This is a genomic window from Gordonia sp. DT219 (assembly GCF_049847065.1).
Classification (GTDB): Bacteria; Actinomycetota; Actinomycetes; order Mycobacteriales; family Mycobacteriaceae; genus Gordonia.
On record NZ_JBNCNR010000009.1, the window covers coordinates 1 to 56066 of the forward strand.

59 protein-coding genes and 1 pseudogene (1 of these 60 running past the window's edge) are annotated in these 56066 nt (G+C 66.3%); 28 read left to right on the forward strand and 32 right to left on the reverse strand.

The genetic code is table 11. The annotated features are described in order from the left end of the window. The first annotated feature begins 158 nt into the window (after positions 1-158). Positions 159-860, forward strand: a complete 702-nt coding sequence (locus tag ACPXB3_RS12505) for a GntR family transcriptional regulator (protein ID WP_425727774.1) — start codon at positions 159-161, stop codon at positions 858-860. 20 nt (positions 861-880) lie between these two features. Here the strand turns inward: ACPXB3_RS12505 and ACPXB3_RS12510 are convergent, their stop codons facing one another. After that, on the reverse strand, positions 881-1552 hold the full coding sequence (locus ACPXB3_RS12510) for a YoaK family protein (RefSeq protein ID WP_425727775.1): 672 nt from the start codon (positions 1550-1552) through the stop codon (positions 881-883). A gap of 78 nt (positions 1553-1630) precedes the next feature. Between ACPXB3_RS12510 and ACPXB3_RS12515 the strand changes: the two genes are divergently transcribed. Genes ACPXB3_RS12515 through ACPXB3_RS12525 form a run of 3 tightly spaced genes read left to right on the forward strand, consistent with a single transcriptional unit; the run spans position 1631 to position 4877 of the window. After that, entirely contained in the window at positions 1631-2317 is a 687-nt protein-coding gene (locus tag ACPXB3_RS12515) for a FadR/GntR family transcriptional regulator (RefSeq protein ID WP_425727776.1), read from the forward strand. A gap of 5 nt (positions 2318-2322) precedes the next feature. After that, the gene (locus ACPXB3_RS12520; protein WP_425727777.1) at positions 2323-3408 is read left to right on the forward strand and encodes an acetamidase/formamidase family protein; all 1086 of its coding nucleotides are present in this window, start codon (positions 2323-2325) and stop codon (positions 3406-3408) included. After that, positions 3405-4877 carry an AtzH-like domain-containing protein gene (locus tag ACPXB3_RS12525; RefSeq protein ID WP_425727778.1) on the forward strand — a complete coding sequence of 491 codons (1473 nt, stop codon included), beginning with the start codon at positions 3405-3407 and terminating at the stop codon, positions 4875-4877. The genes ACPXB3_RS12520 and ACPXB3_RS12525 overlap by 4 nt, the downstream gene beginning before the upstream one ends. Before the next feature lie 543 nt (positions 4878-5420). On the opposite strand, the gene ACPXB3_RS12530 is transcribed toward ACPXB3_RS12525, so the two are convergent. From ACPXB3_RS12530 to ACPXB3_RS12540, 3 genes are all read right to left on the reverse strand, one after another. Continuing rightward, entirely contained in the window at positions 5421-6143 is a 723-nt protein-coding gene (locus ACPXB3_RS12530; RefSeq protein ID WP_425727779.1) for an amino acid ABC transporter ATP-binding protein, read from the reverse strand. Continuing rightward, positions 6140-6796, reverse strand: a complete 657-nt coding sequence (locus tag ACPXB3_RS12535) for an amino acid ABC transporter permease (RefSeq protein ID WP_425727780.1) — start codon at positions 6794-6796, stop codon at positions 6140-6142. The genes ACPXB3_RS12530 and ACPXB3_RS12535 overlap by 4 nt, the downstream gene beginning before the upstream one ends. A gap of 75 nt (positions 6797-6871) precedes the next feature. After that, positions 6872-7630: a transporter substrate-binding domain-containing protein gene (locus tag ACPXB3_RS12540; RefSeq protein ID WP_425727781.1), complete on the reverse strand. Its 759-nt coding sequence runs from the start codon at positions 7628-7630 to the stop codon at positions 6872-6874. Positions 7631-7811: 181 nt separating this feature from the next. Between ACPXB3_RS12540 and ACPXB3_RS12545 the strand changes: the two genes are divergently transcribed. After that, positions 7812-8516, forward strand: a complete 705-nt coding sequence (locus ACPXB3_RS12545) for a helix-turn-helix transcriptional regulator (RefSeq protein ID WP_425727782.1) — start codon at positions 7812-7814, stop codon at positions 8514-8516. An 11-nt stretch (positions 8517-8527) separates the two neighbouring features. Here ACPXB3_RS12545 and ACPXB3_RS12550 read toward each other — a convergent pair whose 3' ends face one another. Beyond that, positions 8528-9238 carry a GntR family transcriptional regulator gene (locus ACPXB3_RS12550; protein ID WP_425727783.1) on the reverse strand — a complete coding sequence of 237 codons (711 nt, stop codon included), beginning with the start codon at positions 9236-9238 and terminating at the stop codon, positions 8528-8530. Positions 9239-9549: 311 nt separating this feature from the next. Here ACPXB3_RS12550 and ACPXB3_RS12555 point away from each other — a divergent pair, with 311 nt between their 5' ends. The 8 genes from ACPXB3_RS12555 (at position 9550) to ACPXB3_RS12590 (ending at position 15017) form a co-directional block, all read left to right on the forward strand. Beyond that, positions 9550-9693, forward strand: a complete 144-nt coding sequence (locus tag ACPXB3_RS12555; protein ID WP_425727784.1) for a hypothetical protein — start codon at positions 9550-9552, stop codon at positions 9691-9693. Between the two features lie 33 nt (positions 9694-9726). Beyond that, a complete protein-coding gene (locus ACPXB3_RS12560) occupies positions 9727-10182 on the forward strand; it encodes a GlcG/HbpS family heme-binding protein (protein WP_425727785.1) in 456 nt (151 codons plus the stop codon). Continuing rightward, on the forward strand, positions 10182-11129 hold the full coding sequence (locus tag ACPXB3_RS12565) for a dihydrodipicolinate synthase family protein (RefSeq protein ID WP_425727786.1): 948 nt from the start codon (positions 10182-10184) through the stop codon (positions 11127-11129). The genes ACPXB3_RS12560 and ACPXB3_RS12565 overlap by 1 nt, the downstream gene beginning before the upstream one ends. Continuing rightward, the gene (locus ACPXB3_RS12570; protein WP_425727787.1) at positions 11126-12511 is read left to right on the forward strand and encodes an MFS transporter; all 1386 of its coding nucleotides are present in this window, start codon (positions 11126-11128) and stop codon (positions 12509-12511) included. Before ACPXB3_RS12565 ends, ACPXB3_RS12570 begins: the two co-directional genes overlap by 4 nt. Then, positions 12504-13694 (forward strand): LLM class flavin-dependent oxidoreductase, encoded by a 1191-nt coding sequence (locus ACPXB3_RS12575; protein ID WP_425704997.1) that lies wholly within the window; start codon positions 12504-12506, stop codon positions 13692-13694. The genes ACPXB3_RS12570 and ACPXB3_RS12575 overlap by 8 nt, the downstream gene beginning before the upstream one ends. Continuing rightward, positions 13691-14434: an enoyl-CoA hydratase/isomerase family protein gene (locus tag ACPXB3_RS12580; protein ID WP_425727788.1), complete on the forward strand. Its 744-nt coding sequence runs from the start codon at positions 13691-13693 to the stop codon at positions 14432-14434. Before ACPXB3_RS12575 ends, ACPXB3_RS12580 begins: the two co-directional genes overlap by 4 nt. 105 nt (positions 14435-14539) lie before the next feature. Then, on the forward strand, positions 14540-14806 hold the full coding sequence (locus ACPXB3_RS12585; protein WP_425727789.1) for a toxin HicA: 267 nt from the start codon (positions 14540-14542) through the stop codon (positions 14804-14806). Next, positions 14796-15017 carry a hypothetical protein gene (locus tag ACPXB3_RS12590; protein ID WP_425705298.1) on the forward strand — a complete coding sequence of 74 codons (222 nt, stop codon included), beginning with the start codon at positions 14796-14798 and terminating at the stop codon, positions 15015-15017. The genes ACPXB3_RS12585 and ACPXB3_RS12590 overlap by 11 nt, the downstream gene beginning before the upstream one ends. A gap of 249 nt (positions 15018-15266) precedes the next feature. Here ACPXB3_RS12590 and ACPXB3_RS12595 read toward each other — a convergent pair whose 3' ends face one another. Beyond that, positions 15267-15467: a hypothetical protein gene (locus ACPXB3_RS12595; RefSeq protein ID WP_425727790.1), complete on the reverse strand. Its 201-nt coding sequence runs from the start codon at positions 15465-15467 to the stop codon at positions 15267-15269. A 9-nt stretch (positions 15468-15476) separates the two neighbouring features. Here ACPXB3_RS12595 and ACPXB3_RS12600 point away from each other — a divergent pair, with 9 nt between their 5' ends. Further along, positions 15477-16940: an NAD-dependent succinate-semialdehyde dehydrogenase gene (locus ACPXB3_RS12600; RefSeq protein WP_425727791.1), complete on the forward strand. Its 1464-nt coding sequence runs from the start codon at positions 15477-15479 to the stop codon at positions 16938-16940. A 58-nt stretch (positions 16941-16998) separates the two neighbouring features. Then, complete coding sequence (locus tag ACPXB3_RS12605) at positions 16999-17571, forward strand: SRPBCC family protein (RefSeq protein ID WP_425705296.1); 573 nt, start codon at positions 16999-17001, stop codon at positions 17569-17571. Here ACPXB3_RS12605 and ACPXB3_RS12610 read toward each other — a convergent pair. Next, positions 17516-18232, reverse strand: coding sequence for a hypothetical protein (locus ACPXB3_RS12610; protein WP_425727792.1), 717 nt, complete (start codon positions 18230-18232; stop codon positions 17516-17518). The genes ACPXB3_RS12605 and ACPXB3_RS12610 overlap by 56 nt on opposite strands. Positions 18233-18790: 558 nt before the next feature. On the opposite strand from ACPXB3_RS12610, the gene ACPXB3_RS12615 reads away from it, so the two are divergent. Continuing rightward, entirely contained in the window at positions 18791-19183 is a 393-nt protein-coding gene (locus ACPXB3_RS12615) for a hypothetical protein (RefSeq protein ID WP_425705294.1), read from the forward strand. A gap of 278 nt (positions 19184-19461) precedes the next feature. Beyond that, complete coding sequence (locus tag ACPXB3_RS12620) at positions 19462-19932, forward strand: hypothetical protein (protein WP_425727793.1); 471 nt, start codon at positions 19462-19464, stop codon at positions 19930-19932. 71 nt (positions 19933-20003) lie between these two features. Here the strand turns inward: ACPXB3_RS12620 and ACPXB3_RS12625 are convergent, their stop codons facing one another. From ACPXB3_RS12625 to ACPXB3_RS12645, 5 genes and pseudogenes are all read right to left on the reverse strand, one after another. Then, a complete protein-coding gene (locus tag ACPXB3_RS12625; protein ID WP_425727794.1) occupies positions 20004-20696 on the reverse strand; it encodes a DUF4396 domain-containing protein in 693 nt (230 codons plus the stop codon). 55 nt (positions 20697-20751) lie between these two features. After that, entirely contained in the window at positions 20752-20922 is a 171-nt protein-coding gene (locus ACPXB3_RS12630; protein WP_425727795.1) for a hypothetical protein, read from the reverse strand. Between the two features lie 410 nt (positions 20923-21332). Next, positions 21333-21799, reverse strand: a pseudogene (locus ACPXB3_RS12635) (hypothetical protein). A gap of 185 nt (positions 21800-21984) precedes the next feature. Beyond that, the gene (locus tag ACPXB3_RS12640; RefSeq protein ID WP_425705289.1) at positions 21985-22767 is read right to left on the reverse strand and encodes a hypothetical protein; all 783 of its coding nucleotides are present in this window, start codon (positions 22765-22767) and stop codon (positions 21985-21987) included. Positions 22768-22894: 127 nt separating this feature from the next. Then, the gene (locus tag ACPXB3_RS12645) at positions 22895-23476 is read right to left on the reverse strand and encodes a hypothetical protein (protein ID WP_425727796.1); all 582 of its coding nucleotides are present in this window, start codon (positions 23474-23476) and stop codon (positions 22895-22897) included. Between the two features lie 135 nt (positions 23477-23611). Between ACPXB3_RS12645 and ACPXB3_RS12650 the strand changes: the two genes are divergently transcribed. The 3 genes from ACPXB3_RS12650 to ACPXB3_RS12660 all read left to right on the forward strand — a co-directional run bounded on the left by ACPXB3_RS12650 (position 23612) and on the right by ACPXB3_RS12660 (position 26377). Further along, entirely contained in the window at positions 23612-23896 is a 285-nt protein-coding gene (locus ACPXB3_RS12650; protein ID WP_425727797.1) for a hypothetical protein, read from the forward strand. A 47-nt stretch (positions 23897-23943) separates the two neighbouring features. Continuing rightward, the gene (locus ACPXB3_RS12655) at positions 23944-24966 is read left to right on the forward strand and encodes a glycoside hydrolase family 26 protein (RefSeq protein ID WP_425727798.1); all 1023 of its coding nucleotides are present in this window, start codon (positions 23944-23946) and stop codon (positions 24964-24966) included. 151 nt (positions 24967-25117) lie between these two features. Further along, complete coding sequence (locus tag ACPXB3_RS12660) at positions 25118-26377, forward strand: DUF222 domain-containing protein (protein WP_425705286.1); 1260 nt, start codon at positions 25118-25120, stop codon at positions 26375-26377. 96 nt (positions 26378-26473) lie between these two features. Here ACPXB3_RS12660 and ACPXB3_RS12665 read toward each other — a convergent pair whose 3' ends face one another. Together ACPXB3_RS12665 and ACPXB3_RS12670 are read right to left on the reverse strand one after the other, a co-directional pair. Then, complete coding sequence (locus ACPXB3_RS12665) at positions 26474-28546, reverse strand: acyltransferase family protein (protein ID WP_425727799.1); 2073 nt, start codon at positions 28544-28546, stop codon at positions 26474-26476. Next, on the reverse strand, positions 28543-30264 hold the full coding sequence (locus ACPXB3_RS12670; RefSeq protein ID WP_425727861.1) for a glycosyltransferase family 2 protein: 1722 nt from the start codon (positions 30262-30264) through the stop codon (positions 28543-28545). The genes ACPXB3_RS12665 and ACPXB3_RS12670 overlap by 4 nt, the downstream gene beginning before the upstream one ends. A 235-nt stretch (positions 30265-30499) precedes the next feature. On the opposite strand from ACPXB3_RS12670, the gene ACPXB3_RS12675 reads away from it, so the two are divergent. The 3 genes from ACPXB3_RS12675 to ACPXB3_RS12685 all read left to right on the forward strand — a co-directional run bounded on the left by ACPXB3_RS12675 (position 30500) and on the right by ACPXB3_RS12685 (position 33870). After that, the gene (locus tag ACPXB3_RS12675; protein ID WP_425727863.1) at positions 30500-31693 is read left to right on the forward strand and encodes a lipase family protein; all 1194 of its coding nucleotides are present in this window, start codon (positions 30500-30502) and stop codon (positions 31691-31693) included. A gap of 136 nt (positions 31694-31829) precedes the next feature. Beyond that, entirely contained in the window at positions 31830-32684 is an 855-nt protein-coding gene (locus ACPXB3_RS12680) for an SGNH/GDSL hydrolase family protein (RefSeq protein ID WP_425705284.1), read from the forward strand. 172 nt (positions 32685-32856) lie between these two features. Next, positions 32857-33870: a cellulase family glycosylhydrolase gene (locus ACPXB3_RS12685; RefSeq protein WP_425727800.1), complete on the forward strand. Its 1014-nt coding sequence runs from the start codon at positions 32857-32859 to the stop codon at positions 33868-33870. 35 nt (positions 33871-33905) lie between these two features. On the opposite strand, the gene ACPXB3_RS12690 is transcribed toward ACPXB3_RS12685, so the two are convergent. From ACPXB3_RS12690 to ACPXB3_RS12720, 7 genes are all read right to left on the reverse strand, one after another. Next, positions 33906-34775 carry a 1,4-dihydroxy-2-naphthoate polyprenyltransferase gene (locus ACPXB3_RS12690; RefSeq protein WP_425705282.1) on the reverse strand — a complete coding sequence of 290 codons (870 nt, stop codon included), beginning with the start codon at positions 34773-34775 and terminating at the stop codon, positions 33906-33908. Positions 34776-34896: 121 nt separating this feature from the next. After that, a complete protein-coding gene (locus tag ACPXB3_RS12695; RefSeq protein ID WP_425727801.1) occupies positions 34897-35799 on the reverse strand; it encodes a Clp protease N-terminal domain-containing protein in 903 nt (300 codons plus the stop codon). 31 nt (positions 35800-35830) lie between these two features. Further along, positions 35831-36073: a helix-turn-helix domain-containing protein gene (locus ACPXB3_RS12700; protein WP_425705280.1), complete on the reverse strand. Its 243-nt coding sequence runs from the start codon at positions 36071-36073 to the stop codon at positions 35831-35833. 93 nt (positions 36074-36166) lie between these two features. Beyond that, the gene (locus ACPXB3_RS12705; protein ID WP_425727802.1) at positions 36167-38731 is read right to left on the reverse strand and encodes an FtsX-like permease family protein; all 2565 of its coding nucleotides are present in this window, start codon (positions 38729-38731) and stop codon (positions 36167-36169) included. Then, entirely contained in the window at positions 38728-39432 is a 705-nt protein-coding gene (locus tag ACPXB3_RS12710) for an ABC transporter ATP-binding protein (protein WP_425727803.1), read from the reverse strand. The genes ACPXB3_RS12705 and ACPXB3_RS12710 overlap by 4 nt, the downstream gene beginning before the upstream one ends. Before the next feature lie 72 nt (positions 39433-39504). Then, positions 39505-40635, reverse strand: coding sequence for a PLP-dependent cysteine synthase family protein (locus ACPXB3_RS12715; RefSeq protein ID WP_425727804.1), 1131 nt, complete (start codon positions 40633-40635; stop codon positions 39505-39507). 13 nt (positions 40636-40648) lie between these two features. Then, positions 40649-40957, reverse strand: a complete 309-nt coding sequence (locus tag ACPXB3_RS12720; RefSeq protein ID WP_425705276.1) for a DUF4229 domain-containing protein — start codon at positions 40955-40957, stop codon at positions 40649-40651. A 360-nt stretch (positions 40958-41317) separates the two neighbouring features. Between ACPXB3_RS12720 and ACPXB3_RS12725 the strand changes: the two genes are divergently transcribed. Together ACPXB3_RS12725 and ACPXB3_RS12730 are read left to right on the forward strand one after the other, a co-directional pair. Next, on the forward strand, positions 41318-41539 hold the full coding sequence (locus ACPXB3_RS12725; protein WP_425705275.1) for a BldC family transcriptional regulator: 222 nt from the start codon (positions 41318-41320) through the stop codon (positions 41537-41539). An 89-nt stretch (positions 41540-41628) separates the two neighbouring features. Then, complete coding sequence (locus ACPXB3_RS12730) at positions 41629-41856, forward strand: hypothetical protein (protein WP_425705274.1); 228 nt, start codon at positions 41629-41631, stop codon at positions 41854-41856. Between the two features lie 69 nt (positions 41857-41925). Here the strand turns inward: ACPXB3_RS12730 and ccsB are convergent, their stop codons facing one another. The 8 genes from ccsB to ACPXB3_RS12770 all read right to left on the reverse strand — a co-directional run bounded on the left by ccsB (position 41926) and on the right by ACPXB3_RS12770 (position 50421). Then, positions 41926-42948 (reverse strand): c-type cytochrome biogenesis protein CcsB, encoded by a 1023-nt coding sequence (gene ccsB, locus ACPXB3_RS12735; RefSeq protein WP_425727805.1) that lies wholly within the window; start codon positions 42946-42948, stop codon positions 41926-41928. Positions 42949-42996: 48 nt separating this feature from the next. Beyond that, positions 42997-44697 (reverse strand): cytochrome c biogenesis protein ResB, encoded by a 1701-nt coding sequence (gene resB, locus ACPXB3_RS12740; RefSeq protein WP_425727806.1) that lies wholly within the window; start codon positions 44695-44697, stop codon positions 42997-42999. After that, a complete protein-coding gene (locus ACPXB3_RS12745) occupies positions 44694-45482 on the reverse strand; it encodes a cytochrome c biogenesis CcdA family protein (RefSeq protein WP_425705271.1) in 789 nt (262 codons plus the stop codon). The genes resB and ACPXB3_RS12745 overlap by 4 nt, the downstream gene beginning before the upstream one ends. Continuing rightward, complete coding sequence (locus ACPXB3_RS12750; RefSeq protein WP_425705270.1) at positions 45479-46135, reverse strand: TlpA family protein disulfide reductase; 657 nt, start codon at positions 46133-46135, stop codon at positions 45479-45481. Before ACPXB3_RS12750 ends, ACPXB3_RS12745 begins: the two co-directional genes overlap by 4 nt. Before the next feature lie 111 nt (positions 46136-46246). Further along, positions 46247-46873, reverse strand: coding sequence for a histidine phosphatase family protein (locus ACPXB3_RS12755; protein ID WP_425705269.1), 627 nt, complete (start codon positions 46871-46873; stop codon positions 46247-46249). Next, positions 46873-48216 (reverse strand): glutamate-1-semialdehyde 2,1-aminomutase, encoded by a 1344-nt coding sequence (hemL, locus tag ACPXB3_RS12760; RefSeq protein WP_425727807.1) that lies wholly within the window; start codon positions 48214-48216, stop codon positions 46873-46875. The genes ACPXB3_RS12755 and hemL overlap by 1 nt, the downstream gene beginning before the upstream one ends. A 241-nt stretch (positions 48217-48457) precedes the next feature. Next, positions 48458-49348 carry an endonuclease domain-containing protein gene (locus ACPXB3_RS12765; protein WP_425705267.1) on the reverse strand — a complete coding sequence of 297 codons (891 nt, stop codon included), beginning with the start codon at positions 49346-49348 and terminating at the stop codon, positions 48458-48460. Between the two features lie 122 nt (positions 49349-49470). Next, positions 49471-50421, reverse strand: a complete 951-nt coding sequence (locus ACPXB3_RS12770; protein WP_425727808.1) for an SGNH/GDSL hydrolase family protein — start codon at positions 50419-50421, stop codon at positions 49471-49473. Positions 50422-50523: 102 nt separating this feature from the next. On the opposite strand from ACPXB3_RS12770, the gene ACPXB3_RS12775 reads away from it, so the two are divergent. Beyond that, positions 50524-52482 (forward strand): primary-amine oxidase, encoded by a 1959-nt coding sequence (locus tag ACPXB3_RS12775; RefSeq protein ID WP_425727865.1) that lies wholly within the window; start codon positions 50524-50526, stop codon positions 52480-52482. A gap of 119 nt (positions 52483-52601) precedes the next feature. Continuing rightward, positions 52602-53165, forward strand: a complete 564-nt coding sequence (locus ACPXB3_RS12780) for a YdcF family protein (RefSeq protein WP_425705265.1) — start codon at positions 52602-52604, stop codon at positions 53163-53165. A 67-nt stretch (positions 53166-53232) separates the two neighbouring features. Here the strand turns inward: ACPXB3_RS12780 and ACPXB3_RS12785 are convergent, their stop codons facing one another. After that, positions 53233-54396: an acyl-CoA dehydrogenase gene (locus ACPXB3_RS12785; protein ID WP_425705264.1), complete on the reverse strand. Its 1164-nt coding sequence runs from the start codon at positions 54394-54396 to the stop codon at positions 53233-53235. 99 nt (positions 54397-54495) lie between these two features. Next, on the reverse strand, positions 54496-55218 hold the full coding sequence (locus ACPXB3_RS12790; protein WP_425727809.1) for a TetR/AcrR family transcriptional regulator: 723 nt from the start codon (positions 55216-55218) through the stop codon (positions 54496-54498). Between the two features lie 96 nt (positions 55219-55314). Here ACPXB3_RS12790 and ACPXB3_RS12795 point away from each other — a divergent pair, with 96 nt between their 5' ends. Beyond that, positions 55315-55878 (forward strand): hypothetical protein, encoded by a 564-nt coding sequence (locus ACPXB3_RS12795; RefSeq protein ID WP_425727810.1) that lies wholly within the window; start codon positions 55315-55317, stop codon positions 55876-55878. 9 nt (positions 55879-55887) lie between these two features. Here the strand turns inward: ACPXB3_RS12795 and ACPXB3_RS12800 are convergent, their stop codons facing one another. Next, positions 55888-56066: the final stretch of an AMP-binding protein gene (locus ACPXB3_RS12800; RefSeq protein WP_425727811.1), read on the reverse strand. 1507 nt of this gene lie beyond the right edge of the window; 179 of the gene's 1686 nt are visible here — the last part of the coding sequence; its start codon lies beyond the right edge, outside the window; the stop codon is at positions 55888-55890.

Sequence of the window (56066 nt, forward strand, 5' to 3'; positions counted from 1 at the left end):
AAACCAAACCTTAAGCGAGACACCGGCGTTGCGCCCTACGCCACGCTCAAACCACCCACACCTACATCACAAGAGCCCATCTTTCCTCCGGCAAGGTCCTCTAGCAGTTCGGGCGTCGATGGCTCATGACAACGGAGTACATACCGAAAAGGGGCGCAATGGCTCTACCCGATACGCGTGGACATTTCATCTCGTTGGGTGACGACGAGACCGACGAGGTGTACCTGAAGGTGTATGAGTCGGTGCTCTCCCACCAGCTACAGCCTGGGACTAAGCTCCCCGAGGAGAAGCTTGCCGAGATCTTTGGAGTCACGCGTTCCAAGATCAGGAAGGTCCTCACACGGCTAGAGCATGAACAGATCGTGGCGATCATCCACAACCGCGGGGCGTTCGTCGCGCAGCCGAGTATCGACCAGGCGTCCGACACGCTCGAGGCACGTCGCGTCATCGAGCCCGCAATTGCACGGATGCTCGCAGAGAAGGCGACCAAAGACGACATTCGTGCACTCCGCAAGCACGTCGAAGCCGAGTACGCGGCTCACGACGCCGACGACAAACCGACGATCATCCGGCTGGTCGGCGAATTCCACAATCTTGCAGCGGAACTCGCAGGAAATGCCGCGATGACGCGGACGCTTCGCGAGCTCACCGCACTGACGTGCCTCACCATTCTTCTCTATGAGGCACCAACCGCGTCGTCGTGCCTACCTGACGATCACGTGTTGCTCACCGACGCCATCGAACGCCGCGACCCGGATGTAGCAGCAGAGATCATGGTCCGGCACCTCAAAGATGTCGAAAGTTCATTGGTCTTCGACAAGCCGCAAACCGACGTCGACTTGGCGGCGATCTTTCGTTGACCCGGCCGGCGCTGCGCCGATCAACGTCGATGCCCCCCGATCACCACGCAGATCGTCACGACCGCTGCGACCCCCACGGCAGCTGAAGGGTGCCACTTCAGCAAGAATGCGCCGGTTGCTGCACCGGCGGAGATCAAGATCACTGCCAAGACTCGTCGAGCAGTATGGCCCTTCACCTGGCTGCCAAACCAGGAATCCATTCCCAGTGCGGTGATCGTCGAGGTCACCACTACTGTCGACACGTCGGTGACACCCACCCGCCGAGCTGCTGCGGCTTGAATCCCCATAGAGATGCCGAGCAGCATTGTTATCGCCAGCGCCACCTCTCGGGCGGGGTGATCATCGACGGCGAGCACGACCGCCACAACGACGAGTAGCGCCGCCACGGCACTGAGCAAGCCCGCCGTCGCGCTGGCCCACCCGGATGCGCGGCCTCGCAGGGTTCGGCCGCCCAGCGCGGCTCCGCACAGGAATCCGGTGAGAGCCAAAACCGGCGCCAGGATCGGGAGATCATCGACTCCCGCCAACCCCATACCCAACATCACCACATTGCCGGTCATGTTGCCGGTGAAGACGCGGTCCAGATGCAGGTAGCCGACCGCGTCGATGATCCCGGTCGAGAAAGTCAGTGCGAGCATGGCGGTCTGGGGTCGATAAGTGGCCCGAGTGTCGGCCGCAAGTTGTGTAGACATCTCCTACATAGTGATCCATACTTGGTCCACCATGCAAACCAACTGTGTACCAAGAGTGTCCAATGGGTGGTGCGCGTCATGAACACCCAATCGTTTGTCCATCATGCACGTTCAGCGAGTAGTGCCGTCGGCGCTTACATTGAACGGCTCATCGACACCGAGCTCTCGCCCGGAGATCGCTTGCCCCCCGAGCGTGAGTTGGCCGACCAATTGCATGTATCAAGGGGCACAGTCCGAACTGCCCTACGAGAACTAGAGGAGCGGGGCCGAATCGCACGATCCCCAGGCCGGGGAACGACCGTTCTCAGAGCACCTGCCGCGGTCGATTTCCTTACTCAGGCTATTGATGTCAGCACCGCAGAACGTACACACGCGTCAGAGCTCCGGCTGTTGATCGAACCTCAGATCGCGGGCCTTGCTGCTGAACGGGCAACGGAGACCGACTTCGTCCGCATGGAGCAGGCGCTTTCGGAATCGCACGCTGGGCTCACACCGGCGGAGTCCCTTGAACTCGATATGCGTTTTCACAATGTCATCGCCGCGGCATCTGGGAATCCATTGCTCGTCTCCCTGTGCGAGCTGACGAACGAGATGGTGCGGTCGGTACGGCTGCGCTCGCATTCGACCCGCGCCGGACGCCGGCGCTCCGTCGAAGGACATCAGCAACTGCTCCGCGCCATCACCGACCACGATGTTCCCACCGCCGTCGCCGCGATGAGAGACCACCTCGGCGACGTGGCACGACTAGTAGAGGAATCCAGTTGACAACCATGGCGAACCCCGCAGTGCTGCAGCGAGGCGGCGGTCCGATCGCTGGGCAGCACTACCTGCCCTGTGAACCCGAACAGCAATTCTGGGGCTGGCTCCCCGGCCCTGACGACGCACCTTGCTTGACAATGAACCCAGGCGAGAGTGTCACCGTCGACACGCTCAGTCACGAGGGATTGCTTGCTGATCAAGGCCGCGACGCGAGACGATTCTTCGGCTCGCACGGTGTCGATCCGGACGCTGTCCTCACCGAGGCACAGGAACTGACCGAATCAGGTCGCGCGCACCAGTTGGGGCCTGATGGGCCACATGTTGTTTCGCCTCCCATAGCCATAGCCGGCGCAGAGCCCGGTGACGTTCTTGCGATAACCGTTGATGACATGCTGCGTCGTGTGCCATACGGTGTGATCTCGAATCGTCACGGAAAGGGCGCTCTTCCAGGTGAGATGCCCGAAAGCGGCGCGACGTTCAGCGCGTTCGCCCGGGTGACGCAAGATGCGACCGGCCAGGAGTTCGGAGTCTTACCGCTCAATGACGACGGGCCCCAGTCTGTTCGATTTCCGTTGAATCCATTCCTTGGTCTGATTGGCGTAGCGTCATGTGAGGGCCGCCAGCACTCTGTCCCCCCTGGACGTCACGGCGGAAATATCGACATCAATTTGCTGACCCCGGGAAGCACACTATATTTGCCCGTGCAGGTTCCGGGTGCGCTGGCCTACGTCGGAGATCCGCACTTCGCGCAGGGAGACGGCGAGGTCGCCCTAACGGCGATGGAAGCCTCGCTACGAGCTACCCTGACCTTTGATGTGATCAAGGCCGACGCAGCCGAGGAGAGGTTCGGCTATCTGGCCGCTCCCGTCGTCGAGACCGCGGAATACCTGGTGCCTACCGGGCTAGATCGCGATCTCGACCTTGCAATGCAGAATTGTGTCCGCGCTGCTCTTGCGCTGCTGCAACTCCGCTACGGGATGAGCCGGGCGTACGCTTTCGCATATCTCAGCGCTGCAACGGATTTCAATATCTCGCAGGTTGTCGACATCGTGACCGGAGTCCATGCACGAATCCGCAAGCAGGACTTCGCACTATGAGCGCAGACGTCCCCGATGGACTCCTGGCCGCGTTCTACCGATACGAGAACGCGTTTGTGACAAATGACCTCGTCGCCCTCGACGAACTCTTCCAGTCGAGTCCGGATACCCTCCGCGGTGACAACGGTGGACTTCTGGTGGGACACGGCGAAATCTCCGCCTTCCGTCGCGCCCGTGGAGGGCGGCCGGTACGCACACTCGACGATGTGCACGTCCGTGTACTCGACCGACAGACCGCGTTGATCGTCGCGGTTACCGCGCCGGCTCGAGGAGGGCACGGTCTACAGACCCAATTGTGGCGACGTTCCGATACCGGATGGGCCGTTGCTGCGGCACACACAACAGAGCCGCCAGCGACCTTCGACTCCTCTGTGTGGCGTGTCGTCGGCGACCCGCTCATCGCGCCGTTGAGCGTAGGACCACTCAGTGGGGAATCAGTCGCGGTCAAAGATCTCTTCGCGGTCAAAGGTTTTTCGGTCGGAGCCGGTGTCCCTGAGTATCTCCAAGAGCAGGAGCCGCAATCGGCCCACGCCGAATCCCTCCGACGTCTTCTGGCGGCGGGTGCCTCGGTTCGGGGCATTGCCCGAACCGATCAGTTCGCCTACTCCATCGACGGAATCAATCCGCACTACGGAACGCCTGTCAACCCGAACGCCCCGGGATGTCTGCCCGGAGGTTCATCCAGTGGCTGTGCCACCGCAGTCGCATTGGGGAACGCGACCATCGGACTCGCCACCGACACGGCAGGCTCCATCCGTGTACCTGCCGGCTACCAGGGACTCTGGGGGCTGCGCACAACTCACGGCAGCGTCCCGACCACCGGTGTCCTTCCCCTGGCGCCGTCCTTCGACACCGTCGGCCTTCTCACAAAGGGACCGCAGTTGCTCTCGGTGGCGGCCACAGAACTCCTTGGAGGCTCGAATCCGTTAAAGGTTGCCGACGACCCGATCATGTGGGATGACGTGGCAGACGAATTCGCTTGGATCGACGAGTGCTACGGCGCATTTCGTGTCGTTCAAGCCTACGAGGCGTGGCTTACCCACGGAGCATGGATCGAGCAGCACCCCGACGCATTGCGGGGCGACGTGCGGAGCCGATTCGACGCCGCGTCGAAAGTCTCCGCCCGCGAACGTGCCGCGGCGAGTGACCGGCTCACGAGATTCCGCAAGTCTATTGACGCTCGCCTGGGCGATGCGGTAGTGATCATGCCGACCACTGCAGGGGCCATCCCGCGGCTCTGGGATTCCCGCGACCAGCTCGAGCAGAATCGGCGAGACACGCTCCGCCTGACGTGCATCGCCGGTATCACCGGACGTCCTGTTGTGACCGTCCCACAAGACCCAGTACATCCGTACAGCAGGTCGTTCGTGGGGCCCCGCGGCAGCGACCTCACCCTGATCGGCTACGCACATCGTGATCGACGGAGGGCCGAGAAGTCGGCAGTCAAAGTGTCCGACGGGACACCGTGATATGAACACGTTTCCGATTGTCGTCGGCAATCACGGTCCCTGCCGCGCCGATGAGTTTCCCACACTCCGCGAAGCCGAGCGCGAACAGTCGAGACGTAGCGCAGCACGGTTGCGTGGCGAGCAGGTCGATCCCCTTCTGCTTGCAGTCGATGTAGTAGCGACATCGCCGACACGGGACTCGGGGCGTCACGGAATCTCAGTTCTCTGCGCGCCACGCGCAATAGCCAGTCTCGTGTTCGACATCCACCAGCTCAAGTTGGCAGACGCCATCGCGCTTCGGTTTCACAGCGAGCTTCCGTCCATCAGCGAGCTGATAGACGAAGTCACAGAACTACTTTCCCAAAGAGGACTGCCTGTGGAGATCCACTCGTCCGCCTTCAGCCACCTCGAAATCCGTCACGCACCTTGGCCAAAGAACTGTACTGCCAGCGTCACCGGCCGATCCACGGCATGCGGACAGTTCGGGCTTGCCACACCTGATCTTCAGCGGGTGAGGCCGACCGGCAAGTGACAATGGCCCAAGCACATTTTCATTGGCCGCCGTCAGAGCACCCGAGATAGGAACGCGCGAGTCCGCTCGTGTGCTGGTTCGCTGAAGATCTGTTCCGGAGTGCCGGTCTCGACAACGGAGCCGTCCGCCATGAATACCACTCGATCGGATATGTCGCGAGCGAACCCCATCTCGTGCGTGACGACGACCATCGTCATGCCTGATTCTGCGAGATTCCGCATGACGGCGAGTACATCTCCGACGAGTTCCGGGTCGAGCGCCGATGTAGGTTCGTCGAACAGCATTGCGTGCGGGTCCATCGCAAGTGATCGGGCGATGGCGACGCGTTGCTTCTGGCCACCCGAGAGTTGCGCGGGTTTGGCGTCTGCCCGATCGGCAAGTCCTACCTGACCGAGGAGTTTCTCGACCTTTGCGCTGGCTTCGTCACGTGTCAGACCGAGCACATGCCTCGGTCCGAGCGCTACGTTCTCCGCCGCAGTGAGGTGGGGGAAGAGGTTGAAGTGCTGAAAGACCATCCCCACCTTCACGTGTAGCGCACGTAGGTCGTAACGCCGAGCAGTGATGTCCTCCCCCTCGACCAGAACCCGACCACTTGTCGGAGATTCCAGCCCGTTGAGGCACCGCAGAAGCGTCGACTTGCCTCCGCCCGATGGGCCGATGACACAGACGACCTCACCACGCGCGACTTCGAGGTTGACGTCCTTCAATACTGCGTTGTCACCGAATTGTTTGTGCAGACTCTCGACTGAAATCATGAACGGGCCATCCTTCGTTCCAAAATTCTGGAAATAAAGGTCAAGACGTAGACGATGATGAAATAGAGGACCGCCAACTCAAAGAGAATGGTGAACGTCTCGAAGTTGGCAGCGTATATTTCCTGCCCCTGGAACGTGAGCTCGGCGATACCGATCACAGAAAGAAGTGAGGTATCTTTGATCGTCATCGAGAATTGATTGACAAATGCGGGTAGGACTGACCGGACCGCTTGCGGCAGGATCACCAGCCGCATCATCTGCAGCCGTTTGAGTCCAATCGACACACTGGCCTCGAACTGGCCGGCATCGACTCCCTGAATCCCGGCTCGGAAGATCTCCGACATGTATGCCGTAACATACAGACTCATCGCGAGTATGCCGGCATAGATCGCCTCCATGTGGATTCCGAGGAGACTGGGAATTCCAAAATAGATGAATAGTATTTGCACCAGCAAAGGCGTGCCACGAAATATGTTGACATACACCCTCGCGATGCCGCGGACGATTGCACTCTTCGCCAACGTCATGAAACATAGACAAAGGCCTAGAATCGATGCGATGACCAGCGATATGACGGTCACATAGACGGTAACCTTCATACCGCTGAGTAGCGTCGGGAGTGCGTCAATTAGCACATTGAAGAAATTGCTCACGTAAGATGGGCTTTCGATTCGCTGCAATGCTGCATTCTGAGACGGCGGGCCGCGGTGGCGGCCCGCCGTTGAGGGTCAGTTCATTTGATATTTGGTCTTCAGCTTCGCCAGAGTGCCATCGGACTCCAGCTGCGTGAGCGCTTGATTGAACCCTTCGACAAGCTCGCTGTTCTTCTGGAATGCCAAACCGACGGGAGTTTGGTCGAGCTGCTTTATTGCAACAAGCTCTGTGCCATCCGTCTTTTCTTTGTAGGCGATAACTGCTGAATCGTCGACGAGCGCATCTGCGGTGCCGTTGCTCAATGCCAGGAACATCGAGGGCTCATCAGGCAGAAGTATCACCGATGCGCCGTACTGATCCGCGACCTTCTGGGCGGCGGCAGCACTCGAGGCACCCTTCTTCGCCACGATCTTCTTGCCCTTCAGCATCTCAGGACTCGTGATCTCACTACCCTTCGAGACCACCAGCTCGTTGCCATCGCTGTAGTAGGAATTCGAGAACGAGATCGCCTTCTTTCGTTCGGGCGTGATAAAGAATCCGCCCGCCGCAGCGTCGACAGTGTGCGACTGGAGTGCCGGAATCATCGCGTCGAAGTTCATGTACTTGTACGAGACGTTCCAATTCTCCTTCTTCGCGACGTCGGAGAGTAGCTCGACTTCGAATCCGGTAAGTTGGCCCTTGTCCATGTATTCAAATGGGGGGCCACTGTTGATCATGCCGACTTCGACGTTTTTCCTCCCCGATGCATCGGTGGACCCGGAACCGTCTGTAGTACAGGCGGCCAGTCCCACGATGGCGGCACATAGGATGGCTGTGGTCAGAACTCGCTTCACTGTGTCTCTTCCTCAGGGTGACGAACACTCGGCACGCGGAGGTGCGCCGAGTCAGTACTTCAACGGACTGTTGAAGTAGATGCTAACGCAGTGGCAAGCGGCTTGTGGATACATTGGCAGAAAGTAACAACGAGTTAACGGATGCCTCGGTGTGATCGCCGGGTACGTACGGGAGGGCGAGATGGACTACCCGCAGGTTAAGAAGACACTGGACGGCGAGCGGCTCATGTCGATGTTCGAGCGAATGGTCGATCCCTTGGGTGCCGCGTTGCCATCGTCATGCGAGATCGTGCTCCACGACTTCAGTAAGCTTCCCAGCTCGATCGTTGCCATTCACGGGACGCTCACCGGCCGCAAACCGGGTGACCCCATCACCGATCTGCTCTTGCGCCAAGCGGTGAACGATGACCAAGCCGACAGCATCGTCGGCTACACGACGCACGCCCCTGACGGACGACGCCTGTGGTCGTCAACGTTCTTTGTCCGTGACTCGACCGGTCAGCTACAGGGCGCTCTCTGCGTGAACGTGGATGTGTCGCAGTGGGAAGCCATCGAGCGCATCGCCCGCGCAATACTTCCGCCGGGCGTGGGCGAACCGCTACTCGAAGGGCTGGATCTGGGCCACACCGATCCGGCGCGGGAGCAGTTCGTCTCCGACCTGAACGAGCTCAGCGAACGAATGCTCACCTCTTGCATCGAGCAGCAGAACACTCCCGTCTCGAGCCTGAAGAAGCATCAGAAGGTCGAGATTGTCCGCAATCTCCGGGAACGCGGATTCTTCATGCTCAAGGAAGCCACCGATCTCGTTGCTGACGCACTCAAGGTATCCAAGTTCACGATCTACAACTACCTCAACGAAATCGAATCCGGGGCAGGCGGTTCGTGAGTCTCGCCGGGTCAGCTTGAAGTCTCGGTCGCGTTCGACACCGCGAACGACCCCTCGCTCTGCAGTAGCGAATTGACACGTACGTCTCGGGTTCGTTGCAGGTGTGTCCGGATCAGCTCGCGGGCCAGAGCGGCGTCGTTGTCGCGCATCGCCTCGATGATTCGAAGATGCTCATCGTGGCTGTGTTTCAGGTTGTCCGAGCCGGCCAGCGACGGTGTCTCGTACAGCGCCAGCTGCGATGAGAGGCGTTCGAGGACCTCGCCGATCGTCTGGTTGCGGGACGCCCCGGCCAGCACCTGATGCCAGCGTGCATGCAACTGCCGCGCCCGATTCGGATCCTTCTCGGCGACAGCACTGTCGTGCACCAGGGCGAGCCGGGCGAAGTCGATCTCCGTCGCGTGCCGGATCGCCGTCTCCACCGCCTCGGCCTCCAGCGCGATGCGCACTTGGTAGATGTCGTAGATCTCGTCGGGTGTCCGCGTACGTACGACCGATCCGCGGGGACCTCGTTCGACCAGGCCGTCGGCCTCCAAACGCAACAGGGCCTCACGGATCGGAGCGCGCGACACCCCGTGCCGGTTGCTCAGCGCCACTTCATGGAGCGGCTCACCCGGCGACGGGTTCCCGGCCAGGATCTCCTGACGAAGCACCTGGTACAGGGCGCCCCGCGTGCCGCCGGACTCCTCGACGGCCTCAGCTTCCCCGCGGGTTTGTCGTGCCACGTGCCCTCCTCGTTTCACTGCAGCTGTCCACTGCTTGTACCCGACCGTGCAGGCGTTGACGAATTCCCGCCCGACTAAATGATCACGCTGCTCAAAAGTCTTGAGGACTGGATGCTACCGCGGTACGAAGACATATGTCGACAGATGTCGACAGCCATATACGCAGGAGAGTCGAGGGAGGTCGTGGGCCGAGTGCAGCAGGCTGGGGAGTCGCTCATGCTCGTCGCCACGGCAATGGGGCTCGGTATGCGTTTGGGTGCGTGGGGTCATCGCGACCGCGTCGACAACCTTCCGCGGACGGCTTCCCCCTGATGATCGACGTCCTGCCCGACGGCCTCGAAACCTTCGTCGACGAGGTCGTACCGCGACTGCAGGACAAAGGACTGTTCCGCGCGACCTATCGCGGCACCACGTTGCGTGAGGACCTCGGTCTCGCACTTCCACCCACCATCTGACCAATCACCCCACACCGAGAAGGGCAGGAAACAATGCTGCAGGTTTCGCGAATCGACCTGACCGAGGCCAAGACGTTGATCGATGCGGCCACCGAACGTTCGAACGAGATCGGCGTGCCGATGTGCATCGCCGTCGTCGACGAGAGCGGCTACCTCGTCGCATTCGACCGCATGGACGACGCGAAGATCACCAGCGTGTCCATCGCGATCGACAAGGCCTTCACCGCGGCGGGCGCACGCAACACCACCGCGTTCTACGGCGGCGTGTCGCAACCCGGCGGGCTCGCCTGGGGCATCAACCAGACCAATGACGGACACTTCAACGTGATCGCCGGTGGCATTCCGATCATCGTCGACGGCCGGGTCATCGGCGGAATCGGTTTGAGCGGTGGAACTTCCGTGCAGGACGACGACGTCGCCGCCTATGCCGTCGAGCACGCGAACATCGCCGGATCGGCGTCACCCGCATCCTCCGAGGGGGCGCGCTGATGCCGGCGTCGACCACGCCTCCGACCGGCGTCATCGGGGCGGCACTCACCCCGTTCACACCCGACGGCACCGTCAACCGCGCCCGCCTCGACGATCTGCTCGACCTCCTGTCCGGGCACTGCGACGCCATCTCGGTCCTGGGCGCCGAGGTCACCGAATACCAGGTCCTCGGGCTCCGGGAGCGGCAGGAGATCCTGTCCGGAGCGCTCGACACGGTCAACAAACGCGTGCCCGTGCTCGCCGGAGTGTCACATGCGTCGGCAACCGAGGTGGTGCGCCTGGCCGAACACGCTGCCTCGGCCGGCGCTAACTTCGCCCAGGTACTCATCCCCCGTCACCCTGGCGGAAACCCGGCCAGCACAACCGATCTCGTCACCTACTTCGAGCAGATCGCCGCCGCGAGCCCGCTGCCGATCATCGCCTACCACAACCCGGGCCAGGGCACCGACGCCGACGTGGCGACGATGGTGGAGCTCAGCACGATCGACGGGATCGTCGGCTTCAAGGAGAGTTCCCGCGACCTCATCAAGATCGGCAGACTGTGCGCCGAGATCGACGAGGCCGGGCACGCCCGCTACTACACCACCATGCAGGCCCTGCTCACCACGCTGACCCTCGGCGGTTCGGGTGCCATGATGCCGCCGCCCGGGACCATTGTCGGTTCACGGGTGGTGGCCGCCTACCGCAACGGCGACCACGCTCTGGCAGCCCAGTGGCAGAAGCACTTTCGGATATTCCCGGCATTGTGGTCCAAGTACGGACTCACCACGACGATGAAGGCCGCGATGGGCGCCCTCGGCTACGACGTCGGCGCGCCGGCCGCCCCGTTCCAGCCGATGCCCGAACACGACGCCGCACGCCTGGCCCGGCACCTCGAGTCGCTCGATCTGCCTGCCGCACTACCGAATCCGGCCGCACCCGACACCGTGAAAGGTGCCACCACATGACCACGTCGACCGAGTCGCCGACGGCTGTCGACGCGCGAGAGCGCAGCGGCCGGCGCCACGCCTTCGTCGGCGCATATATGGGCTGGATGTTCGACGGCTACGAAACATTCGCGACGGTGCTTGTCGCGTCCTTCGTCGTCAACGATCTGGTCGGACCGGGCGCGGCCGGACGCAATGCGTACTACGTCGGCGGCATCCTGGCGATCACGCTCTTGTCGTGGGCGATCGGCGGCCTGGTGTCGGGTGTGCTGGCCGATCGGTTCGGCCGTCGACGCGTCATGCTGGTGTCGATCCTCTGGTATGCGATCTGTGCCGGACTGACCGCGCTCGCCCCGACCTACGGCATTCTGTTGCTGCTGCGGTTCTTCACCGGGCTGGGCATGGGCGCGGAATGGGGCGGCGGAAGCACGCTTGTCGCCGAGACCGCACCTCCGCGGCGACGTGGCCTGCGGATCGCGCTCTTGCAGAGCGGTTTCGGTGTGGGTTTCCTCATCGCGACCGGGGTATGGCAGCTGGTGAATCAGGGCAACCCCGGCGACTGGCGATGGATGTACGTGATCGGCGTGCTGCCGGCGCTGCTCACCCTCTACATCCGCCGTTCCGCCTCCGACTCCCCGCTGTGGGTCAAGGCTGATCAGCAGCGTAAGGCCGTGACCGATGCGCTGGCGTCCGGGGTGCTGGGCACCGCAGACGCGGGTGAGATCGTGCAACCCCGTCTGCGCCAACTGTTCTCCCATCCCGACTACCGGCGTCGCGTCATCATGCTCACGTTCGGGGCGCTGGCGTCGATGGTCGGCTGGTGGGCGGTGTCGACGTGGATTCCGGTGTACGCCAAGTCCATGCTGGCCGGCACCACCGGCGACATCGCCGCCTCGGTCACCCTCGTGGTGTTCGTCTACAACGCCGCCGGTGTGCTCGGATATCTCGTGAACGGATGGCTCGCCGACATCGTCGGCCGCAAGCCGGTGATCTTCGGTTACTTCGTCGCCTCGGTGGCCTTCACACCCTGCCTGTTCTTGCTGCCCGATGATCGGGCGTCCCTGATCTTCTGGTCCGCCATCAACGGCTTCTTCACCCTCGGGCAGATGACCTGGCTGGCGCTGTACCCCAGCGAGCTGTTCCCGACCAATGTCCGCGCCACCGGCATGACCCTGGTGTTCAACCTGGCGCGGTTCCCGGCCGCGATCGGCGCGCTGATCAGCGCGTCACTGATCACCGCCTTCGGCTCGATCGCGGTGGCCGCCGTCGTGATCGGTTGTATCGCCTACGGATTGGGCGTGCTGGTCACCTGGTTCCTCGGCCCGGAGACACGAGGCACCGAGCTGCCCGGCCCGACGCAGGTCGTCGCCACCGAGAAAATGAAAGAGAGCGCACATGAGTGACCGCACACGCGACACGCTCACCCGGCCACGGTCCCCGCTGGAGGATCCGGCCAGCCCGCTGTCACGGATCGCCCGCCAACCGATGATGCTCGGGCTGTTCCTGCCGACCCAGACCGGCGGATTCTCCCAGTCGTCGTATCCCCGTGACACGCGTTGGGATTTCGAGTACAACCGCAACCTCACCCAGAAGGCCGAGTCCTATGGCTTCGACTTCGTGTTCGGCCTCCAGCAGTGGGTCAAGAAGGGCGGTTTCGGCGGCGAGACCAACTATCGGGAGAACTTCCTGGACCCGTTCATCTCCACGGTCGCCCTCGCGCCCGTGACGAGCCGGATCATCACCATCTCGACGGTCCACGTCCTGTACGGGTCGTGGCATCCGCTGCACCTGGCCAGGTTCGCCGCCACCGCCGATCACATCGCCCAGGGACGCTTCGGGCTCAACATCGTGACCGGTTACGATGCCCGCGAACCACTCATGTTCGGGATGAACCGCATCGAGCACGACGAAAGATACCGGCGGGCAGACGAGTTCACGTCGGTGATGGAAGATCTGTGGGCCGGCGACGAGGACCTGACCTTCCGCGGCACGTGGTATGAGCTGCAGGACGCCTACGTTTCTCCTCGTCCCACGTTCGGCCGGCCGATCATGGTGTCGGCCAGCGCTTCTGCGGCCGGCTTCGACTTCGCGGCCGACCATTCCGACATCGTCTTCACCTCCAGCCGGTCGGGGGCGCCGTACGATGATGCCATGAAGTCGTTGCCGGGCATCGCCTCCGAGATCGATGCTGCCTTCACCCGGACGCAACGGCCGCACAAGACGATCGTCTTCCCGATGGTGATCTGCCGCGAGACGAGAGAAGAGGCCTACGCCTACCGGGACCGGATCGTGGCGCAGGCCGACAAGGCGTCGATCGTCAACTACGACGCCCGTCACAAAGCCGGTGACGCGCAGGGCTGGCCCGAACATGTACCGGCCGACCGCGTCCTGGGCGGCCACGTACAGATCATCGGCAGTCCGACCGACGTCGCCGACCAGATCGAAGGCCTGCACGCCGCCGGCATCGACGGCGTGCAACTCGGGTTCTACGACTACGGACCGGAACTGGACTTCTTCGCCGAAGCGGTACTGCCGATCCTCACCGCCCGCGGTCTCCGCATCCCGGACCCGGTGGTGACGACATGAACGGAGCAGACACGGTGGACCAGTTCGTCCGACTTCACCATGAGGGCGCGGCCAGCACGATCACCCTCGCGAACCCGGCGCGCAGCAACACGCTGACCTACGCCGCGATGAACCAGCTGATCGACGCCCTGCGCGCAGTACACGAGCGACGGCCGGTGCTGCTGGAGATCCGAGCCGACGGCGATGATTTCTGCCTGGGACGCGATCAGGGCGAAAAGCCCGAAGGAATCACCAAAGCACAGTCCCTGCAATTGATCCTGGTCGCCAACGACCTCCTGCGAACCTTCGAAGGCGTCAGCGTGTGCGTCGTCCAGGGCCGAGCACTCGGCTTCGGCAGCGGGTTGGCGGTGCAGAGTGACATCACCATCGCCGCCGAGAGCGCCGTGCTCGGCTTCGACGAGGTCGCGCACGGGCTCGCCCCACTCGTCGTCGCGGAGTACCTGCCGCCGTTGGTCGGACCGAGAGCAACCGCCGACCTCGTGTTCACCGGACGCCCGATGCCGGCAGAAGAAGCGCTGCGGATCGGCCTCGTCAGTCGAGTCGTCCCGGATGCGGCGCTGGCCGACGAGGCCGCTGCCCTCTCCGAAGGCCTCCTCGCCACCGAGCCCGGAGCGCTGCGCCTGCTCAAGAGCTACTCCACACGGCTGCAACGCGGAGAACTCGACGACCCGCCCACCCAGGCCGTCGCGGAACTCGACAGCTGGCTCAGTGCCGGCCGGCCGGCGTTTCCGGGGGTGTGATGCTCGCCGGATTGATGAAATACATCCGTGTGATTCTGTGAGGTCGGCTGTCAGCTGTGTGCAGACAGCAGTCGAGCGCCTATCGTGGGTAGCTAGCCTGCGCGTATGGGCAAGTTGGAACGCACGCTGGCCACCATGCGTTCTAGTCCGAGTGGTGTTCGATATGACGACCTCATGCACGTGTGTCGCCGGTACTTTGGTGCCCCTCGGCAGTCGGGCGGCAGCCACGCAGTGTTCAAGATGCCTTGGGCGGGCGACCCGAGAGTGAACATACAGAAGAACAAGGATGGAACCGCGAAGGCCTACCAGGTAAGGCAGGTTCTCGCGGCGGTGAAATGGTACGAGCAGGATGGACACGAAGATGTCAGTTGAAACGATCCCCAACTCTCGGCCCGAGTTCTTGGTCAGCTATTCCAACGAGGATGAGGAGTGGGTTGCCACCAGCCCCAGCTTCCCGTCGCTCTCTTGGCTTGCGGACACTCCGAACGATGCCGTGGAGGGGCTCGCGCAGCTCATCGGGGATGTACTCACCGACCTCCGCAAAGAGGCAGTCGAGCAGACGCGCGATCGGCGAGTGTTCTAGTCCCACCGAGTGTTCTAGTCCCGCAATGACGAAAGCCGCCCCTGATCCACTTCGGATCAGGGGCGGCGGCGTTTGATGGCGCACTGTCGGTCAAGTACGACGCAACCGATCAAGCCTTCTCCCCAAACACGCTATGCCGCACTCTATTCGGTAACGAACGGTGGCACCCACGTATGCGCGTTCGGACCAGAAGATGTCCTCGATCCCGCCGGTTCCAACAGTGGACCCCGCCGGCACATCCCCAGCACCTCACCCCCTCGCGATCGACACCCCGCAGATCCGCGTTAGAGATGCAACGTCGCCGAAGGATGAGCCGTAGCCGTGCAGTTGGCCATTCTGGCACTCGACAGACGCGTCGATCGCGGCGAGGATGAGGACCACTGCCCGGGAACGGCGGCACATCACCTCGATCAACCCCATCACCTCGATCAACCGCATCACCTCGATCAAAGGAGCCCCATGGCCTCGTTCGACGCACTGCTCGCCTCGCTGCCGCGGGGAGCGTGGATCGGTGGCGAGCCGCGGCCGGCATCTTCTGGCGCCACGTTCGACGTGCTCAATCCGGCGACCGGGGAGAGTCTTCTCGCCGTCGCCGACTCCTCGGTCGAGGACGCCCTCACCGCGGTCGAGCGCTCCGCAGACGTCGCCGCCGAGTGGGCGGCCACTCCCCCGCGCGTCCGTGCGGACATCCTGCGCCGCGCGTTCGACCTCGTCACCGCCCGCAAGGACGAGTTCGCCCAGACGATCACCTTGGAGATGGGCAAGCCGCTGCGCGAGAGTCTCGGTGAGGTCGCCTACGGTGCGGAGTTCCTGCGGTGGTTCTCCGAGGAAGCCGTCCGGATCAACGGCCGGACGACCACCGCACCGTCGGGCGCCGGGAACATCGTCGTCACCAAAGAGCCGGTGGGCCTGTGCCTGGCCGTGACCCCATGGAACTTCCCGCTCGCGATGGGCACCCGCAAGATCGGCCCGGCACTGGCGGCCGGCTGCACGATGATCGTCAAACCGTCCGAGGACGCTCCGCTGACCATGCTGCTGCTGGCGGCGACGTTCGCCGAAGCCGGCCTGCCGGCCGGTGTGCTCTCGGTGCTGCCGACGATGAACGCCGTCGACGTCGTCGCCACCCTGATGCGCCACCCGCTCCTGCGGAAGATCTCGTTCACCGGGTCGACGCAGGTGGGCCGCAAGCTCATCGAACAGTCCGCCAACCAGGTGCTGCGCGTGTCGATGGAGCTCGGCGGCAACGCCCCGTTCCTGGTGTTCGACGACGCCGACCTCGACGCCGCCGTCGAAGGCGCGATCGCCGCGAAGATGCGCAACGGCGGCGAGGCCTGCACCGCGGCCAACCGCATCCTCGTGCAGAACGGCGTCCGCGAGGAGTTCACGTCGAGACTCGCCGACCGCATCGCCGCGATGACGGTCGGGGCGGGCTGGGACGAGTCCACCATCGTCGGCCCGATGGTCAACGACCGCCAGCGCGATCGCATCGCACGCCTCGTCGACGACGCAGCCGACCGTGGCGCGCGAATCCGGACCGGCGGTGCCGTCGTCGACGGCCCCGGATCGTTCTATGCCCCGACCGTCCTCGACGCCATCCCGGCGGGAAGCGCGATTCTCTCCGAGGAGATCTTCGGTCCGGTGGCCGCGATCGTCGGATTCGAGACCGAAGACGAGGGCATCGCGCTGGCGAACAGCACCGAGTACGGTCTGGCCGCCTACTTCTACTCCACGGATCTCGCTCGGGTCCAACGGGTTTCGCGCAGGCTCGAATCAGGAATGGTCGGCGTGAACCGGGGCGTCATCTCCGATGCGGCCGCCCCGTTCGGCGGGGTCAAGGCGTCGGGCAACGGGTCCGAGGGCGGCACCGAGGGCATCCACGAATACCTGAACACGAAGTACATCGCGTTGCCGCCGTCGCTCTGACCCGTCCCGCCAGAAGCGTCCCCACACCCGCCAACCCATTCAGAAAGCAAGGTGTCCCATGGCTCCGCTCCGCTCGTCCGTGCTCGTCGACCGCAGCGCCGACGCCGTGTGGCAGGTGATCCGAGACGTCCCGAACATCAGCCGGTGGTTTCCCGGAATGCTGTCGTCGGGCGGCGACATGAAGCAGCGCACCGTCGTCCTCACCGACGGCAGCACACTCATCGAGGAGATCGTGACCCTCGATGGCGGGCTGCGCCGCATGCAGTACCGCACCGTCGGCGGTGATCTGCCGATCCGGAATCACCTCGGAACGGTCGACGTCTTCGAGATCGACGACGACCGTGCACTCGTCGCCTACAGCACCGAGATCGTGTTCCGGCGGAAACAGCTCATCCATCGTGATGTAGGTCGGCGTCCATTCGGTTGCACGTGCGAGGTCGTACCACTCGCTGCGCTCGAGAAGTGCCATGTGCGTTTGCCTTTCATTGGGCTGTGGCGCGGGCGGGTGCCCGCTGTCGGTCAGGGATTTCGTGGGCAACTTCGGTGGTGCCGGGGGGGTGGTTCAGCGTGGCGAGTCAGCTGCCGTGGAACGAGCCGAGCGGCCCTTCGCCGCCCGGGTAGCAGAAGGTGATGTCGGGCGAATAGAAGCCGAAGGTCACTTCCAGCGGGTCGGCCGGACGAAGTGCGTACACGTCGTGGCTCGGGTCGAGGAATTCGAGGGATTCGACGGCGAAACCGCCGTGCGAATCCATCACGAACGGGTAGCGCCCGCTGATGAACTCCTGCGTTTCGGGATCGCGGGTGATGTAGCGGAGCTGGCCGGTCCCGCGGGCGAGGGAGTCGTCAAAACGCGCGGTCGTGCGGATGACCGGACGGCCGTCGATGCTGGTCGTCGCGACGATGCGGCCGCCGTCGGCCTCCAGCGTCGTGTTGCCCGGCGACGCCGGAACCCCACGCTCTTCGGCGTATCGGTTCATCGACTCGGAGCTGTTGAAGTAGTGCGTCCACCACCGGGCCGGGGTCCCGGCCTCGGTGTCGAGGCCGGCCAGATCTGCACCGAGGTAGGTCAGCGAGTAGACGCCGAAGCCGTCGACGGCCTCGGCCCCGTTCGAGGTCTGGCCGGCGTCGCGGATCAGGTACTGGTTCATGTAGACGGCACCGTCGGTCCGCGGCGTCAGACCGTCCGGGACGAGCGCTGCCGCCGCCTCCTTGTCCGCCGGAATCCACACCAGGTACAGCATCTCGCTGTTCGCGATCAGCTGGGGCGCATGCAGCGCGCTTGTCGGGGTCATCGATCACTCCATGTCGTGTGCCAGATCGGGTGACACACATCATGTGTTGATCACGCAGGGGTGAGGTACTGCGCACATTGGACATTCCGGCTGACCCACTTGTACATCTGCGTCCGAAGGGGTGATCGGCCGGCCGAATCAGGTCAAAAACGGTGCCGCACAGCATATTTGTTAAATCCGCGTGTCGGTCGTTTTACCTTGCCGTATGGTACGGAACCGCGCCTCGCCGCGTCGGCGTCGTCGGGGGCGGTGGTGGAGCGCGACGGGGTCGACGCGGCCGGCTGGGTGGCGCATGAAGCCGACTGCAGCTCGGTCGCAGTCCGGGCGACGACCACCGCATCGACCGCGCCGCCCGTTTTCAGTCATTCCTGAAGTATCGTTTCGCCGCGACCTGGGGTTCTGTGGCCGCGCTACTCCGCGCATGACTGGAAACAGTCGAGCCCGAGCGCAGGCGGCCGGCCGACACCGCAAAGGCCATCCGCGAATGGCGGTCCAAGCTCTGACTGACATCGACAGCCATCGAGTATGTGATCTACCCTGTGATCGAGAGGTGATCACATGACATCAGCACATCCCCGTCCCGATCTCGCCGCCTACAACGACGCAGCACGGATGTCTCAGCCCGAACTCGTCGCTGCCCTGCGCGACTTGCTCGGCGCGAGGCTTGTCGCCTACCTGGGCCGGGTCAAGGAAACCCGTGCGGTCCGGCAGTGGGCTGAGGGCACCCGCACCATCGCCAATCCGGAGGACGTCGAACGGCTCCGTATCGCCTACCGAGCCGCCCGGCTGATCGCCGCACGTGACACCACAGCTGTTGCACAAGCCTGGTTTCAGGGCCTCAACCCCGTCCTCGACGACCGCGCGCCTGCCCTTCTGCTGCGCGACGGGGAACTCGCCGACGTCGGACCGATGGTTCTCGCCGCTGCCCGACAATTCGCCGCGGTCGGGTGAAGCAACCACGGCACTCGGTGATCACCACTCCGCGCGGGCCGATCATCGCGACTATCCGCACCGGCACGCCCATCCACCGGGTCGGGTACACCCCACAGCCGTGGGAATGGACGCCATAGGAGTATGCCACCAACGGTCGATTCGCCGGCCGCTGGGATGATCCCGACGGACTGTGGCGCACCCTCTACTGCGCGGACACTCCCCTCGCCTGCTACCTCGAGGTTCTCGCATTCGCTCGCCCCAGCCCTCAGATTGTCGCGGATCTCAACGAGATCGCGGTGGACGACGAGGACGAGTTGCAATACCCGACCCTGCCCCCAGGGCAACTCCCACCATCATGGTGCGATGCTCGGATGCTCGGACAAGGCTCTCTGACAGGACGTTTCGCGGTCCCGGCTGCCCCCGATAGTCTTGCCACCCTGCGCGTGCTGTTCCGGTCCATGGCAATCCGACGCGGGTTGGACGACCTCGATACGGCCGCACTCCGCGACGGGCGGCCGCGCGAACTCACTCAAGCCATCTCACGCGGGATCTACGGCCTATCCGATCACGGCGACGTGGCCGTCAACGGCATCGAGTTCGAGTCGCGGCACGGCGACAACCTATGCATGTGGGCGATCTACGAGCGCGCCACAGACCCTGAGGTCAGCCCACACGTCACGGTTCTCGAACACATCCACATCAATCCTGGGGACCCGAACCTCATCCGCGCGATGGCACTTCTCGGCCTTGAGTGGTCGAGCTCGTAGCTGGCCATGAAAGCCGTCGAGGCGGAGCGTAGAGCTCGATATCGGTTGCTTTTGGCTGCGGCGGCACGGGATCACATCGCCTCCTTGATTCCGCGCCGGATGAGCCAGACATTCGCCGGCCACGCCGTGGCGAAGCCCAGCAGCATCCCGATCTGCATCATGAACCAGTACGTGGCCTCGACGGGGTGCAGGTGCGGATGCGTGAAGAACACGGTGCTGACGAGGATCATCCAGATGAACAGCCCCACCTCGAAAGCCGTGAGCGAGAGGATGTCTGCCTTGGCCGCGGCGATCAGCCCGTCGCGGAGTCCGAGCTTTCGCATGGGCGCGATCGCCGCATACTGGAACAGGATTCCCAGTAGGAGGGCGAGCACATAGTCGCCGATCAGTTCCGGGATGAGGGCGCTACCGGCCACCTGGAGGCCCAGCGCGAACACCACGAAGGCGGCGATGATGTCGCCGAGCGTGCATCCGGCGCCACAGTGACTGACGCCCAACCCAATTGAGGCCCAATGCGGCTTGTCGGGTGGTTGGTCCACGTCATGGCGACGCTTCCACCGGTCGGTCATGGGTCGTCCGAATCGGAGGTACGCCCACACCGCGACCGGGCCTGCGTACAGGGCTGTGACCGGCCAAACGGCCTCCATGATCCGCATCGGCTGCCGGTACCCGAGGAGGTAGGTGTCGGCCAGGATCGCGACCGCGCACAGACCGGCGATGGACAGCGACATCACGGCGAGGATCGAAAGCCACTGCGGTGTCATCGACTCCTGTCCTCGCTCGAGCTGCTCGTCGGCGTCCTTGTACCGAGCGACTCGCTCAGATCACCGTCGGCCGTGGCTCCGGGTCTGGTTGGGGCGGCGCGGGCGGCGCCGGCTGTGGTTCGGGGGTGGGTACCGGAATCGGCGGTTCCGGTGGCGGCTCCGGGATGGGCTCGGGCGCCGGAGTCGGCTGCGGCGGTGGCGGTGGGTTGGGAACTGGCTGGTTCATCGGGACTCCTCACGTAAATGACGTGGTCACCGAGGTCGAGGCGCACATCGTCCGACCTCGGGCGGCTCCGGGCTGGACCTTGATCCCGACGCTACGCCTGCGAGCCACCATCGACCAGTAACGCCCATTTTCAGTCATTCCGCAAAGTACCGGCGGCCGACGACCTGGGGTTTTGCCGATTTGCTACTTCGGGAATGACTGAAAACGGGCGGGCATCGGGTCGGTAGGGCCGCACAGCCGATCAACTCTGACCTGCGGCCTCGACGATCAGGATGTCGAGTTCGAGGTGTCGGGGCTGGCGACAGGACCGACACCCAGGAGCGATCGACGCGAGTTACGTAGTGCCGCACCACTTTCGACCACGCCGATGAGCGCAGCATCGGCGAGGCGGACGGCGGTCGACCCGGCACTCACCACAGGTCGTAGCCGACGTTGACGTTCGGGTATCCGGTGTCGATGTGGGCGTCGATGAAGTAGTGACCGCCCGAGAGGCCGGTCATGTCGGTGTTGACGTCGCCGCGCACATTCTCGATGTTGTAGGTGGCCGTCGGACCGAAGGCGCCGACCCGGTAGTTGACGAAGACGGTCTCGTAAGGGCTCGACGGCGCATTCGACACGATGGTCTCCGAGGCGCCCGGGGCCAGCGACAGGTGCGGCGCCTGCACCCACTGCCCGGTACCGGGATTGGCACCGGCCAGCCATTCGGTGCGGTCGGTGTGGTTGGTCAGGGTCATCGCGACCGTCGGCTCGCCGGGGTGCTGACCGGAACCGTGCCGGCGGAGGCGAGCCCGGCGCCGGCGACGGCGAGTGCGGCCGCGATTCCGGTGCCGGCGAGAACGGCGACGGTGCGGTTCTTGGTGCTCTTCGAGATGGTCATGGCGTGCTCCTGATCTGGCGGAGTCCGGGTCCCGTTGTGGGGCTTGGGCTGCGGTGTCTTTCTGACACCACTGACTCTGCCCCCGACGGGCACGATGCGGACTCCGCCGACCGGCGGTCTTGCCGGTGGATCTCCGCCTCCCCTGATCGGGGGATCGGCGGGCGCTACCGAATTCGGGTGCCCCGCTACTGCGCCGGACTCACCACCCCGCCGGAGAGCACGCGGTAGGCGTAGGTGGACGCGATCAGCGTGACGGGCCCGGTCACCAGCAGCCCGACGAGGCACAGCACCGCGCCGACGATGTTCAGCAGCACCACGACGATCGCCAGCAACAGCAGGGTGCCGACGTTCTTCGACGTCAACTCGAAGCTCCCCTTGATGGCGTCGGTGGCCGAGAGGTCACGGTCGATCGCGAAAGCCAAGGTGTACCAGAGCAAGAACGTCGCGATGAGGCCCGGGATGATGATCAGGATGAAGCCGATGGTCGTGATGGCCCACACGAGGATCGCCGCGAGGAACACCTGTGCGAGGTTGTTCCAGTTGAAGAAGTCGCCGAAGGCTGGTTTCCGTCCGTCGAGTTCATTGAGCGCTCCGCGGGTGAACGCGGCCTCCACGAGCACGCTCAAGATCCCCGACACCAGCGACGCGACGATGCTCTGTCCGTTGAAGACCGAGTCGTAGTGGAATCCGCGCACTGCACCGTTGATCAGACCGACGACGACAAAAGTGATGAGCGTGAACAGAATCCAGTTGCCTGCGTTGGCCTTGTACTTGTTCCAGCCGTAGGTCAGGGCGACGCCGATCTCGAGTTGCGGCGGTGGCGGGGCGTACCCGGGAACCGCGTTCGGCGGCGGGCCCTGCCAGCCCTGCGGGGGAACGTATCCGCCGCCCGGCGGCGCATACCCCGGATTCTGCGGATCCTCATCCGGATTCGGTGGGCGGCCGGGGTCGTCGGGCGTACTGGTCATGACACTCCTCGGTGTTGGCGCTATGTGCCAGCGACAGTGACACGTGCCGGGCGGGAAGGCAATGGTGGGAACCGGGACAGTCCTATCGCCGACCTATCGCCGAGCAGATCGGATCGATCGCCTCGGCTCAGTTGGTTCCGAGGATCTCGCGGCATTCGTCTGCGGAATGCGTTTGCAGGCAATCCGTCCACTCGCGCTGATCGTCGGCCCACGGGTGTCGCGGGGTCTGGCCGGTGTTGGGAACCCATTGATAGTTGTCGCACACGATGGCGGTGCCGTTCGCGTCGGTGGCGGTGCGTCCGATGTCCGCACCGATGCAGGAATCGCCGAGGCCAGGTGCCGACGGCGTCTGTGCCTGCGACAGCGCAGGATTCGGGGCCAGATCCGGGTCGCGAGACCACGCTCCGCCGTCCGTGCCCTGCAGACGCGCGCAGTAGGCGGCGGCGCCATCAGCAAACACCGCGACGGCACCGCGCGAAGCGCACAGGGCGCCCTCGGTGACGACAGGTAGTGCCTCGGTAGTCGTCGCGGCAGGAGTGGTCGGCGGCGGCGTGACGGGTGCCGCACTGCTCGTCGTCGGCGATGAGGGGGCGACGTACTCGGTGACCGTCGACCTTGGTGATGACGGCGACCGCTGGGTGTGCGACGCACAGCCGGCAATCGGCACGAGCAATACTGCGAAGGCGGCGACCGCGACGATGCGCTTCATTGCACTCCTCGGCCGGACTGTTCCGGCACTACGGGTGTCAGAACCATAGTTGACGGACGCCCGATCAAGCACGAATCTCCGAGATTCTCGTCCAATGGTGTGCCCCAACGCCCTCACCGGACAAACTTGTCCACCATGCGCGCACCCGATCTGTTCCACGCCCTCGTCTTGCTGAATCTGCTCTTCGCATGCGGGCTGTGGACACTGCTCCGGCCGAGCGGCCGGGCGGCATTGGTACTCATCGTCGTCGGTATTGCGTGGGTGATCTGGAACAAGCCGCTGGAAGGGTCGACGATGATCCGCATCACCGACCGGCATGGGATCACCGAGGCGGATCTGCTGTCGCTCGTCGCCCTCTGGATCGCCTTCTGGGCGTGTACCCGCGCGTATCGACGAGCGCCCACCCGCAACGACGTTTGACGCGCAGGCAAACCGACGACAGGCCGACCGCCGAATAGCATGACCGGGTGGACTCGCCTGACCGACCGCCGCGCTCGCTGTCGCGCGGCATCCGACGACGTGATGTCCTGCGGCTCGGGACGCTCGGCACGGTCGGATTGGTGGCCGCATGCGCGTCGGACCGGCAGGTGACACCCGCACCGGCGACGCCGCCACCGGCACTACGACCGTGGGGTGCGTTCATCCCGTCGGTGCTGCCCGCCGCGGGCTCGACCCGTTCACCGCTGCAGCAACTCGCCACCATGGCCGGCGCGCCCCCGAAATACGTGCACCGCTTTGCCGCGATCGGCGACCCGGTGCCGACCGCAGAACTCGACGCGATCGCCACCACCGGCGCGACACCACTGCTCACCCTGGAGCCGTGGCGACCCGACGGCGGCGTCGACCAGCCCGACCACTCCCTCGCGCGCATCGCCGCGGGTGCGTTCGACACCCAATTCGCCAGCTGGGCAGACGGTCTCGCGTCGTGGGGCAAACCGGTGCTGTTGCGGTTCGCGCAGGAGATGAACGGCACCTGGTATCCGTGGTCGATCGGCGTCAACGGCAACACGGCCGCCGACTATCGCGCCGCCTGGGCGCGGATGCACTCGGTCATGCACGAGGCCCGCATACCTTCGGTGCAGTTCGTCTGGGCGCCAAACGTTCTCACTCCCGGTACCAATCCGTTCGCCGATGCCTATCCCGGTTCCGACCTCGTCGACGTACTCGGGCTGGACGGATACAACTGGGGCGAGCAGCCCGGCCACCACTGGCAGGCGGCGACCGACCTCTTTGCGCCGAGCCTCGACGCGCTGCGCGAGATCGACGGCACACACCCCATCCTCGTCACCGAGGTCGCCTCCGCCGACGGCCCCTCCCCCGAGGACAAGGCCGGCTGGATTCGAGACTTCTTCACCCTCATCCAAAGTCAGTCACGCGTCGAAGGTTTCGTCTGGTTCCAGATGGACAAAGAACGCGACTGGCGCTTCAACTCGACTCCGGCAAGTACCGCCGCCTTCCGTGCCGGCGTCGCCGGCTTGGGACTCCGGTAGCGGCGAGCGCTGTCCGCGAGGATTTGCGATATCTGTTCACTGAAGTGACGAAAGTGTTTGTCGCCCTTGCTAATAACTCGTCGAACACTTGCGCGTCGAACAAATTTTCTGCTACACTGGACTTATCGCAAGATCATCCAGGGGGGAATCCATGATCGACGCCACCACTCTTTCCGCCGAACTGTACGGGCACCTCATCGCCCAACTCGACGACCGTGCTTACAGTCCAGACCTCACCTCACGTGAAGCGTTCGCCGCGATGCAGCAACTGAACACGTTGCGCAACATGCTCGATCACTACGCGGCGAAACTGACCGGCGAGTTCGACCGCCTCAACATGACCGCACCCCAAGGCCGATCGGTGCGAGAACTGTTGATCTCCATGGGATTCGCCCCGGCCGTCGCGGGCCGGCTCGTTCGCATCGGCACCACCGACAACATCGACGGACTCCATAAGCACAGCGCCTACGGGTCAGTGTCCCTCGACCACGCCGACGCCATCGTCCGCGGACTCACCCACATCGCCTCCCGCGCCGGCGAACCCGTCACCCCCGAGCAACGCCGCGACCACACCCGCGCCCTCGTCTCCCAAGCACTGTCCGGGATGAGTCCCGCCGAAATCGGCAAGCACGCACACCAACTCGGCAACATTCTTGCCGATGACACCGGCGGTACGCCTGCCGCCGAAGACAAGACCGTCAACGAACTCGGCTACCACAAGACCAGCGACGGCCGGCTCGACGTGCGCGCGAATCTCGATGCGGTCGCCGGGGAGAAACTCCACAGCCTCGTCGAAACACTGTCCGCGCCAAAGCCTCAACCCGACGGCTCGCACGATCCGCGGCCGGTCGAACGGAAACGTGCTGATGCTCTCGAAACCATCCTCGAACTTGCCCAGAAGGGTCTTGCCGACGAGACCGTGTCCTGCAAGCCGACCGGTGGGGTGCTGTTGACGATCCCCGCCGACACACCGAAGCTTTCCGCACTCGAGTTCATGGGATCGGTCACGCCCGCCACCGCGAAAACACTGGGCTGTGATGCCGGAGTCACCGTGGTCATCGTCGACGACGACGAAGTGCCGTTGAACGTCGGACGCGAAAAGCGGCTGTTCACCCCGGCACAGCGAAAAGCGTTGCTACTCCGGGACAAATGCTGCATCAAGTGCGGCGCGCCCGCCTCGCGCACGCAGGCGCACCATTTGCGGCATTGGGCTGACGGTGGCCCCACCGACCTCGACAACGGATGCCTCCTGTGCACCAGCTGCCACCACGACGTCCACGATAGTGGGTGGGACGTGATCATCGGCTTCGATCGTCACCCGTGGCTCATCCCACCCGCCGCGGTCGACCCCAAACGACGACCGTTACCGGCCTACAACCGGCGCACCCTACGCCTCGACAGCGCCGCCTGACAACCGCCGCCTGACACTCGCCGCCTGATCACACCCGCCTCCTGACCATACTTCTACGGAAGTAGCTGTGTACCTTGATAATTCCATAGTGACGCCCTACCGGGCGTTGTAGTCGAAGCGCCGACGATCCAGTTGCCGGGTCAATTCCGGTTCGAGGACCTTCGCCGCGGTCGCGGTCAGATGCGACTCGTCCCGGTAGAAGAGGATCTTGTTACGCGCCGGCACGCACGTATCGCCGTCGCAGAGAAGGCTGTTCACGCTCAGGGTGACGATGTCACGGTCACGCCCGCGTGCCTGCTCGGTGAGGATCGGTTCGTGGCGGACCACATCGTCGAGCCGAAAGTTGCAGCGCGTCCAGTCGTCCAGCGCACCCGACATGCAGTCGGCGATCTGGAAGTTCGGATACGGGGTGTCGGCGATATAGACCAGGCGCGCACCGGTGCCGCGCAGCACCGCAAGCGTGTCGTCCCACGCCTGCGCCGACTCGTCATAGTCGGGGACGTAGGTCGACAGGGACGAGAAGATGACGATCTTCGGTGCGAGCGCGGCAATCTGGTGCAGTGAGTCTTCCCGCCAGCGGACGCAATCGGCGGCGTTGAACGGATCGGGCCGGTGTGTCCGTGGGCGCAGGTTCTGCGCCGGACACGCCGCCTTGGTGAACTGGTAGATCCGCCAGTTGTGCGCAGTACCGATGGCGCGCAACGTCTCCGCCCACTGCTCGGCATGCGAGTCGCCGAACAGCACCACCGGGATACCGTCACCGGGGCCGAATGCACACTCGCGGCCCGGCCCGTAGTCGCCGACCGGCACCAGGCATTCGGTGGGCGACGGCCGGTCGTCGTACGCCTGGAACGGATTCGGCACCACCGGACCCGACGTGGCACCACTCTCCTGCCCGAACACCGACTGGTAGCTCAGGGCGGCGTTGCTGACGGTGTCGCCGCTCGCCACCTTGACGGTGATCACACCAGCAGTCATCGACACGGCCAGCCCGATCACCAGTCCGATGACACCGACCGAGATGGACGCCGAATGGTTGCGTCGCAGTTCGGCATTGGCGATGAGCGGTTCCTCGAAGAACAGCGTCGAGGCGATCGCGATCAGCAACGCCACCCCGGTCACCGCCAGCAACGCCGGCCATGCCGTGCTCCCCGTCTGCGTCTCGAACAGCACCAGCGCCGGCCAATGCCACAGATACCAGGAGTAGGACACGCGGCCGAGGAACCGCATCGGCGGCACCGACAACAGAAATCCGGCCGTGAACGCATTACCCGCGCGGGTGCCGACGTCGGCCGGAATCACCTGGCCCGACAGGATGATCAGCGCCGTCGAGATCGTGGGCAGCAGTGCGGCCGCGCCCGGATACGGCGTGGTCGCGGTGATCAGGACCGCCGACGCGACGAGCCCGGCGATGCCTACCCAGCCCAGCAGCGCCGCAACGATTCGGGTCGGCGCGGTGCGGCGTGCGGCACCGATCAGGATCGGCTCGGCGACGGCGAGCAGCCCACCGACCCCGAACTGCCAGACGCGGGTATAGGTCGCCATGTAGGCGGTGGCCGGGTCGACCGGGGTGAGCCGGATCGCCCAGATCAGCGAGCCGACGGTGAGGGCCGCAACCACCAGACCGATCGACGACCGGACCGATAGATGGTGCCGTAGCGGGGTTCTCGCCACCAGGATCGCTGCGGCGAAGATGATCATCGGCCACACGAGGTAGAGCTGCTCCTCGATGGCCAGCGACCAGAAGTGGGTGGCGAGGCTGCCGTCGATGGCGCCGGCGAGGTAGTCGGCGTTCTGGGCGATGAAATGCCAGTTGGCCAGATTCGCTGCGGCGGCAAGCAGATCGAGGGATTGTTTGAACACCCGCAACAGCGGCATCGTGAGGGCGGCGCCGATCAACGACACCACGATCACCAGCGCCGCAGCCGGAATGATGCGGCGGCAGCGTCGCGCGTAGAAACCCTTGAACGACACCGTGCCGGTCTTCTCGAATTCGCGGATCAGCAGTCCGGTGATGAGGAATCCGGAGATGACGAAGAAGATGTCGACGCCGACGAATCCGCCGTCGAGTCCCGGAATCCGGGCGTGAAAGAGCACCACCAAAAGCACCGCGACACCACGCAGTCCGGCGACGTCGGTGAAGAAGGTCGACGTGTGCGGTCGGGTCACGACGCCGTCCACGGGAGCATGATGTCGAACACGCCCAGCGCGAGCGCGGCGACGAACGCGATCGCCACGGTGTAGCCGACGACCTCCCACCCCGAGATCCGGTTCCAGTTGGGTGCGGTTGGCCGACGCTCGGTCACCGACGGCCGCGGCAACCGATCCGGCGCGTCCGGCTGATCGGCGGGCAGGGCACCAACGTCCAGCACGTCAGCGGGCAGCACGTCGGCGTCGTCCACCGCAACCCCGCCCGGGCGCACGCGAGCCACCAGCACCCGCACGAACTCGATGAGCAGCGGCACCGCGAGATAACTGTAGGCGCAGGCGAATCCGATCATCATCCAGAACGCGGGCAGACCGTCGGCGCGGACGTCGACGAATGCGAACAGCCAGAACCCGACGAGCGACGCCCCCAGCGACACCGCACCCAGCGCGCTGATCGACCGCGCCAGCGAATTGCTGGTGCCGACCGCTCCGGTGGGCACCCATCCGATTTCGCGGCCGAACAGCTTGTGGACGATCGCGACGGTGTGGGCGAACCCGTAGGCCATCTGGATGCGCAGCACCTCGAACCGCCAGCGACTGCGTGACACCAGCGGGAACATCACCAGGTACACCCACAACCCGAACAGGAACGGCACGAGCTGCGCGGGCCGGATGTCGTCGGGGAACGCGATCAGCATGATGATGCCGGGCAGAAACACCATGAAGACGTTCATCGCGGTCGTCAGGTAGTAGAAGACGCCCGCCGAGTGCGCCAGCGCCTGGCGCAGCGTCATCGGCCGATAGTCTTGCGGCAAAACGGGATTGTGTGCCCGCGACAGTGAGCCCATGCACCAGCGGTACTGCTGGTTGAGAAACCCCGCGAGGTCGGTGGGGCACAGTCCCCGCGACAGCACCACCGGCACGTACCGGATGCGGTAGCCGGCCTGTTGCAGGTGATGACCGGTGTGGAGGTCCTCGCTGTGCTCGATCGGCGCGAATCCGCCGACGTGCGCCAGCGCCGAGCGGCGGTAGAGTGCCGATGTCCCAACACAATTGGCCGCGTCGATCTGGTCCCGCGACGGCAGCACCCAGCGGTAGAAGAACTCCTGCGTGGCTCCGGCGGTGCGCTGGATCCAGCCCATCTGTTCGGTGGTGGCGAAGGTCTGCGGGCTCTGCACGATGGCCACCTGCGGGTCGTCGAGGTAAGGCATCAGGTGCGCGAGAAAGTCGGGGCGCGGGCAGAAGTCGGCGTCGAAGATCACCACCACGTCGCCGTCGGTCCGGTCGAACGCGTACCGCAGGTTCCCGGCCTTGCGCAGATGCCCGCGGTCGGGCCGCACCCGATAGGCGAAGCCGAACTCGGCGGCCAGGCCGGCCACGGCCGGGGATGCGGCGTCGTCGAGGACGTGCACGCGCAGCACGCCCGGCCAGCCGAGCGCTGCCACGTGACGGTAGGTGTTGCGCAGAATGGCGAGGCTCTCCCCGCATGTCGGCAGGAACACGTCCACCGACGCGAACTGTCCGCCGTCGGGATGCCATGTCGCGGCGAGCTGTTGGTGTGTGCGCCAGGTCACGCGCCGCCGGTACAGGCCGGTCACCAACGACAGCGCGGTCCCCACCGCGTTCACGACGAGCACGATCAGCGCCGGCCACAACGCCGGGTGTGCGGTCGCGAAGGCCGTCAGCGACCATGCCGCCAATCCGAACGCGACGAGCAGCACGAGCTGAATCCAGCGCATCTGCGGGCCGAGATATTCGTAGATCTCGTCGTCGGCGGGCGGGGAGATCACCTGGGCCGCGGGCGGCGGGGGCGGGGTGCTCGCCCGGCGACGCGGTGTCGGGATCGCGTCTCCGAGAGTCACTTGCACCCGTACAGAATCGAGTACCGGCAACGCCGATGCAATCCGGGGCCGGGCGGGCCGCTACCGTCGTCGTGTGTTGTGGCGGAGCAGATTCCTCGGTGCGCTCGGCGCAGTGTGCGCCGCGACGGCGCTCGCCGCCTGCGCCACGTCGACCTCGGCGGTCCCGGCGACGTCCCGCTCCGCGCCGTCGGTGAGTGCGCACACCTCGGCCATCCGCGGGCAGGTCGTCGAGGTCGCCGATCCGCCGGCCGAATGGGCCGCGCACCTACCTGCCGGTGCCCACGCGATGCGCATCGTCTACCGCTCGGTGTCGGGGGTCGACGGCTCGTCGACGACGGTGTCGGGTGCGGTGTTTTTGCCCGGCGGCGAGCTGCCCCCAGATCAGCAGTCTCCAGATCAGCGACCGACCGCGGGTTGGCCGCTGATCGCCTACGCGCACGGCACGACAGGCGTGACGCGCGACTGCGGGCCGTCGGACCGGCCCGACATGTTCGGCGACCTGAATGCTGTTGCGGCGTTCCTGAATTCCGGATATGCGGTGGTCACCACCGACTATCAGGGCCTCGGGCTGCGCACGCAGGCGCCCGCCCACCCGTATCTGGAACCGCGCACCGCCGCCGACAACGTCATCGACGCGGTGCGGGCGGCGCGCTCGGCACAACCGACGATCGGGTCGCGGTGGGTGGCGATCGGCGCCTCGCAGGGCGGGGCGGCGGCGTGGGCGACCGCCGAACGGTTCGCGTCCTACGGCGCGGGCAGCGGCGCGCTGCTGGGCGTGGTGGCGTCGGTGCCGCTGCTCGACGCCACCTACCTCGTCGACCGCGCCCAATCGGGGGAGCTGACACCGGCGCAGCGCTGGCTGTATCCGATCCTGGTCGAGGGCGTCGCACAAGCCGATCCGCACATCCGCGCCGACGATTACCTGCACGGGGTGGCCGCCGACCGGCACGCCACGCTGGTGTCGTGTTCGGCGGACAAGTCGGCGCGCTCGGCCCAGATCCAGGCCTCCGACACGGCGATCTTCACCGCCGACGGCCCCGCCGCCGGGGCGCTGCGCACGACGCTGGCGCAGATGTCGTTGCCCCGCAACCACACCGACGTCCCCATCCTGGCCTTGTATGGCAGCGTCGACGAGATCATCCCCGTCGACCGGATGGAGGTGACCCTGGGCAAGGGATGCGCGCTCGGTGATTCGGTGCAGCGGGTGCGGCGCGAGGGGGCCGGGCATTCCCTGGATCCGGGACCGCTGCTGGGGCAGTGGGTCGCCGATCGTTTCGCCGACCGGCCGGCGCCGGGAAACTGCTGAGAATTCCTCCGAACAGACGACATCGGCAAAACCATGCGCCGGGGCGAGGTCGGCGACTGTCGGCGTTGCCCGCTATCGTGATGTCCACTTGCCGGGTGCTGTATGGCGTGAATGGGAAAGTGGAGTACTTCAGCGAATGAAGCATACGTTAAAACGGATTTATCACTCGGCACCATTGTGGGCGTGGATCGTGATGATCGTGTGCGTCATCGTTCTCGTTGTCGGCCTGGCAATCTCGTCCAATCGCACCGCGCCCGCCGCCACGCCGGCGGCCGCACCGACCACTGCTGCACCGAATTCGCCCGATTCGGCCGGCACCCCGGCCACCGTCGCATTCATGAATGCGGCGAAAGCGGCACCGAAACAGCCCAAGACAATTCTGTTGCTCGGCGACTCGACGGGATCGTCACCCAACGGCTGGGCGCCGGCGCTGGGCACGGCGATCAGCCAATCCCTCGACCGCCCCGTCGCCACTGCCTATTGGAATGCCGCATCCGCCGAGTACGGCGCACCCGTCGGCCTCGGCAAGGGACCCAACGGCGCCGTCGGGTACTGGAACGGGTCGGCGGCAGGTAAGGACGCGCACTACGCGGCCGACAATCTGAGCGCCCTGACCACCACCCCGAGCGGTGCGGCGATCAAGCCGGATCTGATCCTGGTGAACTTCGGGCTGTCGGAGGATGCGACGCAGCCGCTGGCCCCGCAGATCCAGCCGCTCCTCGCGGCGTTGCAGAAGAAGTTCCCCGGCGCGCCGATCGCCGTCGTCAAGCAGAACCCGCCGCGCGACTCCGACAACGCCGACCAGGTGTCGGGGTACGCGTCGGCGATGGACGCCGAGGGCATCCAGGTGATCGACGTGTACTCGGCGTTCCCGGCCGACGCCACACAGCGCGCGGCGCTGATGTCGGACACCGTCGCCCCCAACGCCGCCGGACAGAAGCTGTGGGCCAAGACGGTGCTCGCCGCGTTCGGGCTGCCCGCGCCCGCCTGACCTTCGCCCTGACCACAGCCACAGCCGCGCCCCCCAGACGCAATTCACCCCCGACACAATTCCCCCCAGACACAATTTCCCCCGGTCGGACGACCCACCCTCCCTACCGCTGCGCGCCGAAGTACGGGACAATCCTGAGGAACGCTTACACCGAACCTGAGAAAGTCCTGTCATGCATGCCCTCCGCTCGCCGTTGACGCGTCGTGTCGGCGCGGGTGCGCTGGCGGTCGGCATCGCCGGGTCGATGGCGTTCGCGACGCTGTGGTCGTTCCCGTCCGCGGAGCCGTCGCGCGCCGTCAACCTGCCGGTCGCGCTGGCTTCGGTGGCCGATGAGCCGACCCCGTTGGGCGTCACCGACGACCAGATCTACCGGATCTCGGATGGGCAGTTGCGCGCCACCCTCGACAGCCTCCGGACGCTGGGCGTGACCGACATCCGCGTCGGCGCACCGTGGCGCTACCTCGAACGCGGCGCCGCCGGGTGGTCGCGCCTCGACGCCATCGTCGACGGCGCCCGCGCGCGCGGCATGCATGTGGTGATCGTGGCGTCGGTGAGCTCACGGTGGACCGGGGCGACGTCGACGGCGAGCAACCCGCCTGCCGCGTTCGCAGCGTTCGCGAAGGCACTCGCCGCCCGCTACAAGGGCAAGGTCGCCGGCTACGAGATCTGGAATCAGGTGGGCGCGACGGAGCCGAATTCGGTTGTGCCGTCGACGATGTTGCGTGATCTACTCGCCGCGGCGATCAACGCGATCCGCGCGGTCGATCCGGGCACCCCGGTCAGCGGCCAGCAGGTGACCGCGACGGTCGTGGCCACGCCGCCCTCGGCTCCGGCGATCACCGGCTCGACGGTCGCCCCGGTCAGCCCGGCTCCCGCCCAGTCGCCGGCCGCGGCCCCGGCGCCGCCGATCGTGACCGAGACCGTCGCCGTCCCACCCCCGGCGGTGCCTGCTCCCGACGACCACGAGGGCGACGCGCCCGATCCGCCCACCACGTCGACGACCTCGACGACGCCGTCCCTGGCACCGTCGACGCGCTCGAGCACCGCCGATCCGCAGCCACCGGACACGGTCATCACACCCCAGAGCGCCGCGTCCGAGCCGACGCCACCGGAGACCGTGCAGCCCGAGGCCGTGCACTCCGCCGGCGGCGACGCCTCGATTCCGGAGAGCACGCCGGCCGAGTGAGGTAGAACGTCGTCACGGACGGCCACGTGTTCGCCTCAGCCCACGCCGAGCGCCACGGCAGTGAGCACCGACCACGCGAGCATCGCGATCCCGGTGGCGCCCAAGGCCGGAATGAGGCCGGGGCCGAGCGCTTTTCGTGCGACGGGCCGACCGGCCGCGACGATGATCGGAGCGACGAGCAGACCGATGAGTGACCACGGGGTGGCGACGACGAGAACGCAGCTGGCGATCAGCGGGATCGCCAGCAGGGTGAGGTAGAGGATGCGGGTCCGGGCGTCGCCGAGGCGCACGGCCAGGGTGATCTTGCCCGATTCGGTGTCGCCGGGGATGTCGCGCAGGTTGTTGACGACGAGCACCGCGGTGGAGATGGCGCCGATGGCGATCGCGCAGACGAGGCCCACCCAGTCGACCCGGCCGGAGGCGACGAACTGGGTGCCCAGCACCGCGACGAGTCCGAAGAAGGTGAACACGGCGATCTCGCCGAGTCCGTAGTACCCGTACGGCTTCGACCCGCCGGTGTAGAACCAGGCGCCGGCGATACAGACCGCGCCGATCAGGATCAACCACCAGGCCGACGTCACCGCCAGCACCACCCCGGCGACCGCGCCGATCCCGAAGCACACGAACGCGGCGGTCTTGACCGCCGACGGCGCGGCGACGCCCGACCCGACGAGGCGCATCGGGCCGACACGCTCGTCGTCGGTGCCGCGGATGCCGTCGGAGTAGTCGTTGGCGAAGTTGACGCCGATGATGAGCGCGATCGCCACGACGAGGGCCAGCGCCGCCTTCCACCAGACGACGTCGCCGTCGAGGAGCGCGGCGCCGACCCCGGCGACCACCGGCGCGATCGCGTTCGGAAGGGTGCGCGGACGGGCGCCTGCTATCCACTGCGTTGGGGTTGCCACGCCCTCGATCCTTCCAGGCCGGCTCGCGCCGGCGTAATCGGTAGACATCTCTCTCGGCAACCGCGACCCATGTCTTACCGATTCCCGTCAGCCGGGTCGGCCGGGTCGGCCAACGGGCTGATCAGACCCCGGCCGGCGCCTCCGGCAGGCTCGCGAGGATCGCGGCCTTGAGGTCGTCGGGGGTGGTCACCGCGCTGATCACGGCCAACGACGCCGGGTCGGCGACCTCGATGATGCCGAGCAGCAGGTACTCGGCGCGGAGCTGACGGTCGTCGCGCTCACGGGCGATGCGCACCGCCGCCTCGAGCGCCTCACGCGTCTCGGGGGCGAAACGGGGCCGCATGCCTCGTCCGCGCGGACCACGACGGCCGCGGCCGGGCTCGAACGGGCCGCCCGGACCGAAACCGCCGGGACCGAAACCCGGGCCGCCGGGACCGAAACCGCGACCGCCGGGGCCGCCGGGGCCGAAGCCGGGACCGAAACCGGGACCGTCCCAGCCTTCCGGGCCTCGTCCTTCCGGACCCCATCCTTCCGGGCCCCAGCCTTCTGGACCCCAGCCCCCGCGGCCGCGGCCCCGTCCGCGTCCATGGCCGTGCGGTCCGCGTCCATGCGGTCCGCACTCGCCGCGTCCGCGACCGCGTCCACGACCCCGCTCAGGGCGTTCGGCCCAGCCGTCGGCGAGGTCGTCGCCGAAGCGGTCACGGACCGCCGCACGCACCTTGTCGAGGTCGATACCGATGGAGCGCAACGCCTCTCGGTCTTGTTCATACCGATCGGCGGCGCTCTCCTGCGCGGCGGCATCGTCGTCGGTGTCGTTCTCTTCGTGGTAGGCGCGCGAGCTGTCGCGGGCCCCCACCAGGTTGAGCCCCGCCTCGTGGAGCACACCGAACAACGGCGTACGCGCATTGCACAGCATCCCGAGGATGAGGTGATCGTTGCCGAGCCGGTGGTGTCCCAGGTCGGCGGCTTCTTGCGTGGCGAATGCCAGCAGCATCTTGTCGTCTCGAGTGAATCGACCGAACATGATGGTTCTCCTTACAGCTTGTCGAGGCCCGTCAGGGCGCCTCGCGTGGCGAATGTTTCTGATGCACGGCCTGCCGGCTGACCTGCAAAACCTCTGCAATGGCCTGCCAACTCCAGCCCTGATCACGGGCGTTGGCCACCTGAACCTCTTCGAGGCGGTCGGCCAGGGTGCGCAGGGCGCGTACCGCGGCCAGTCCCCGGCCCGGGTCGTCGCTTGCGGCGGCTCCGGCGAGGCTCTGCGCCTCGGCGGGATCAGTGTTCTGCTCGTCGTGCATGTTGTCAGGTTATGTTGACATCCGGGACGTGTCAAGAATTATTGACAGTCAATTTTCGCGGGCACCCGGTCCGGGCAGAGCGACCCGGCGCAGCTACTCGTTGGCGATCGACTCGGTGATGTTCATCCGCGCCGCACGCCGGGCGGGCACCAGGGCCCCGACGAGACAGAGCACCACCGACACCCCCACGAATACCGCGGTGATCGGGCGCGGCGCATACGCGATGTCCAAAGATGTGGTGGCACTGAGTATCTCGTCGGACAACAGGTGTAGCACCGCGCCCATGACGAGACCGAGCAGCGCCCCGACGACGGCGACCGCCCCCGCCTCGGCGAGCACCATCCGCGACAGGAAACGCCGGGACGCGCCCATGGCGCGCAGCACGCCGAGTTCCCGCCGGCGCTCGATCACCGACAGCAACAACGTGTTGAGCAGGGCGATCGCGGCCGCCGCCGACACGATCCACTGGATGGCGACGGTGAACGCGCCCGACTGCTGCGCCTGCCGCTGGGTGGCGGCGACCGCGGCCGCCCCCGTGTAGACGTGGGCGTGCAGCCCGCCGTCGAGTGGAATGGCGGCGGCGATCCGTTCCAGCGCCGCCCGGACCTGTGTTTTGTCGGCGCCGGGAGCGGTGATCACCTGCAGGTAGGTGTCGCCGGGGCGATCGAACCAGCGGCCGAGCAGTTCGCTCGACATCGCGGCCGTCCCGGAGTCGATGGAGACGTAGTCGACGGTGTCGCGGACCGTTGTCTCGCGATAGCCGGTCGGAGTGGCGATGTGCAGCACGTCGCCGGTGTGGACGCCCAGTGTCCGCGCCAGCACATTGGACAGGATGACGCCGTCACCGGCGAGGACCTGCCGGACCGCCGCCGGCGTCGCCTTGCGGATGAACGGCGCGTGCGAGCCGGGCACCAGACCCTGCATGAGGACGCGGTCCTCGCCGACGTTGACGTTGGCCCACTGGCCGCCGAGCACCTGACTCACCCCGGGCACCGCCGCGACCTCGCCGGCGATCTGCGGCGGCAGGATCGGCCCAAGTGGCACTTCGTCTTCCGACGACGACGACACGTAGAAGTCCGGATCCCCCAGTCCCTCCAGCGACGTGGAGATCGAGGCGACGAGGTTGTCGAGGGCACCGGAGGTCCCCATCCCGACGGCGATCGCCACGGCCACCGTCATCAGCGTCGCCCAGGCACGACGCGGGGCGCGCTGCGTGTTCACCGACGCGAGCCGCCCCGGCCCGCCGAACGCCCGCGCCAGCCACACCACCGCAGCCACCAGCGGCCGGGTGCAGGCATAGCAGATCAGCAGTGCGCCAAGCGCATACACCGCGCCGGCCGCGATGGCCGGCCGGTCGGGCACGGTGGCCACGATGACCCACGCGCCGATCACCGCGGCGATCCCCGCGATCGCCGCCACCCACACCGAGACCCCTCGGCGCGGCACGCTGTCGGCGAGCACCCCCGGCGACATCGCCTCCACCGGCGACACCGAGAACACCGACCGCGCAGCCAGACTCGTCGCCCCGACACACGAGATGATGCAGGCGACGACGGCGATGACGGGCGCGTAGGCGGGCAGGTGATAGCCGACCGCGATGTTCACCCCGTCGCGCGTCACACTGGGCACCCGCGACACCGCCCATTGCCCGGCGAGCACCCCGATGGGCACCCCGATCGCGCCGCCGACGAGACCGGATAGCGCTGCCTCGCCGAGCATGTCACCGACGAGATGAGAGCGCCGGGCCCCGAGCGCACGCACCATCGCCAGCGACTGTCTTCGCGACGCGACGGCCATGTTCATGGTGTTGAAGACCAGGAATGCGGCGATCACCAGCGACACCAACGCGACCAGCAGCGTCGAATCCCGGGTGACCGAACTCGCCAATTCGGCCTGTTTGGCCCGGAAGTCGGGGTTGACGACGACGGCCCGCCCGCCGACGATGCGCGTCGCCTCCGCCCGTAGGTGCCCGACGTCGGCGCCGGGTTTGGCGACGAGCAGGATCGACGTCACCCGGCCGGCGGTTCCCTCCGACCCGGACAGGCCGGTGAGTCGTTGCGCCAGCGGCAGATACGCGAAGACGTACGAACCGCCGTTGAGGTCCCCGGCCTGGGCGCCGGTGACCACACGCAGCACGCGCACCTGCTGATCGCCGACCGTAAGCTGTTGTCCGGCATGCAGTCCGGTGGACGGCCCGGCGATGACGCCGGTGTCGAGGTCGGCGAGCGACACCGACATCCCGCCCTGCACCGCCGACAGGTCACCCGACAGTGCGGTGGCGTGCAGGTCCGAGCCGAGCAGTGGGATCTGTTTGTCGCCGACGGTGATCGAACCGCGGATCAGGGGCACCACCGCCTTCGCGTCGGGCAGCTCGCGGCGCAGCTCGGTGGCCAATGCGGCGTCGACACCGGAATCGGCGATCGCGGCGACCTCGACGTCGGCGGCGCCGGAGATCGCCGAGTTGAATTCGCGCACCGACGCGGTGAAGGAGCCGAAGGTGCCCAGCACCGCGACCAGCAGCGCCGAGGACACCACGACCACGATGAGCGAGGTGAACACCCGCATCCGGTGCGTGCGGATCTCGCGCAGGTTCAGCACGCGAATCCGGGTGAGCCCGGCCAGGAATCCGGCCGGGACTCCCCGAATGCCTCGACTCACGCGATCTTCCCGTCCCGCACCGTGATCGTCGTGTCGGCGATCGCCGCGGCATGCTCGTCGTGGGTGACCATCACAACCAGGCGCCGGGTGCCGGCGCCGGAGTCCCCGGAGTCACCGTGCGCGACCTGCGAGAGCAGTTGCAGCACAGCATCACCGGTGGTCGAGTCGAGGTTTCCGGTCGGCTCGTCGGCGAGTAGGATCGCCGGTTCCATGATGAGTGAGCGGGCTATCGCCACCCGCTGCATCTGACCACCGGACAACTCCGACGGCCGGTGGTCGATCCGGTCGCCGAGGCCGACCTGCTCGAGCAGGTCGACGGCCCGCGGTTTGGCCCGGCGCAATGACTTCGAGTCGAGAAGTGCCGGCAGCGCCACGTTCTCCCAGGCCGACATCGTCGGCACCAGATTGAAGAACTGGAAGATGAATCCGACGCGGTGGCGACGGAACTCCGAGGCGGCGTCGTCGAGGGTGCCGAGGTCGACGCCGTCGACGCGGATGGACCCCGACGTCGGCGCGTCGAGCGCACCGATCAGATGAAGCAGCGTCGACTTCCCGGCGCCGGACGGGCCGACGATCGACACGAACTGCCCGCCCGGCAAGGCCAGATCTACTCCGTCGAGCGCCCGGACCCGCTCCTGCCCGAGCCGATATTCGCGGACGAGATCGACGGCCTCGACAAGATTGTGCTCCCCCACTGCCATGGGTCGATGGTAGTCATCGGCCGACCTCCGCCGCGGCGCATTGTCGATGCGGGTTCGTCGATACGGAAGCGATCAGGCCGGCCAGGCGCCGGTGGCGAAGAACTCGTCGAGCGCCGCGGCCGGCGCGCTCAGGTCGAGGTGCTGCGATGCGAGCCAGGCGTCGTCGAAATAGGTTGTGCGATAACGCTCCCCCGAGTCACACAGCAAGGTGACGACGCTCCCGGCATGACGCGCGGCCACCATCTCCGACACCAGTTTCAGCGCACCCCACATGTTGGTACCGGTCGATCCGCCGACCAGTCGGCCCAGGCGGTCGCTGGTGGCGCGGGCGGTCGCGATGGACGCGACGTCGGGTACGCCGATCATGCGGTCGATGACCTGCGAGACGAACGACGGCTCGACCCGCGGACGTCCGATTCCCTCGATACGCGAACCGATTTCGGAGGTGATGGTGCCGTCACCGCGCTCGTAGGCGGGCAGGAACACCGAGTTCTCCGGATCGACGACGGCCAGCCAGGTGCGGTGGCGCCGGTAGCGCAGGTAGCGGCCCAGGGTCGCCGACGTGCCGCCGGTCCCGGCGCCGACCACGATCCACGTCGGGATCGGATGTTCCTCCTCGGCCATCTGCGCGAAGATCGACTCGGCGATGTTGTTGTTGCCACGCCAATCGGTGGCCCGCTCGGCCATCGTGAACTGGTCGATGAAGTGTCCACCGAGTTCGTCGGCCAGGCGCAGCGCCTCGGCGTAGACGTCGGCGGGCCGATCGACGAAGTGGCAACGGCCGCCTTCACGTTCGATCAACGAGGTCTTCGCCGGTGACGTCGAGGCGGTCATCACCGCGAGGAACGCCACGCCGATCAGATGCGCGAAGTAGGCCTCGCTGACCGCCGTCGAACCCGACGACGCCTCGATCACCGTGGTGCCCTCGGTGATCCAGCCGTTGCAGATCGCGTACAGGAACAGTGACCGGGCCAGGCGATGTTTGAGTGAGCCGGTCGGATGCGTGCTCTCGTCCTTGAGGTACAGGTCGACGCCGGTGACATGGCCGTCCTCGCCGGTCCACCGCGACCAGTCGGGCAGCTCCACGCGCAACAGGTGGGTGTCGGCGCTGCGGCGGGCGTCGGCCTCGATGAGCCCGAGCGCATTGTCGGCCCAGGACCGGTCGGCGCGCCGGTCGATGTCGGCGGCGGTGGCGGGGATCATCGTCGGCGCGAACTCAGCTGTCGCTGCCGCGCAGGCGCGACTGCAGTTCTTCGTGGCGGCGCCGGCGCTGCGCATCGACGGTGGAGATCTGCGTGTTGACGCGGGTGCGCAGCGATTTGAACAGCATCATGCCCAGCGGCAACGCGATCAGGACCCCGAATACCGCGGCCACCAACACCGGAACGTTGACACCTGCCAGCTTGCCGACCCCGACGATGATCGCGGCGACCACGACCACCAGCACCAGACGCGCCAGGGTGTACAGGCCGATGGACACCACGAGAGCGCCCACACCCACCTGCTTCTTCTGCTCTTCACTCACGCTGACCAGGGTACGTGCCGGTTTTCGGCCCGCTCGGCTGGCCCGACCCCGCGCCGGCCGGCGATGGAACTATGGCGTGCGGCTATGGCGACGGCCGAGACGATTATTGTCGCGGCCGTCGCCATAGCCGCACGCTATATTCTCACCAAGGTTGTCACCGGTGCCGGCAAAGGCCGAGTAAAAGGTACTGGTCCACGGACTGCGCAGGTCACAAGGCTCTTTACGCTCTCTTTACCTGCTGCTGACGGTTCGAGTACCTGGGCGATTTGCGTGTATTCATGGAGTCGACGCGCAACGGGCGCGTGAGTGGCCGCCGAACGAAATGGTTCGCGGCCAGAACACACGAGGGAGCCCCCCACCATGACCGCCATTCACTCCAACCCTGCCGCAGTCATCACCCCGGGCATCGCCAGCCAGCACACGCTGACTCCCGGACAGGTCGCCGCCATGTTCAACGTCAACCCCAAGACCGTCGCACGCTGGGCGAGTTCCGGACTTCTCGGCTCGATCCGCACGCCGGGCGGTCATCGGCGTTTCCGCGAGGAAGACGTCGTCGCGTTGCTCAACCGTCGCATCTCCTGACCCCGACTCCCGCTGTACCCGGACCGGCCGTCGGCCGGTCGGTCTACCCGGCGCCCGCCGTCACGTAAGCTGACGGCTGGGAGGTTGCCATGGCGTTTTTGCTCACGTTGGTCGGCATCATGGCCGTCGGTTATCTGTTGTGGCGCTCGTTCGGCCCGCAGCTGACCGAAGAGGAGGCGTCCGACGACGCCAGGCGGGTCACGACCGTCAAGCGCCGTCCGCGCCGTCCGGTGGGCCCCGACGACGATCCCGAGTTCCTGATGGATCTCGACCGTCGTACGCGCGGCCCCAACGGTTCCGACACCGACGACACCTAGTCAGGATTCAACGAGCGCGCCCCCGCCGATCACGATCGGCGGGGGCGCGCTCGTCAGGTCAGGTGTGTCTCAGAGCCCGGCGTAGGAGTGCAGTCCGGAGACCACCAGGTTGATGATGAACAGGTTGAACAGCAGCGCCACGAAGCCGGCGACGTTGACCCATGCCGCCGCGGTGCTGCGCCAGCCGGCCGTCGCCCGCGCATGCAGGTAGGCGGCATAGATCACCCAGGCGATGAACGAGACGGTCTCCTTGGGGTCCCAACCCCAGAACCGCCCCCATGCCGACTCGGCCCAGATGGCACCGCAGATGACGCCGAGCCCGAACAGCGGGAAGCCGAACACCACGCATTTGTAGGCGAGACGGTCGAGGGCGTCGGCGCCCGGGATGTGCGCGACCAGCCGCATCACCGGAGCCATGAAGCCGGTCTGGGTGCGTTCGGCCTCCTCGGCCTTGGCACCCCACTGCATCTTCACCAGGTAGAGCACGCTGGCCACGCCGGACACCAGCAGGACGCCGGAACTGATCGAGATGATCGAGACGTGAATGGCCAGCCAGTAGGACTTCAGGGCGGGCACCACCGGCGCGGCCTGGGTGTAGAGCCAGCGGCCGCCGATGAACATCAGCAACGTCACCGGCAGCAACACGAACGACAGCAACGGGCGGTTCGCCGGTTTGCGCAGCACCACCACGCCGGCGACCACACAGGCCGCGCACGTCAGCGAGATGAACTCGTACATGTTGCCCCACGGCGGCCGGTCGACGGCGATGCCGCGGGTGATGATCGACGCGAGGTGGGCGGCCAGGCCGAGGAAGACCACGGGATAGGCCATGGCGCCGAGCTTTTCGGAGAAGCTGCGCCGGGCGGTGGAATCGGTGATCTTGCCGGGGGTGCGGTCGGCGGCGGCCGGTCCGGCGGCCGAGCCCACGGCCGCACCGACGAGTTCCTTCGAGGCGAGGCGACGGCTGCGCGCACCGGCCAGCGCGGCCAGGAACAGCAGCATCGCCAGCACGTAGATGGTGATCGCGGTCCCGAACAGCAGGTCGGAGTACCGGGCCATCGTCGCGTCGATGTGCTCTGCACCAGTGTTCATCGATTCACCTCGTCTACTCGTGTGTGCCGACCGTGCGCGGCCGCACGTCTAGAGCCTGCGCAATCGCGACTTGCGTTTCGCCCCATCAGGCTCCAACAGCCCGGCTGCCTGCTCCTCGAAGCCCTCGCCCCAACCGGCTTGGTCGGTGCGGGCGAGGCCGCCGATTTCTACTACCGTACGTCGTTTCCCGTCGTCGGTGCCCGGCTGCCCCGGATCGGCCGGGATCAGCCGCACCCAGATCCGGCGTCGGCGCACCAGCAGCGACACCAGCAGTCCGATCAACATCACCACCGCCGAGGCCAGCACCCAGCCCTGCGTCGGGTCGTGGGAGATCTGCACCGAGACCCACCGCTGGTAGCCGTCGAAGCTGACGACGGTGCCGTCGGCCAGCCGCGTGCTCTGCCCCTTGGCCAGGTTCACCTGCGCCTGCCGCTGCAATCGGCCCTGATCGACCAGGCTCTGATCGAGCGAGTAGGCATTCTGCGGCATGCCGGTGTCCAGGCCGGTGTCGCCCTTGTAGATGCGGATGGCCACCTGCGGGTCCTTCGGCGCCGGCGACGACGAACTCAGCAGCGTCCCTTGATAGTCCGCGGTCGGGGCGAACAGACCCTCGATGGCGATCTGATTCTTGCGGCGTACGTCCTCATCGGGATAGAGGCCGGCCGGGGTGTCGAAGCGCACCGCACCCGTCGACAGCATCGTCTGCATGTCGTTGGGAGCGAACAATGCGGTCTGGGTGCGCTTCTCGCCGTTGGGGAAGGTCACGGTGAAGGTGGGCGCGAAGCCGTTGCCGAGCACGTAGACGCGATCGCCGGCAACACGCAGCGGGTCGTTGACCTTGACCGACCGGTCGTGCCAGTCCCCGGCCGCGGTGCCGATGCCCTTGGTGTAGGACATCTGCGCGTTGTACATGTCGGGTTGCCCGTTGGGCAGGAAGGTCGCCGAGAAGGAATTGACCTTGATGCAGAACGGGTTGAGGTCGGTACCGTCGACCATCGCGCCGGCGCGGAACGAGTCGTAGACCGCGGTCGAGGTGTTGCACAATCCCTCGCCGTCGGCGACCAGACTGCGGGTGCCCTCGTAGCCGTAGAGCTTGCCCACCGCGAGCGACACCAGCAGTGCCAGCAACGCGAAATGGAAGACCAGGTTGCCGAACTCGCGCAGATATCCCTTCTCCGCGGAGACCTCGACGATGGGACCGGCGGTGCTCGCGTCCCGGTCGGTGGGTTCGCGGACGACGGTGTTGCGCCGCCAGCCACGCAGATTCGACGTGACGCGGTCGGCGATGTCCTCCGGGCTGCCGTCGACGGTGGTCGAGATGTGCCGCGGCAGTCGGCCGAGATTGCGTGGCGCGGCAACGGGTTTGGCGCGCAGACTCCTGGCGTGCTCGATCAGGCGCGGCGTCAGGCAGCCCACCAGCGAGACGAACAGCAGCACATAGATCGCGGTGAACCAGGCGCTGGAGAACACGTCGAACAGCTGCAGCTTGTCCATCCACGTGCCGAAGGTGCCGTGGTCGGCGATGTAGCGCAACGTCTTCTGTTCGTTGAGTTTGCGCTGCGGGAGCAGGGCGCCCGGGATCGCGGCGAGCGCGAGCAGGAACAGCAGCACCAGCGCGGTGCGCATCGACGTCAACGACCGCCACAGATTACGCAACGGCCACAGGACCCGACGGAAGATCCAGTGCGGCCTCGACGGCGGCTGCGGCGCGGCGGGACGGTCGGCGACCGCGGTGTCGGCGCGCGTCATACCGGCAACACCGCATCGGTGATGAAGGCGTCGCGCACCCACACGATGAACTGATCCCACAGTCCGGTGACCAATGCGATACCCACGAGGATCAGCATGACACCTCCGAAGATCTGGATCGCCCGCGCATGCGCACGCAACCAGCCCAGGCTGCGCAGTGCCCACGCCGACGAGAACGCCAGGATGACGAACGGGATACCAAGTCCCAGGCAGTAGGCGACGATCAGGGTGACGCCCTTGGCGGCGGTGGCGCCCTCGGTGCCCGACGCGGTGGCGATGACCGCGGCCAGTGTCGGCCCGAGACACGGCGTCCAGCCGAGCGCGAACACCGCACCGAGCAGCGGAGCGCCGACGATGTTGGACACCAGCCGCGGAGCCATCCGCACCTCGCGCTGCATCATCGGGACCAGGCCGATGAACACCAGCCCCATCAGGATGGTCACCACCCCGCCGATACGTTGCAGCAGTTCGTGATTGACGATGACGGTGCTGGTGATCCCCAGGACGGTGGCGGTCGCGGCGACGAAGACGACGGTGAAGCCGAGCACGAACAGCAACGCGGCCACCGCGACGCGCGACCGGCCGCGTTTGGCGGGTTCGCCGACGGTCACCGCGGGCGCCTCCGCGCCGACGAGCCCCGCCAGATACGACAGATAACCGGGCACGAGCGGCACCACACACGGCGAGGCGAACGACACCATGCCGGCGACCGCCGCGGCGGCGACGCCGAGCAGCAGTGGCCCGGAGGACACCGTGTCGGCGAAGGTCTGTCCGATTCCGCTCACTGCGGCACCCCGTTCGGGGCCGCCGTGGTGGTGGCCGCGGGGATCGCGGATGCGGCTGTGCTGCCCGGCACCGGTGGCTCGGCGACGACCCGCGCGACGGCGGCACCGAGTTCGTCGGCGCTGACCGCGCGCAGGAACACCGCGGCCGGGCGATGCTGCCGGTCGAGCACGATGGTCGTCGGCACCACCGACGTCGGGGTGGTCAATGCGGCCAGCGACGCCCCCGGAAAGTCGTAGATGGACGGATAGCCGATCTTGCGGTCGGTCACGAAATCCTGTGCGCTCTGGTGGTCGTCGCGCAGATTGATGCCGAGGAACTCGACGCCGTCGGCCTTGTACTTCGCGTAGACCTGTTCGAGCGCAGCAGACTCACCGCGGCACGGCCCGCACCACGAGCCCCACACATTGATCACGACGGCCTTGTCGGCGAAGCGCTGATCGCTGAGCGCCAACGGTTTTCCGGTCAGCAGGTCGTCACCGGAGACCTCGGCGATGTGCTTGCGGTCGGCGGGATCGTAGGTGATGACGGTCTGCCCATCCGGCGAGACGAACTGGAAGGTGTCGCCCTGTGACACCGCGTCGTCGCCGGTGCCACATCCGGCCAATGCGACGACTGCGGCCAACGAGAAGAACAGTGCGAGAAAGACTTTCACCACAACTCGGACACCGCGGCGCGGGCTGCGGGGGCGGCGACCACGAAGGGGCGTCGCGGACACACCACGACCACCACGATCCTGCACCCTCACGCGTTCACACTCTCCTCGTCAGGCCCCGGTCGCGAGCGGATCCGACGCACCGGCCGGCTCCGAATAGATGATGTCGACGAGCGCGTCGTCGTCGTAGATCAGGCTGGTCAACGACGCAAGCGAGCATTGCCGACGACGAGGGTCGTGCCAGAGCCGCTGCCCCTCGAGGAAGCGACGCAACGTGAAGACCGGGAGCTGATGGCTGACGCAGACCGCCTCGTGGCCGCGGGCGGCGTCGCGGGCCTTGTTGGCCGCGGCGAGCATCCGGTGGGCGAGCTGGATGTAGGGCTCACCCCACGACGGGGTGAACGGGTCGCGCAGTTTGGGCCAGTGCCGCGGCTTGCGCAGCGCGCCGTCGCCGACCGAGACTCGCAGGCCCTCGAAGATGTTGTCGGCCTCGATGAGCTCGTCGTTGGTGAGGATCGGGAGTTCGTGCGCGGCCGCGATCGGGCCTGCGGTCTCTTGCGCACGTTGCAGCGGGGAGGCGAACACGGCGGTGACGTCGTGGTCGGCGAGCGCGTCGGCGACCTTGCGGGCCTGCGCGCGGCCGGTGTCGGAGAGATGGAATCCGGGTAGCCGTCCGTAGAGGATGGCGTCGGGATTGTGCACCTCGCCGTGGCGCATCATGTGAACGATCGTGTGCATCAGTTCTCCCCGGGACTGGGCGGCCGAGCCGCGGCCGCGGCCCGCGCGGCCGCCGGCAGTGCGTCGGCAATTCGTGAGAAAGCATCCTCGTCAAGTGCCGCCGAGACAAACCAGGCCTCGAACGCGCTGGGCGGCGGATACACGCCGGCGTCGAGAAGTTCGTGGAAGAACGGGGCGAAACGCCAGGTCTGGGTGGCCTTCACGCCCGCGTAGTCGACGATCCGGGTGTCGGCGGCATCGGCTGTGGTGAAGAACACATTGAGCAGGTTGCCCGCCTTCTGCACCCGGTGCGCCACGCCTGCCTCGGTGAGCGCGCCGCTGAGCAACCCGGCGAGGCGGTCGGCGTTGGCGTCGAGGGTGGCGTAGACCGCGGCGTCGGCGGTGCGCAGGGTGGCCAGGCCGCCGGCGACCGCGACCGGATTCCCCGACAGGGTGCCCGCCTGATAGACGGGGCCGGTCGGCGCGAGGCGCTCCATGATGTCGGCGCGACCACCGAAGGCGGCGGCGGGCAGGCCACCGCTCATGACCTTGCCGAAGGTGTAGAGGTCGGCGCCGACGCCCTCGAGCCCGTACCAGCCGGCCGGGCTGACCCGGAATCCGGTCATGACCTCGTCGATGATCAGCAGTGCGCCGTGACGGTGGGTGAGGTCGCGCAGGCCGGCGTTGAATCCGTCGAGCGGGGCGATCGCGCCCATGTTGCCTGCGGCGGCCTCGGTGATGACGGCGGCGATGTCGTCGCCGAACTCCTCGAAGGCCCTGGCGACGGCCGGCAAGTCGTTGTAGGGCAGCACGACGGTGTCGTGGGCGGCGGCGCCGGTGACGCCGGGGCTGGTCGGCAGGCCGAGGGTGGCCACGCCCGACCCGGCGTCGGCGAGCAGGGCGTCGACGTGGCCGTGGTAGCACCCGGCGAACTTGATGATCTTGGGGCGGCCGGTGAAGCCGCGGGCCAGGCGGACCGCCGACATGGTGGCTTCGGTGCCGGAGTTGACCAGGCGCACGCGCTCGACCGGGTCGACGCGATCGATGATCTCCTCGGCGAGTTCGATCTCGGATTCGGTGGGCGCGCCGAACGACAATCCGCCGGATGCGGCGCGCTGCACGGCGTCGACGACCGCCGGATGCGCGTGGCCCAGGATCATCGGCCCCCACGAGGAGACCAGGTCGACGTAGGTGTTGCCGTCGACGTCGGTCAGTCGGCAGCCCTGCGCGGAGGCGATGAAGCGCGGATCGCCACCGACCGCGGAGAACGCGCGGACCGGCGAATTGACCCCGCCCGGGATCGCGAGTTGGGCCCGGGCGAACAGCTCACTGGACTTCACGGCGACGTCGGCGGATCTGCTCACGGCCTCCAGTGTTCCAAATGGAGCACGGCGAGAGAAATTCGGCCTGGTCAGGGTCCTGAGACGAATATGAGAGACAACTATGGCGAGGTCTCGGAAGCGGGCCAGGTCGGCCGGCCACACAACCACGCGAAGGTGCCCTCGACCGCCGGCACATCACAGGACAGGGCCTGCGGCGAATATGAGATGCAGCTATAGCGACGGCCGAGACGATAACCGTCTCGGCCGTCGCCATAGCCGCACGTTATAGTTCGACCTCCAGGACACGAGCCAGCTCACCCGGCAGCGCGACCGCCCGAATGTGCGCCCGCCGACGGATCAGGTCGTCGATGATGCCCTCGACCGTCGGCCACTGGTACATCACCTTCCTGAAGGAGAACCGGATGGGCAGGTAGCCGCGACGGATGGCCTCCGCGTCACGCTGCCGATCCCTTTCGCGTTGCTCGGGAGTGCGGTCGTGAAATCTTTCGCTGTCGATCTCCACGATCAGCCGCCTCCCGATGAGGAAGTCGACGCGCCCGACCCCCTCGATCTCGACCTGCATCCGGAACCGGATGCCCTTCCGCCCGATCCGCGAGCCGAAGATCGACTCGGCCCCCGACTCCGCGACACCGTCACATCTGGCGAGCAGCTCCCGGGTACGGGCGGGGGCGGAGGCGAAGACCACCTCGAGGTCGGCCATCTCCAGAAGACCTTGGCGCAGAATCGAATCGCAGGCAGCGATGATCTCCTCGCCCGGTAGACAACGCAGCGCATGACGCAGCGCGGTGGGCACGTCGTCGAGTGGATATCGCTCGGGCAGCGGTTCGCCGTGCTGGCGGCAGAGCGGCCGCTTGCCACGGTTCGCCGCCGTCCGGCGTCCCCGCAGGTGAATGTCGGCGGTCGGCATGACCCACACCCCATGCAGGTCGAGTGCGGTCACGCAGCTGCACACACCGCCGGCGGTGACCGCTTGCACCACCGCCGGGTGGGCATACACCGTCGCGTACCAGGAGCGCCGAAGACAGCGGAGCGTGCCGTCGCGGACGAGCGCCTTGACGTTCGATTGGATGAATCCCCGTCGCGACAGCTCGGCGTAGTCGAAGACTCCGCGCCAGTGATCGGTCTCGTCGTGGGCGAGGGCAGCAAGATCCATGCGCGCAGTCTGACCGGTCCGGCGCCCCTCGACCCGATACAGAGTCGGTGAACGACCGTCCACTGTGGACGGAGGTGATTCTGTGGACAGCCACTCTCCCGATTCGCCACTCCCCGGTCCCCTCAGTGCTCCAGCGCGGACTCGACCTGCTCGGCGATCCCTTGATGTCCGCGGGCGTTGGGATGCACGGTGATCCGGGCGGTGGTCCCCTCTTGCGGTTCGATCCAGCGGGCGGCGCCGGCGCACGCGTCGTGTCCGTCGGAGACGTGGGACATGTCGACGTAGGTGACACCGCTCTGGACCGCCGCACGCCGGATGGCGTCGTTGAGGTCGGACTGCAAGCTGCGCAGGTAGGCGACGTCGCCGGGTGCGATCCGCATCGCGGGATAGCAGCCCTGCGTCGGCGGCAGGATCCACGGGTAGCCGATGATGAGCACCCGCGCGTGCGGGGCGCGCTCACGTACCTGCTTCAGGGCGTCGACGAGGGCCGGGTAGATCTCGGAATCGATGGGCGCCGACAACTCGGTGCCGTAGCGGTCTCGGCACGGCGATCCGGTCGGGACGCCGCCGCCGGCTTCTGCGGCGGCCGCGTCACCGCATTTGCTGATCGCACCACCGAAGGTGTTCTCGTCGTTGCCGCCGAGCATCATGGTGACAAGTCGCGTCTGAGGTCCGAGCGCGTCGAGTTGCGGTGGTACACCGAAGTATTGGCTGGTACTCACGTCGGCCGTGCCCGCACCGGCGCAACTCGCGTCGGTCAGCGCCACGCCACGCTGCGTGGCGACGAGGTGCGCGAAGTTCACCGCGGAGCGCTGACAGAGGAACGGTGAACCACCCTGCACCGGGAGCACCCCGGCGCCCGCGGCATAGCTGTCGCCGAGATTGGCATACGGCGCCGAGGCCACCCCAGCACTCGATGCGGGGGCGGCCGGGGATGAGCCCGAACCTGTTGTGGAGGAATCGTTTTCGCCGGCACATCCGGCGAGGGTCAGCGCGAGCACCAGCGCACACAGCGCTGCCCGACGCGAACTGGCGCGACGTCGAATGGCTGGGCGCCGGGGGATCGTCGACACCCGTCGACCGTACCCCGGACCGGCCACGTCATCGACCCGTCGCGTCGCCGATCTGGGCGTACGCTGTGAAAACATCACGGCTCATGTTTGCCCCGATCAGGAATCACCGCGAGACAAGGACACCGCATGCATCCGCTCGATCCACTGTCGGCCAACGAATTCCGCACGGTGACCACGGTACTGGCGCGCGAGCAGGGCGTCGGCGATGGTTGGCGTTACACCTCCATCGAGTTGGCCGAACCGTCCAAGTCCGAGCTCGCGGCGTATGAGTCCGACGGCACCGTCCCACCGCGGCGCGCCGAGGTGACCTGCCTCGACACCGGACAGAACCTCACCTACAAGTCGTTTGTCTCGCTCACCGGCGACACCGTCGAGTCGTTCGAGAACGTGCCCGGCGTGCAGGCGAATTTCACCGTCGACGAGTACGAGGAATGCGATCGGGTGCTGCGTGCACATCCCGACGTGCAGGCCGCGTTGGCACGCCGCGGCATCACCGACCTGGACCTGGTGTTCATGGACACCTGGACCTACGGTGGCGCACTGATTCCCGAGGAGTTCAGCGGCCGGCGACTCGGCTGGTCGGATACCTGGATCCGCAATGCCGAGGGCTCCAACCCGTACGCGAATCCCGTTGCGGGGCTGCACTGCGTGATCGACGTGAACACGATGGAACTGCTGCGCATCGAGGACGCCGGCGCCGGCGCCGAGAAGCCGCAGGTGATGGGCGAGTATGTGCCGCGGCACATTCCGCAACGCATCCGGGACGCGTTCACGCGGCTGCCGCTCGAGCCACTGGAGATCACTCAGCCGAACGGGCCGTCCTTCACGCTCGACGGCAATCTGCTGACGTGGCAGAACTGGTCGCTGCGGGTGGGTTTCAACCACCGCGAGGGCATGACACTGCATTCGGTGCGCTACCGCGACGGCGGGCGTCAGCGGTCGGTCGCGCACCGGATGTCGTTCGCGGAGATGGTGGTTCCCTATCGCGACCACAGTGAGGATCACTACCGGCGGACGGCGTTCGACATCGGCGAGTGGGGTCTGGGTTTCATGACGACCTCGCTGGAACTCGGCTGCGATTGTCTCGGTGAGATCCGCTATCTGGATGCGGTGCTACACAACAGTGCCGGGGAGCCGCACACCATCACCAATGCGATCTGCATCCACGAGGAGGACAACGGCGTGCTGTGGAAGCACGTCGATGCCGACGCCGGCGCCGAGGTCCGCCGGATGCGCAGGCTGACGGTGAGTTTCCATGTGACCGTGGCCAATTACGAGTACCTCGTGTATTGGCGGTTCTATCAGGACGGCAATATCGAGTGCGAGGTACGTGCCACCGGGATCATGGTGACCACTCCGTTGCCGCCCGGGATGTCGAGTTATCCGAACGGCACCGTCGTCGACGACCGCACGTATGCCCCCTTCCACCAGCACTTCCTGGTTGCGCGCCTCGACATCGACATCGACGGCGCCGACAACACCGTGTTCGCCTCCGAGACGGTACCGGAGCCGATGGGTCCTGGCAATCCTCTGGGACTGTCGCTGACACAGCGAAATACGGCGCTGCGCACCGAAAATGACGGAATGCAGGATCCAGACTTTGCGACGCAGAAGAGTTGGAAGATCGTCAACACCAATGTCACCACCGGCCTCGGTGCGCATCCCGCGTACAAGCTGACGCCCACCGGCGCCATACCGTCGATGTTCGATCCCGCCTCACCGGTCTTCCAGCGTGCCACCGTGATCGGCCACACCCTCTGGGTGACCCCGAACAGCCCCCAGGAGCGTTGGCCCGCAGGCGAATTCGTCAATCAGTCGGTACGCGACACCGGCATCGCGGAGTGGACCAAGAACAACCGGCCGATCGAGAACACCGACGTCGTCCTGTGGTATGTCTTCGGAATCCACCACATCACCCGTCCCGAGGACTGGCCGGTGATGCCGTCGGATGTGGTGTCGTTCTGGCTCAAGCCGTTCGGCTTCTTCGATCGCAATCCGTCGCTCGACGTCGAAGGGTCGCCGGCGACACACTGCCACCACCACGATTCCGGGAACCACTGATCCGGAACCACTGATCGGGAGCACTGATCGGGGGCGCTGATCGGTTCGGTGCAGCGCGACGACCAGCGCTGTTGCCCAAACGCTGGATTTACAAACGGTACATTTGTACACTGCCCGCCATGCGCCTTCGAATCTTCTTGGTATCAATGGCAATTCTGGTCAGTGCAGCTCTGGCCAGTGGTGTGTGCGGGTCTGTGGCACGCGCTGACGTGCAGCCGGAGAACGCCTCCGGCCCGCAGTCACCTAACAGCGTGTTCCTCTGGCAGAACCCGATTGGGCACTTCATCGTGGTACTCGGGGCCAAGATGGGAACACACGGGGAGACGCCGAATATTCTCAACGAGCGTCTCGACGTCGCTGCTCAGCTCGCCCGGACGCATCCCGCGAACCGGGTGATCGTGTCGGGAGGCAACACCTGGTGGTTGCCGGTCTCCGAGGCGCAATTCATGAACGTGGGGCTGATGAAACGTGGTGTGCCGATGTGGCAGATGGTCAACGAGGGCACCTCGACGAGCACCGTGCAGAACGCCACCAACACCGTCGGCATGCTCAAGGCGATGGGTGCGACCGGCGCGGTGATCGTCACGAACGGATTCCACATGCCGCGCGCGCTGGGCGATTTCCGCGCCGCGGCCAAGGATGATCACGCGAACCTCGAGTTCCGTACCGCCGTCGCGGGGTGAGCTCGCGGAGATGAAGCACGGTGAGGCGCCCCGCGGGGTGGGGCGCCTCACCGCAGTTTGTGCCGGGTCAGCGCAGCAGCGCGCGGCTCATCACGACCCGCTGAATCTGGTTGGTGCCCTCGTAGATCTGGGTGATCTTGGCGTCGCGCATCATCCGCTCGACCGGGAAGTCACGGGTGTAGCCGGCACCGCCGAAGAGCTGCACGGCGTCGGTGGTGACCTCCATGGCGACGTCGGAGGCGAAGCACTTCGACGCGGAGCTGATGAAGCCGAGGTTCTTCTCGCCGCGCTCGGCGCGGGCGGCCGAGGTGTACACCATGAGGCGGGCGGCCTCGACCTTCATGGCCATGTCGGCGATCATGAATTCGACCCCCTGGAACGAGCTGATCGATTTACCGAACTGCTTGCGGTCCTTGACATAGGCAATCGCCTGGTCGAGCGCGCCCTGCGCGATGCCGACGGCCTGCGCGCCGATGGTCGGACGGGTGTGGTCGAGGGTCTGCAGCGCGGTCTTGAAACCGGTGCCCTCGCCGCCGATGATGCGGTCCTCGGGGATGGTGCAGTCTTCGAAGTACAGTTCGGCCGTCGGTGATCCCTTGATGCCGAGCTTCTTCTCCAGCGGGCCGACGGTGAAGCCCGGATCGTCCTTGTGCACCATGAACGCCGAGATGCCGTTGGCCCTCTTCTCGGGATCGGTCACCGCCATGACGGTGTACCAGGAGGACTTGCCGCCGTTGGTGATCCAGCATTTGGAGCCGTTGAGCACCCAGTTGCTGCCGTCCTTGCGGGCGCGGGTCTTCATCGCGGCGGCGTCGGAGCCGGCCTCGCGCTCGGACAGCGCGTAGGAGGCCATGGCCTCACCGGCGGCGATCGACGGCAGCACCTGCGCCTTGAGCTCGTCGGAGCCGTTGAGGATCAGGCCCATGGTGCCGAGCTTGTTGACGGCGGGGATCAGCGACGCCGATGCATCGACCCGGGCGACCTCTTCGATGACGATGCATGCGGCGACCGAGTCGGCGCCCTGCCCGTCGTACTGCTCGGGCACGTGAATCGCATTGAAGCCACTGGCGACGAGGGCGTCGAGGGCCTCCTGCGGGAACCGCGCCTTCTCGTCGACGTCGGCGGCGTGCGGCTCGATCTCCTTCTCGGCGAGAGCGCGGATCGCCTCACGTAGGGCGACGTGCTCCTCGGGCAGTTCGAACACGTTGAAATCGGGATTACCAAAACCCATGGTAGCTGCTCCTCACAGTTCTCCGGCACTGCGTGCCAGGATCGCGATGTCATTCCAGTTCATCATGGCACGCAGTGCCATGTCAATCTGCGGTCTTCTCTATTGTCCCTGTTTGTGCTGGTCGAGCTGCAGTTGTCGGCGAACCGCATCGGCGATGGCCTCGGGATCAGTGCCCGGCGAGTAGGACACCACCGCCACCGCGGCCTGCCCGGTCGGCGGCTGGGCGTCGATGTCGGCGGCGGCACCGAGTGCCAACCGAACGCGTCGGAGCTCGCTGCGCAGCCGGTCCAGCGTCGCGTCGGCGTCGCCGCGGATCATCGAGCGCAGCAGATAGTTGTGCACCGACGTCACCGCCGCGGAGTAGCCGACGATCCGCACCGGCGATTCGCCGGGCAGACGCCGGCGCAGAAAATCTTCGAACACCCGCTGGTAGCGATAGGTGGTGACGAGTTCGCGCTCACGCAGGGCCGGCACCCGGGTGACCACCTGCAGACGTCGGACGGCGAGGTCGCGCGTCGTGAGGAAGTGGGTGAACACGATCTCCGCCGCAGCACAGACCATCGACCACGGGTCGGCGCCGGGATCGTCCGCGGGTCCGAGCCGCTCGGCGACCTGGGCGATCAACGCCTCGTGGTCGGCGAAGATCATGTCCTCCTTCGAGCGGAACTGGCGGAACAGCGTGCGCCGCGACACCCCGGCGGCGGCCGCGATCTGGTCGACCGTCGTCGACTCATAGCCGTTCTCGCTGAACAATCGGATCGACGCGGCGACCACCTGGGTCCGCAGGTCGACCGGATCGACGGTCGTGTCACTCGGTGCCATGGGTCCAGTATTGCCTGTCGCGCTGCGGGCCGGTGGCGTCATTCGGCCCGCCGACCAAGCCACACCTGGGTGGCGGCATGGGGTTGAATCAGTCGCGTGTCCGCGCCACTGATGCCCACGCCACTGCCGCCGCCATACGCGGGCGCGGGACCCGACGGCGTGCTCCGCACGTACCTGGTCGCCGATGACGCCCTCGCGGCGCGTCTGTGCCGTGGTGCGGTCCTGTCTCGACAGGTGCTGGGACGGCAGCTGGGGCTCGCTGCTGTCGGGGTGCTCGCGGCATGCGCTGCCACGTTGTTCGCCGGCGACGTGGCGGTGACCGTGGCCGCGACCATATTCATGGTCGTATTCATGGCGTTCTTCGGGTGCCTCATGGTCGGCACGATCATGCTGGTGAGCCGTAGTCGGATGCGCCGGTTGGTGCCGGCGGGTACGCCGATGTCCGCGGAGTTCACGCCGTTGTGGATCGGCCACCGGGTCGGAGCCACGTACTCGGTGATCCCGCTGGAGAGATTCGACCGGGTGGTGGCCGGCCCGACGGTGGTGATGCTGTGCACGCGTCGGCGTCCCGTCGTGCTGTTGCCGCGGGAACTGGTGCCGCCGCAGGTGATCGCCGATTACGAGTCCCGCTACGGGCGGAGTGGTCGACCCGGGCGATGACCGGGATGCTCAGTCGCCGTCGGCTTTTCGACGCAGTTCGAACTTGAGGACCTTGCCGGTGGAGGTGCGGGGCAACTCGTCGGCGAAGATGATGTCGCGGGGCACCTTGTAACCGGCGAGCAGGGTCTTGGCGTGCGCGATGAGGTCGTCGGCACGCAGCTCGGCTCCCGGCTCACGCAACACGTAGG

What these genes read in the sequence shown, in the direction of transcription:
- ACPXB3_RS12765 (WP_425705267.1), bottom strand. Translation starts at nt 49,348, where the DNA reads ATGGATCTTGCTGCCCTCGCCCACGACGAGACCGATCACTGGCGCGGA.
- ACPXB3_RS12790 (WP_425727809.1), bottom strand. Translation starts at nt 55,218, where the DNA reads ATGGCACCGAGTGACACGACCGTCGATCCGGTCGACCTGCGGACCCAG.
- ACPXB3_RS12685 (WP_425727800.1), top strand. Translation starts at nt 32,857, where the DNA reads ATGCATGCCCTCCGCTCGCCGTTGACGCGTCGTGTCGGCGCGGGTGCG.
- ACPXB3_RS12725 (WP_425705275.1), top strand. Translation starts at nt 41,318, where the DNA reads ATGACCGCCATTCACTCCAACCCTGCCGCAGTCATCACCCCGGGCATC.
- ACPXB3_RS12580 (WP_425727788.1), top strand. Translation starts at nt 13,691, where the DNA reads ATGAACGGAGCAGACACGGTGGACCAGTTCGTCCGACTTCACCATGAG.
- ACPXB3_RS12525 (WP_425727778.1), top strand. Translation starts at nt 3,405, where the DNA reads ATGAGCGCAGACGTCCCCGATGGACTCCTGGCCGCGTTCTACCGATAC.
- ACPXB3_RS12505 (WP_425727774.1), top strand. Translation starts at nt 159, where the DNA reads ATGGCTCTACCCGATACGCGTGGACATTTCATCTCGTTGGGTGACGAC.
- ACPXB3_RS12650 (WP_425727797.1), top strand. Translation starts at nt 23,612, where the DNA reads ATGCGCGCACCCGATCTGTTCCACGCCCTCGTCTTGCTGAATCTGCTC.
- ACPXB3_RS12560 (WP_425727785.1), top strand. Translation starts at nt 9,727, where the DNA reads ATGCTGCAGGTTTCGCGAATCGACCTGACCGAGGCCAAGACGTTGATC.
- ACPXB3_RS12610 (WP_425727792.1), bottom strand. Translation starts at nt 18,232, where the DNA reads ATGACCCCGACAAGCGCGCTGCATGCGCCCCAGCTGATCGCGAACAGC.
- ACPXB3_RS12625 (WP_425727794.1), bottom strand. Translation starts at nt 20,696, where the DNA reads ATGACACCGCAGTGGCTTTCGATCCTCGCCGTGATGTCGCTGTCCATC.
- ACPXB3_RS12570 (WP_425727787.1), top strand. Translation starts at nt 11,126, where the DNA reads ATGACCACGTCGACCGAGTCGCCGACGGCTGTCGACGCGCGAGAGCGC.
- ACPXB3_RS12715 (WP_425727804.1), bottom strand. Translation starts at nt 40,635, where the DNA reads ATGATCCCCGCCACCGCCGCCGACATCGACCGGCGCGCCGACCGGTCC.
- ACPXB3_RS12585 (WP_425727789.1), top strand. Translation starts at nt 14,540, where the DNA reads ATGGGCAAGTTGGAACGCACGCTGGCCACCATGCGTTCTAGTCCGAGT.
- ACPXB3_RS12530 (WP_425727779.1), bottom strand. Translation starts at nt 6,143, where the DNA reads ATGATTTCAGTCGAGAGTCTGCACAAACAATTCGGTGACAACGCAGTA.
- ACPXB3_RS12520 (WP_425727777.1), top strand. Translation starts at nt 2,323, where the DNA reads ATGGCGAACCCCGCAGTGCTGCAGCGAGGCGGCGGTCCGATCGCTGGG.
- ACPXB3_RS12600 (WP_425727791.1), top strand. Translation starts at nt 15,477, where the DNA reads ATGGCCTCGTTCGACGCACTGCTCGCCTCGCTGCCGCGGGGAGCGTGG.
- ACPXB3_RS12755 (WP_425705269.1), bottom strand. Translation starts at nt 46,873, where the DNA reads ATGCACACGATCGTTCACATGATGCGCCACGGCGAGGTGCACAATCCC.
- ACPXB3_RS12510 (WP_425727775.1), bottom strand. Translation starts at nt 1,552, where the DNA reads ATGTCTACACAACTTGCGGCCGACACTCGGGCCACTTATCGACCCCAG.
- ACPXB3_RS12615 (WP_425705294.1), top strand. Translation starts at nt 18,791, where the DNA reads ATGACATCAGCACATCCCCGTCCCGATCTCGCCGCCTACAACGACGCA.
- ACPXB3_RS12515 (WP_425727776.1), top strand. Translation starts at nt 1,631, where the DNA reads ATGAACACCCAATCGTTTGTCCATCATGCACGTTCAGCGAGTAGTGCC.
- ACPXB3_RS12730 (WP_425705274.1), top strand. Translation starts at nt 41,629, where the DNA reads ATGGCGTTTTTGCTCACGTTGGTCGGCATCATGGCCGTCGGTTATCTG.
- ACPXB3_RS12555 (WP_425727784.1), top strand. Translation starts at nt 9,550, where the DNA reads ATGATCGACGTCCTGCCCGACGGCCTCGAAACCTTCGTCGACGAGGTC.
- ACPXB3_RS12670 (WP_425727861.1), bottom strand. Translation starts at nt 30,264, where the DNA reads ATGCGCTGGATTCAGCTCGTGCTGCTCGTCGCGTTCGGATTGGCGGCA.
- resB (WP_425727806.1), bottom strand. Translation starts at nt 44,697, where the DNA reads ATGACGCGCGCCGACACCGCGGTCGCCGACCGTCCCGCCGCGCCGCAG.
- ACPXB3_RS12575 (WP_425704997.1), top strand. Translation starts at nt 12,504, where the DNA reads ATGAGTGACCGCACACGCGACACGCTCACCCGGCCACGGTCCCCGCTG.
- ACPXB3_RS12545 (WP_425727782.1), top strand. Translation starts at nt 7,812, where the DNA reads ATGGACTACCCGCAGGTTAAGAAGACACTGGACGGCGAGCGGCTCATG.
- ACPXB3_RS12785 (WP_425705264.1), bottom strand. Translation starts at nt 54,396, where the DNA reads ATGGGTTTTGGTAATCCCGATTTCAACGTGTTCGAACTGCCCGAGGAG.
- ACPXB3_RS12680 (WP_425705284.1), top strand. Translation starts at nt 31,830, where the DNA reads ATGAAGCATACGTTAAAACGGATTTATCACTCGGCACCATTGTGGGCG.
- ACPXB3_RS12660 (WP_425705286.1), top strand. Translation starts at nt 25,118, where the DNA reads ATGATCGACGCCACCACTCTTTCCGCCGAACTGTACGGGCACCTCATC.
- ACPXB3_RS12630 (WP_425727795.1), bottom strand. Translation starts at nt 20,922, where the DNA reads ATGAACCAGCCAGTTCCCAACCCACCGCCACCGCCGCAGCCGACTCCG.
- ccsB (WP_425727805.1), bottom strand. Translation starts at nt 42,948, where the DNA reads ATGAACACTGGTGCAGAGCACATCGACGCGACGATGGCCCGGTACTCC.
- ACPXB3_RS12605 (WP_425705296.1), top strand. Translation starts at nt 16,999, where the DNA reads ATGGCTCCGCTCCGCTCGTCCGTGCTCGTCGACCGCAGCGCCGACGCC.
- ACPXB3_RS12700 (WP_425705280.1), bottom strand. Translation starts at nt 36,073, where the DNA reads ATGCACGACGAGCAGAACACTGATCCCGCCGAGGCGCAGAGCCTCGCC.
- ACPXB3_RS12710 (WP_425727803.1), bottom strand. Translation starts at nt 39,432, where the DNA reads ATGGCAGTGGGGGAGCACAATCTTGTCGAGGCCGTCGATCTCGTCCGC.
- ACPXB3_RS12590 (WP_425705298.1), top strand. Translation starts at nt 14,796, where the DNA reads ATGTCAGTTGAAACGATCCCCAACTCTCGGCCCGAGTTCTTGGTCAGC.
- ACPXB3_RS12565 (WP_425727786.1), top strand. Translation starts at nt 10,182, where the DNA reads ATGCCGGCGTCGACCACGCCTCCGACCGGCGTCATCGGGGCGGCACTC.
- ACPXB3_RS12695 (WP_425727801.1), bottom strand. Translation starts at nt 35,799, where the DNA reads ATGTTCGGTCGATTCACTCGAGACGACAAGATGCTGCTGGCATTCGCC.
- ACPXB3_RS12645 (WP_425727796.1), bottom strand. Translation starts at nt 23,476, where the DNA reads ATGAAGCGCATCGTCGCGGTCGCCGCCTTCGCAGTATTGCTCGTGCCG.
- ACPXB3_RS12640 (WP_425705289.1), bottom strand. Translation starts at nt 22,767, where the DNA reads ATGACCAGTACGCCCGACGACCCCGGCCGCCCACCGAATCCGGATGAG.
- ACPXB3_RS12780 (WP_425705265.1), top strand. Translation starts at nt 52,602, where the DNA reads ATGCGCCTTCGAATCTTCTTGGTATCAATGGCAATTCTGGTCAGTGCA.